General features: G+C 66.2%; 58 protein-coding genes and 1 tRNA gene (2 of these 59 running past the window's edge). 38 read left to right on the forward strand and 21 right to left on the reverse strand.

Translation table 11 applies throughout. From position 1 onward, the window contains the following. The 23 genes from OLSU_RS04545 to OLSU_RS04655 all read left to right on the forward strand — a co-directional run. On the forward strand, positions 1-68 hold the 3' end of the coding sequence (locus tag OLSU_RS04545; protein WP_013251771.1) for a VOC family protein. The gene continues 334 nt to the left of window position 1, outside the view; only the last 68 of its 402 coding nucleotides appear in the window; its start codon lies off the left edge, out of view; its stop codon occupies positions 66-68. Positions 69-218: 150 nt separating this feature from the next. Further along, positions 219-2,234, forward strand: coding sequence for an ABC-F family ATP-binding cassette domain-containing protein (locus OLSU_RS04550; RefSeq protein WP_013251772.1), 2,016 nt, complete (start codon positions 219-221; stop codon positions 2,232-2,234). Next, positions 2,227-2,742 carry a hypothetical protein gene (locus OLSU_RS04555; RefSeq protein ID WP_013251773.1) on the forward strand — a complete coding sequence of 172 codons (516 nt, stop codon included), beginning with the start codon at positions 2,227-2,229 and terminating at the stop codon, positions 2,740-2,742. The genes OLSU_RS04550 and OLSU_RS04555 overlap by 8 nt, the downstream gene beginning before the upstream one ends. Positions 2,743-2,750: 8 nt before the next feature. Beyond that, the gene (locus OLSU_RS04560; RefSeq protein ID WP_013251774.1) at positions 2,751-3,413 is read left to right on the forward strand and encodes a site-2 protease family protein; all 663 of its coding nucleotides are present in this window, start codon (positions 2,751-2,753) and stop codon (positions 3,411-3,413) included. Continuing rightward, on the forward strand, positions 3,414-4,223 hold the full coding sequence (locus OLSU_RS04565) for a segregation and condensation protein A (RefSeq protein ID WP_013251775.1): 810 nt from the start codon (positions 3,414-3,416) through the stop codon (positions 4,221-4,223). Then, positions 4,223-4,945 (forward strand): SMC-Scp complex subunit ScpB, encoded by a 723-nt coding sequence (gene scpB, locus OLSU_RS04570; RefSeq protein ID WP_013251776.1) that lies wholly within the window; start codon positions 4,223-4,225, stop codon positions 4,943-4,945. Before OLSU_RS04565 ends, scpB begins: the two co-directional genes overlap by 1 nt. Continuing rightward, the gene (locus OLSU_RS04575) at positions 4,938-5,741 is read left to right on the forward strand and encodes a pseudouridine synthase (protein WP_013251777.1); all 804 of its coding nucleotides are present in this window, start codon (positions 4,938-4,940) and stop codon (positions 5,739-5,741) included. Before scpB ends, OLSU_RS04575 begins: the two co-directional genes overlap by 8 nt. Further along, a complete protein-coding gene (locus OLSU_RS04580; RefSeq protein ID WP_013251778.1) occupies positions 5,741-6,424 on the forward strand; it encodes a histidine phosphatase family protein in 684 nt (227 codons plus the stop codon). The genes OLSU_RS04575 and OLSU_RS04580 overlap by 1 nt, the downstream gene beginning before the upstream one ends. Next, the gene (gene cmk / locus OLSU_RS04585; protein WP_013251779.1) at positions 6,421-7,896 is read left to right on the forward strand and encodes a (d)CMP kinase; all 1,476 of its coding nucleotides are present in this window, start codon (positions 6,421-6,423) and stop codon (positions 7,894-7,896) included. The genes OLSU_RS04580 and cmk overlap by 4 nt, the downstream gene beginning before the upstream one ends. An 8-nt stretch (positions 7,897-7,904) precedes the next feature. Beyond that, positions 7,905-8,741, forward strand: coding sequence for a 4-hydroxy-3-methylbut-2-enyl diphosphate reductase (ispH, locus tag OLSU_RS04590; protein WP_013251780.1), 837 nt, complete (start codon positions 7,905-7,907; stop codon positions 8,739-8,741). A gap of 154 nt (positions 8,742-8,895) precedes the next feature. Further along, positions 8,896-10,215, forward strand: a complete 1,320-nt coding sequence (gene der, locus OLSU_RS04595; RefSeq protein WP_013251781.1) for a ribosome biogenesis GTPase Der — start codon at positions 8,896-8,898, stop codon at positions 10,213-10,215. Between the two features lie 2 nt (positions 10,216-10,217). Then, complete coding sequence (locus OLSU_RS04600; RefSeq protein ID WP_013251782.1) at positions 10,218-10,940, forward strand: glycerol-3-phosphate acyltransferase; 723 nt, start codon at positions 10,218-10,220, stop codon at positions 10,938-10,940. Next, entirely contained in the window at positions 10,937-11,962 is a 1,026-nt protein-coding gene (locus OLSU_RS04605; RefSeq protein ID WP_013251783.1) for an NAD(P)H-dependent glycerol-3-phosphate dehydrogenase, read from the forward strand. The genes OLSU_RS04600 and OLSU_RS04605 overlap by 4 nt, the downstream gene beginning before the upstream one ends. Before the next feature lie 22 nt (positions 11,963-11,984). Continuing rightward, positions 11,985-12,665 (forward strand): ribulose-phosphate 3-epimerase, encoded by a 681-nt coding sequence (gene rpe / locus OLSU_RS04610; RefSeq protein ID WP_041548905.1) that lies wholly within the window; start codon positions 11,985-11,987, stop codon positions 12,663-12,665. 3 nt (positions 12,666-12,668) lie between these two features. After that, positions 12,669-13,841, forward strand: coding sequence for a cysteine desulfurase family protein (locus OLSU_RS04615; RefSeq protein WP_013251785.1), 1,173 nt, complete (start codon positions 12,669-12,671; stop codon positions 13,839-13,841). Between the two features lie 42 nt (positions 13,842-13,883). Then, positions 13,884-14,603, forward strand: coding sequence for a zinc ribbon domain-containing protein (locus tag OLSU_RS04620; RefSeq protein ID WP_013251786.1), 720 nt, complete (start codon positions 13,884-13,886; stop codon positions 14,601-14,603). After that, positions 14,600-15,793: a bifunctional phosphopantothenoylcysteine decarboxylase/phosphopantothenate--cysteine ligase CoaBC gene (coaBC, locus tag OLSU_RS04625; RefSeq protein WP_013251787.1), complete on the forward strand. Its 1,194-nt coding sequence runs from the start codon at positions 14,600-14,602 to the stop codon at positions 15,791-15,793. The genes OLSU_RS04620 and coaBC overlap by 4 nt, the downstream gene beginning before the upstream one ends. A gap of 4 nt (positions 15,794-15,797) precedes the next feature. Beyond that, positions 15,798-17,618 (forward strand): ABC-F family ATP-binding cassette domain-containing protein, encoded by a 1,821-nt coding sequence (locus OLSU_RS04630; RefSeq protein WP_013251788.1) that lies wholly within the window; start codon positions 15,798-15,800, stop codon positions 17,616-17,618. Between the two features lie 21 nt (positions 17,619-17,639). Then, a complete protein-coding gene (locus OLSU_RS04635) occupies positions 17,640-19,379 on the forward strand; it encodes an ABC transporter ATP-binding protein (protein ID WP_013251789.1) in 1,740 nt (579 codons plus the stop codon). Further along, the gene (locus tag OLSU_RS04640) at positions 19,379-21,262 is read left to right on the forward strand and encodes an ABC transporter ATP-binding protein (protein WP_013251790.1); all 1,884 of its coding nucleotides are present in this window, start codon (positions 19,379-19,381) and stop codon (positions 21,260-21,262) included. The genes OLSU_RS04635 and OLSU_RS04640 overlap by 1 nt, the downstream gene beginning before the upstream one ends. Positions 21,263-21,357: 95 nt before the next feature. Further along, a complete protein-coding gene (locus OLSU_RS04645) occupies positions 21,358-22,935 on the forward strand; it encodes an NAD(P)/FAD-dependent oxidoreductase (RefSeq protein ID WP_013251791.1) in 1,578 nt (525 codons plus the stop codon). After that, on the forward strand, positions 22,922-24,295 hold the full coding sequence (locus tag OLSU_RS04650) for an NAD(P)/FAD-dependent oxidoreductase (protein WP_013251792.1): 1,374 nt from the start codon (positions 22,922-22,924) through the stop codon (positions 24,293-24,295). The genes OLSU_RS04645 and OLSU_RS04650 overlap by 14 nt, the downstream gene beginning before the upstream one ends. Positions 24,296-24,298: 3 nt before the next feature. Continuing rightward, positions 24,299-24,697 (forward strand): DUF1667 domain-containing protein, encoded by a 399-nt coding sequence (locus OLSU_RS04655; protein WP_013251793.1) that lies wholly within the window; start codon positions 24,299-24,301, stop codon positions 24,695-24,697. Between the two features lie 100 nt (positions 24,698-24,797). Here OLSU_RS04655 and OLSU_RS04660 read toward each other — a convergent pair whose 3' ends face one another. Together OLSU_RS04660 and OLSU_RS04665 are read right to left on the reverse strand one after the other, a co-directional pair. Further along, positions 24,798-25,112, reverse strand: a complete 315-nt coding sequence (locus tag OLSU_RS04660; RefSeq protein WP_013251794.1) for an MGMT family protein — start codon at positions 25,110-25,112, stop codon at positions 24,798-24,800. A 210-nt stretch (positions 25,113-25,322) separates the two neighbouring features. Beyond that, a tRNA-Pro gene (locus tag OLSU_RS04665) sits at positions 25,323-25,399 on the reverse strand. Between the two features lie 291 nt (positions 25,400-25,690). On the opposite strand from OLSU_RS04665, the gene OLSU_RS04670 reads away from it, so the two are divergent. From OLSU_RS04670 to OLSU_RS04730, 13 genes are all read left to right on the forward strand, one after another. Beyond that, positions 25,691-25,912 (forward strand): helix-turn-helix transcriptional regulator, encoded by a 222-nt coding sequence (locus OLSU_RS04670; RefSeq protein ID WP_013251795.1) that lies wholly within the window; start codon positions 25,691-25,693, stop codon positions 25,910-25,912. Then, positions 25,899-26,363, forward strand: a complete 465-nt coding sequence (locus OLSU_RS04675) for a hypothetical protein (RefSeq protein ID WP_013251796.1) — start codon at positions 25,899-25,901, stop codon at positions 26,361-26,363. The genes OLSU_RS04670 and OLSU_RS04675 overlap by 14 nt, the downstream gene beginning before the upstream one ends. 75 nt (positions 26,364-26,438) lie before the next feature. Beyond that, positions 26,439-27,236 (forward strand): class I SAM-dependent methyltransferase, encoded by a 798-nt coding sequence (locus OLSU_RS04680; protein ID WP_013251797.1) that lies wholly within the window; start codon positions 26,439-26,441, stop codon positions 27,234-27,236. Between the two features lie 253 nt (positions 27,237-27,489). Next, entirely contained in the window at positions 27,490-28,257 is a 768-nt protein-coding gene (locus tag OLSU_RS04685) for a CDP-alcohol phosphatidyltransferase family protein (RefSeq protein WP_013251798.1), read from the forward strand. Positions 28,258-28,262: 5 nt separating this feature from the next. Continuing rightward, on the forward strand, positions 28,263-29,414 hold the full coding sequence (locus OLSU_RS04690) for a D-alanyl-D-alanine carboxypeptidase family protein (protein ID WP_013251799.1): 1,152 nt from the start codon (positions 28,263-28,265) through the stop codon (positions 29,412-29,414). Between the two features lie 11 nt (positions 29,415-29,425). Beyond that, on the forward strand, positions 29,426-30,271 hold the full coding sequence (locus tag OLSU_RS04695) for a hypothetical protein (RefSeq protein WP_041548908.1): 846 nt from the start codon (positions 29,426-29,428) through the stop codon (positions 30,269-30,271). A 93-nt stretch (positions 30,272-30,364) separates the two neighbouring features. Then, positions 30,365-31,606, forward strand: coding sequence for a MalY/PatB family protein (locus tag OLSU_RS04700; protein ID WP_013251801.1), 1,242 nt, complete (start codon positions 30,365-30,367; stop codon positions 31,604-31,606). Then, positions 31,590-31,970: a Rid family detoxifying hydrolase gene (locus tag OLSU_RS04705; protein WP_013251802.1), complete on the forward strand. Its 381-nt coding sequence runs from the start codon at positions 31,590-31,592 to the stop codon at positions 31,968-31,970. The genes OLSU_RS04700 and OLSU_RS04705 overlap by 17 nt, the downstream gene beginning before the upstream one ends. 99 nt (positions 31,971-32,069) lie before the next feature. Beyond that, the gene (locus tag OLSU_RS04710; protein WP_013251803.1) at positions 32,070-32,504 is read left to right on the forward strand and encodes an FHA domain-containing protein; all 435 of its coding nucleotides are present in this window, start codon (positions 32,070-32,072) and stop codon (positions 32,502-32,504) included. A 3-nt stretch (positions 32,505-32,507) separates the two neighbouring features. Then, positions 32,508-33,233 carry a transcriptional regulator FtsR gene (gene ftsR, locus OLSU_RS04715; RefSeq protein WP_013251804.1) on the forward strand — a complete coding sequence of 242 codons (726 nt, stop codon included), beginning with the start codon at positions 32,508-32,510 and terminating at the stop codon, positions 33,231-33,233. Positions 33,234-33,250: 17 nt separating this feature from the next. Further along, positions 33,251-33,784: an adenine phosphoribosyltransferase gene (locus OLSU_RS04720; protein ID WP_013251805.1), complete on the forward strand. Its 534-nt coding sequence runs from the start codon at positions 33,251-33,253 to the stop codon at positions 33,782-33,784. 159 nt (positions 33,785-33,943) lie between these two features. Next, complete coding sequence (locus OLSU_RS04725) at positions 33,944-35,137, forward strand: coiled-coil domain-containing protein (RefSeq protein WP_013251806.1); 1,194 nt, start codon at positions 33,944-33,946, stop codon at positions 35,135-35,137. Between the two features lie 118 nt (positions 35,138-35,255). Beyond that, positions 35,256-36,896: a ClC family H(+)/Cl(-) exchange transporter gene (locus OLSU_RS04730; RefSeq protein ID WP_013251807.1), complete on the forward strand. Its 1,641-nt coding sequence runs from the start codon at positions 35,256-35,258 to the stop codon at positions 36,894-36,896. A 208-nt stretch (positions 36,897-37,104) separates the two neighbouring features. On the opposite strand, the gene OLSU_RS04735 is transcribed toward OLSU_RS04730, so the two are convergent. The 5 genes from OLSU_RS04735 to OLSU_RS04755 all read right to left on the reverse strand — a co-directional run bounded on the left by OLSU_RS04735 (position 37,105) and on the right by OLSU_RS04755 (position 41,138). Then, a complete protein-coding gene (locus OLSU_RS04735) occupies positions 37,105-38,052 on the reverse strand; it encodes an NAD(P)/FAD-dependent oxidoreductase (protein ID WP_013251808.1) in 948 nt (315 codons plus the stop codon). 273 nt (positions 38,053-38,325) lie between these two features. Further along, entirely contained in the window at positions 38,326-39,639 is a 1,314-nt protein-coding gene (locus tag OLSU_RS04740) for an NCS2 family permease (RefSeq protein WP_041548910.1), read from the reverse strand. A gap of 76 nt (positions 39,640-39,715) precedes the next feature. Then, on the reverse strand, positions 39,716-40,162 hold the full coding sequence (gene dut, locus OLSU_RS04745) for a dUTP diphosphatase (RefSeq protein ID WP_013251810.1): 447 nt from the start codon (positions 40,160-40,162) through the stop codon (positions 39,716-39,718). Beyond that, on the reverse strand, positions 40,159-40,608 hold the full coding sequence (nrdR, locus tag OLSU_RS04750; protein ID WP_013251811.1) for a transcriptional regulator NrdR: 450 nt from the start codon (positions 40,606-40,608) through the stop codon (positions 40,159-40,161). The genes dut and nrdR overlap by 4 nt, the downstream gene beginning before the upstream one ends. Positions 40,609-40,697: 89 nt before the next feature. Continuing rightward, positions 40,698-41,138 (reverse strand): LysM peptidoglycan-binding domain-containing protein, encoded by a 441-nt coding sequence (locus OLSU_RS04755; protein WP_013251812.1) that lies wholly within the window; start codon positions 41,136-41,138, stop codon positions 40,698-40,700. Between the two features lie 189 nt (positions 41,139-41,327). Between OLSU_RS04755 and lexA the strand changes: the two genes are divergently transcribed. Together lexA and OLSU_RS04765 are read left to right on the forward strand one after the other, a co-directional pair. Beyond that, positions 41,328-41,990 carry a transcriptional repressor LexA gene (gene lexA / locus OLSU_RS04760; protein ID WP_013251813.1) on the forward strand — a complete coding sequence of 221 codons (663 nt, stop codon included), beginning with the start codon at positions 41,328-41,330 and terminating at the stop codon, positions 41,988-41,990. 15 nt (positions 41,991-42,005) lie between these two features. Beyond that, entirely contained in the window at positions 42,006-42,821 is an 816-nt protein-coding gene (locus OLSU_RS04765; protein WP_013251814.1) for a heparan-alpha-glucosaminide N-acetyltransferase domain-containing protein, read from the forward strand. Here the strand turns inward: OLSU_RS04765 and hflX are convergent. The 14 genes from hflX to OLSU_RS04835 form a co-directional block, all read right to left on the reverse strand. Next, a complete protein-coding gene (gene hflX / locus OLSU_RS04770) occupies positions 42,815-44,113 on the reverse strand; it encodes a GTPase HflX (RefSeq protein WP_013251815.1) in 1,299 nt (432 codons plus the stop codon). The two genes, OLSU_RS04765 and hflX, sit on opposite strands and share 7 nt — an antisense overlap. Further along, a complete protein-coding gene (miaA, locus tag OLSU_RS04775; protein ID WP_013251816.1) occupies positions 44,106-45,083 on the reverse strand; it encodes a tRNA (adenosine(37)-N6)-dimethylallyltransferase MiaA in 978 nt (325 codons plus the stop codon). Before miaA ends, hflX begins: the two co-directional genes overlap by 8 nt. Further along, positions 45,080-46,447, reverse strand: a complete 1,368-nt coding sequence (miaB, locus tag OLSU_RS04780; protein WP_013251817.1) for a tRNA (N6-isopentenyl adenosine(37)-C2)-methylthiotransferase MiaB — start codon at positions 46,445-46,447, stop codon at positions 45,080-45,082. Before miaB ends, miaA begins: the two co-directional genes overlap by 4 nt. Further along, complete coding sequence (locus OLSU_RS04785; protein WP_013251818.1) at positions 46,447-46,767, reverse strand: stage V sporulation protein S; 321 nt, start codon at positions 46,765-46,767, stop codon at positions 46,447-46,449. Before OLSU_RS04785 ends, miaB begins: the two co-directional genes overlap by 1 nt. Positions 46,768-46,852: 85 nt before the next feature. Further along, positions 46,853-47,932, reverse strand: coding sequence for an ATP-binding protein (locus OLSU_RS04790; protein ID WP_013251819.1), 1,080 nt, complete (start codon positions 47,930-47,932; stop codon positions 46,853-46,855). 10 nt (positions 47,933-47,942) lie between these two features. After that, on the reverse strand, positions 47,943-49,493 hold the full coding sequence (gene rny, locus OLSU_RS04795) for a ribonuclease Y (protein WP_013251820.1): 1,551 nt from the start codon (positions 49,491-49,493) through the stop codon (positions 47,943-47,945). 274 nt (positions 49,494-49,767) lie between these two features. Then, on the reverse strand, positions 49,768-50,406 hold the full coding sequence (locus OLSU_RS04800) for a regulatory protein RecX (RefSeq protein WP_162260683.1): 639 nt from the start codon (positions 50,404-50,406) through the stop codon (positions 49,768-49,770). Positions 50,407-50,485: 79 nt separating this feature from the next. After that, positions 50,486-51,580 (reverse strand): recombinase RecA, encoded by a 1,095-nt coding sequence (recA, locus tag OLSU_RS04805; RefSeq protein ID WP_013251822.1) that lies wholly within the window; start codon positions 51,578-51,580, stop codon positions 50,486-50,488. A gap of 131 nt (positions 51,581-51,711) precedes the next feature. Beyond that, entirely contained in the window at positions 51,712-52,257 is a 546-nt protein-coding gene (locus tag OLSU_RS04810) for a CinA family protein (protein WP_013251823.1), read from the reverse strand. Then, positions 52,247-52,843, reverse strand: a complete 597-nt coding sequence (gene pgsA, locus OLSU_RS04815) for a CDP-diacylglycerol--glycerol-3-phosphate 3-phosphatidyltransferase (protein ID WP_013251824.1) — start codon at positions 52,841-52,843, stop codon at positions 52,247-52,249. Before pgsA ends, OLSU_RS04810 begins: the two co-directional genes overlap by 11 nt. A gap of 4 nt (positions 52,844-52,847) precedes the next feature. Further along, positions 52,848-54,218: a 30S ribosomal protein S12 methylthiotransferase RimO gene (rimO, locus tag OLSU_RS04820; RefSeq protein WP_013251825.1), complete on the reverse strand. Its 1,371-nt coding sequence runs from the start codon at positions 54,216-54,218 to the stop codon at positions 52,848-52,850. Next, positions 54,184-54,681 carry a YajQ family cyclic di-GMP-binding protein gene (locus OLSU_RS04825; protein ID WP_013251826.1) on the reverse strand — a complete coding sequence of 166 codons (498 nt, stop codon included), beginning with the start codon at positions 54,679-54,681 and terminating at the stop codon, positions 54,184-54,186. Before OLSU_RS04825 ends, rimO begins: the two co-directional genes overlap by 35 nt. Before the next feature lie 30 nt (positions 54,682-54,711). Continuing rightward, entirely contained in the window at positions 54,712-56,289 is a 1,578-nt protein-coding gene (locus OLSU_RS04830) for a helix-turn-helix domain-containing protein (protein ID WP_013251827.1), read from the reverse strand. 3 nt (positions 56,290-56,292) lie between these two features. Continuing rightward, a protein-coding gene (locus OLSU_RS04835; RefSeq protein WP_013251828.1) for a DNA translocase FtsK crosses the window boundary here: on the reverse strand, positions 56,293-57,033 show its final stretch. 1,890 nt of this gene lie beyond the right edge of the window; 741 of the gene's 2,631 nt are visible here — the last part of the coding sequence; the start codon falls outside the window, past its right edge — the gene reads right to left on this strand; the stop codon is at positions 56,293-56,295.

The following is a 57,033-nucleotide window of genomic DNA, read 5'->3' on the forward strand; positions in this document are numbered from 1 at the left end:
CGACCTACCTCGTCTACTTCAGGGACGAGATCGCCGGCTTCGCCATCCACCTCACCATAGCCGAATAACGCCTCTACAACCCGCGCCACGCCAGCACCTGCTCGCTTCGTACCCGGCGTGGTGCTTCTCTAGAGCCACGCGTCCTGCCGTGTCGCCTCGCCGCGCGCTCCCGTATACTGGACGGAGTCAAGAAGGGGCGCCCTGAAGAGGAGAGGCGTTTGATCGCACTCGCAGACAAGATAGCCAAGTCCTTCGGCGGCCGGGTCCTGTACTCGGCCGCTACGCTGCAGCTCAATGCCGGCGAGCGCTGGGGGCTCGTCGGCCCCAACGGCGCGGGCAAGACCACCCTGCTCAAGATCCTCATGGGGCTGGAGTCCGCCGACGAGGGCACGGTGAGCTTCGCGCGCGACACCTCGGTGGGCTACCTTGAGCAGGAGACGAGGCTCGCGGGCACGAAGAGCGCGCTCGACGAGGTGATAGACTCCGCCCACGAGATACGGCAGCTCGAGGGCCGCATCAAGGAGATGGAGCAGCGGATCTCCCGGATGCCAGAAGGAGACGAGCAGTACGCCCTGCTCGAGCGCTATGGTGTGGCCCAGGACCGCTTCGAGCGCCTGGGCGGCTACGAGCTGCCCGCCCGCGCCAAGCAGATCCTGGGTGGGCTGGGCTTTCCCCTCGAGGACTTCGACAAGCCCGCAAGGGAGTTCTCCGGTGGCTGGCAGATGCGCATCGCCCTTTCCAAGCTGCTGCTGCGCCATCCCGACCTGCTCCTGCTCGACGAGCCCACCAACCACTTGGACCTCGAGAGCGTCAAGTGGCTGGAGGGCTTCCTCTCGGGCTATGACGGGGCCGTCCTCCTCGTCAGCCATGACCGCGCGTTCATGGACGCCTGCGTGAGCCATGTGGCCGCGCTCGAGAACAAGCGCCTCGTGACCTACACGGGCAACTACTCGAGCTACCTGCACCAGCGTGAGGACAACCTGGAGCAGCTGCGGGCCAAGCGCGCCGCACAGGAGCGCGACATCCAGCACATGGAGGTCTTCATCGAGCGCTTCCGCTACAAGCCGACCAAGGCGCGCCAGGTACAGGAGCGCATCAAGAAGCTCGAGAAGGTCAAAGGGGAGCTCGTCGTCCTGCCCGAGTCCTCCAAGAAGGTGCACTTCAGCTTCCCTGACCCCCCACGCACTGGCGACATGGTCGTGAGCCTCGAGGGCGTTGCCAAACGCTACGGGGACAACGACGTCTATGACGGGGTGAGCCTCTCGCTCTATCGTGGCGATCACGTGGCGCTGGTCGGCCCCAACGGCGCGGGCAAGACCACGCTCATGAAGCTCATCAGCGGTCACGAGGCGCCCAGCGCCGGCAGCGTCTCGCTGGGACAGAACGTGACCATCTCGTACTACGCGCAGCACCAGCTCGAGACCCTGAATGAGGCCAACACCGTCCTAGGCGAGATGGACAGGGTCGCACCGGGCTGGACCACCTCCGACGAGCGCAGGCTCCTAGGGGCCTTCCTCTTCCACGGAGACGACGTGGAGAAGAGAGTCGGCGTGCTCTCGGGTGGCGAGCGGGCGCGCCTCGCCCTCGCGAAGATGTTGGTGGCGCCCGACCCGCTGCTGTGTCTGGACGAGCCTACCAACCACCTGGACATCGACTCGGTGGACGTCCTGGAGAGCGCCCTTGTTGACTTCCCCGGCACCATCGTGCTCATCAGCCACGACGAGCATCTGGTCCGCTCCGTCGCCAACAAGGTCGTCGACGTGCGGGACCACAGGGTCAGCGTCTATGACGGAGACTACGGGTACTACCAGTTCAAGCGTGCGGAGCTCGAAGGGGAGCCATCGCCTGCGACGAAGTCGGCGCCAAAGCGCATCTCGGACGACACCTCGCTGACCGCCAAGGGCGCGGTCGCAGCCCCAGAAGACGCCAAGGGCGCGGGGCGCAACGTCAAGACGAGGGAGCAGCGCCGCGCCGAGGCCGAAGCCCGCAATGCCGCCAACAGGGCCGTGCGCGAGGAGAGGCGCCGCCTCAGGCAGGTAGAGTCAGCCCTCGAGCCCGCGCAGACGCGTTACCAGGAACTCATGGAGCTCATGGCCTCCGAGGAACTCTATGCGGACGCAGCACGCTTCGATCAGTGCATGGGGGAGTACAACGCGCTCTCCAAGAAGATCGCGTCCCTCGAGGAGGAGTGGGTCGAGCTCACGGAGAGGATCGAGGGCGGTGTCGATGCCTAGCCAGACCAGGCCGCAGCCCGAGCGCCACCAGACGCAGCTGTCGTATGTGCAGCCAGGTCGCCCGGAGCAGACCGAGCTCCTCAGGCGGCCGTACCCACGCGGGCATCACCGCATCGAGGCCGTTCCCAGCCCCCAGCAGCAGCCTTATGCGGCATCGTCTGCGGTCCGCCGTGGCGCCCATGGCCCCGGGATGACGAGCGCAGGGGGAATGGGACGCGTGCTCCTATCGGCCGTACTCCGGCTCGCGTCCTGGGTGGCCCGCGTCGGCGCCTGGGGCTTCGCGGCCCTCACCGTCGCCTGCGCGGTGCTGGCCGGACCGATGCGGGTATACCTGCTTCAGGCAACCTCGCTCGTCGGCATGTGGATGCCCACCGCGCTCTCGGGCGTCCTGGTGTTCGAGACGCCATTCGGCGGCGCCCTGCGCGGGGACTTCGTCATCGCGTCGGTCGTCCTGTTCATCATCGATTGGGCGTGCCTGCGCAAGGCCCGCTCGTTGTGCAGACGCTAGGAGCATCCGTGACAGGAAACCGCATCCTCATGGCCGCCGTGTCGGTCATCATCGTAATCTTCTCGGCCATCCTGCATGAGGTGGCACACGGATACGCCGCCCTCAGGTTGGGGGACCCCACCGCCCAACGTGCCGGCCGCCTCACGCTCGACCCCCGCGCGCACCTGGACCCCTTCGGTTCGGTGGCGCTGCCGCTCATCATGGCGATGGCGGGCGGTCCCATGTTCGCGTTCGCGAAGCCCGTGCCCTACAATCCCAACAACCTCAAAAATCCCCGCCGTGACGAGGTGCTGGTGGCCCTTGCCGGCCCCTTCTGCAACCTCTTGCAGGCGATCGTGGGGGCCGCCCTGTTCCGGGTGCTCTACGTCTCGTGGGACGGCGGGGCGGACGCGGCGTACTGGACGCTCACCATCCTGACGACCTACGTCTACGTGAACCTCACGCTCATGTTCTTCAACCTGATCCCGCTCCCGCCACTCGACGGGTCCTCCATCATCTCACCCCTCCTCGCGGGCGCCGCGCGCCAGAGGTACTACGAGGTGCAGCGCTATGCCATGCCCATCCTGCTCGTCCTGCTGTACGTGCTTCCGGGCGTCCTGGGCTTCGACCCGCTCGGGCTCTACCTCGATGCCACGGCTGGCGGGCTCTACGGCGCGCTCCTGGGGGTCTAGGTGTCGTACAGCGTCAGGACACAGGCCTACTCGGGACCGTTCGACCTGCTCCTGCAGTTGGTGAGCCGCCAGAAGGTGGCCATCGGCTCCATCTCCATATCCGAGGTTGCCGACCAGTACCTGGGGGAGGTCGAAGCCATGGGCGAGCTCGACCTCGAGGTCGCCTCGGACTTTGTCCTGGTGGCATCGACCCTGCTCGACATCAAGGCGTCCTCGCTGGTGCCAGACCACGTCGTCCGCCAGCCTGCGGATGGGGACGAGGAGGACGAGCTCTCGGAGCTGTCGCCCGAGGAGGCCCGCGAGGTGCTCATCGCGCGCCTGATAGCCTACAAGCAGTTCAGGAATGCCGCCGCAGCCCTGGGAAGCCGCATGGAGGCCGAGGGCCGCATGGAGCCGCGTACGGTAGGCGCCGACCCCGAGTTCCTGGATCTCATGCCCGACTACCTCGAGGGCATCTCGCTGCGCTCGCTTGCGGTCATCTGCGCGGATCTGGACAGCCGCCACCAGAGCTTCTTGCTCGAGGCGGAGCACGTCGCGCCCAAGCGTGTGCCCATAGCCTTGACCGTCGCCACCGTCGACCGTCTGACCAGGGCGCATCCCCTTATCTCGTTCACGGACCTCCTGGGAGGGGACGAGAGGCGCGAGACCGTGGTCTCGACCTTCCTCGCCGTTCTCGAGCTCGCCAAGCGCGGTGCGGTCACGCTCGGCCAGGCGGAGACCTTCGGCGAGATCGACGTGGCCCGTGTCGAGGGTGCGCCCGCCTTCGAGCTCGACGAGTCGGCGCTCACCAGCATCGAGGAGGATCTCTGATGACCGACCTGCAACGTCTGGACCCAGCCTCGCTCAAGGGCGTCCTGGAGTCACTGCTCTTGGTGTCGTCTGATGCCGTCTCCGCATCCGAGTTCGCTCGCATCTTGGACGTGGGTCCCGGCGAGGTCTCCTCGGCACTGGCGGACCTCGCCGCCGAGTACGCTGATGCCGATCGCGGCTTCCAGCTACGCGAGGTCGCGGGAGGCTGGAGGCTCTACACCCATCCCGCACACCATGAGACGGTGGAGCGCTACGTGCTCTCTTGGGACACCCGCAAGCTCTCCCAAGCCGCTCTCGAGACGCTTGCGGTCATCGCCTACCACCAGCCCGTCACGCGAGAGGGTGTCAAGGCCATCCGTGGCGTCAGCTCAGATGGCGTCATCTCGTCCCTGCGCGACAAGGGCCTCGTCCGCGAGACGGGCCATGAGGCAAACCGAGGACAGGCGACGCTCTGGGGCACCACTGCGCGCTTCCTGGAGCGGTTTGGACTGCGGTCGCTACGCGAGCTCCCCCCTCTGGAGGACTTCGCGCCTGACGAGGAGTCGAAGCGCTTCATCCGAGAGCGTCTCTCGGGACGTGCCATCTCGTCCACCCTCGAGGAGGCCTCGGCCGACATCGACGACGAGCGCGCCCTCTTGGGGGACGACTACGACGGCGACGCAGGTGACGAGTCGGCGGATGTCGTCGCAAAAGACGCGGAAGGGGCGGCTGGCGATGAGTGAGTCTCGCGGGAACGTCCGGCTCACCATGCGCCTGCAGCGCTTCCTGGCGCGCGCGGGCGTGGCGAGCCGCCGTGGCTCGGAGAACCTCATGAGCGCCGGTCGCGTGCGCGTGAACGGAAGGGTGGTGAGCGAACTGGGCAGCAAGGTCACACCAGGCATCGACGTGGTGACGGTCGACGGCGTGGAGTGCCGTCTGTCGGACGAGCATGCCTACCTCATGCTCAACAAGCCCGCAGGCTACCTCACCACCATGAGCGACCCCCAGGGCAGGCCCTGCGTCGCCGAGCTCGTGCCCACGGCGCGCTACCCGGGACTCTTTCCCGTGGGGAGGCTTGATGCCGACACCACGGGGCTTCTGCTCTTCTCCACCGATGGGGAGGTGGCAAACGCCCTTTTGCACCCCTCGCGTCACGTGTGGAAGCGCTATGTCGCCCTCGTGAGGGGCACGCCCACCACGCGTCAGCTTGCCATGCTACGCGCGGGTGTCCCCCTAGACGACGGAGTGGCCCGACCCGCAGACGCACATCTCCTTGGCGCAGACGACCCCCTGTCTGCATCCGTTGTCACGGGCGGCGCGGACCCGGGCTGCGCGGTCGTGAGCATCCGCATCCACGAAGGCAAGAAGCATCAGGTCAAACGTATGCTCAAGGCCGTCGGCCATGAGGTCGTGCATCTGCATCGCAGCGAGTTTGGGCCGCTCGTGCTGACCGCCGAGCTCAAGGCTGGCCGTTGGCGCCCCCTCACGGGCGACGAGCGCGCGGCGCTCGAGCAGGCCGCCGCAGGAAGGGAGGGCTGATGGGCATCACCCGGCAGCGAATCCTCGTCATGCGCCATCCCGAGACCGTCGCGAACGTGCGCCACTTCCTGAGCGGCCGCGTGGACGTGGACCTGACGCCGAGGGGGGAGCGGCAGATGTGGCGCGCCATCGACGCGCTCGTGGCCTGGACGCCCACGCGCATCTGGTCGTCCCCCCTCAAGCGCTGCCAGGCCATCGCGCGCGAGGCGGCCGACAGGCTGGACGTCCCCGTCGAGGTCCGCGAGGACCTTGCGGAGATAGAGTTCGGATCCGTCCAAGGCATGACCGCACCCGAGTACGAGGCGCTGGGCTACCGCTTCCCCTGGGAGTTGGGCGCAGACGGGCGCTCCGTCTGCGCACCCGGCGCGGAGAGCTTCGAGGCGCTCTACGAGCGTGCCCGCAGGCTCCTTTGCGAGCTGCGCCCACTCACGGGCAGGACCGCCTGCGTCTGCCACGGCGGCTTCACCCGCGCCATACTGGGGGCCATCTTCGACACGCCGCTCGACACCTTCTGGAACGTCGAGATCCCCAACGTGAGCTCTCAGCTCATCAGCTGCGACGGGCGCGGCTTCACGTTGGATGCCCTGGCACTTGCGCCCGAGGAGGTCGCCCTGCGCGCAAGGAGCCCCGAGCTGTTGACCCATGACGCATCAAGAGACCTTTCCGGGAGTGATGATCAGTGAGAGTCGCAATCGACGGGCCTGCGGGCTCCGGCAAGTCGACCGTCGCGCGCGCCGTGGCCAAGCGCTGCGGCCTGACCTACCTTGACACGGGGGCGATGTACCGCTCCGTCACCTACCTCTGCCTCTCACGGGGCGTCGACGTGTCGGACGCAGAGGCCGTCTCCGCCATCGCACGCACGGTCCGAATCGACTTCGCCGAGGGGCAGGGCACGCAGCGCGTCATCGCTGACGGGAAGGACGTCACGACCCAGATCCGCACGCCCGAGGTCGACAAGAGCGTCTCCCGCGTGTCGGCCGTCCCCGCCGTGCGCGAGGCCATGGTCGCCCGCCAGCGTGAGCTCGGCCTTGCGGGAGACGTCGTGGCCGAGGGTCGCGACATCGGCACCGTCGTGTTCCCCGACGCCGAGGTCAAGGTCTTCCTGACCGCAGACCCCGCAGCGCGCGCCCACCGGCGTGCCGTCCAGCGCGAAGGCGGCAATGCGGCGACCAGTGACGACGCCAATGCGGACGCCGCGACCGAGCGCGAGATCCTAAGGGACCTCGTCCGTCGCGACAGGCTCGACTCCACGCGCAGCGAGTCGCCGCTCAGACCGGCCGATGACGCCCACCACATCGACAGCTCGTCCAAGTCCGTCGACCAGGTGGTCGACGAGGTCGTGGCGCTCATGGCCACAGCGATACCCGTGCATCCCGCCGCGCCAGCAGGAGAGGGGGACACGACCGCAGGGGCCACCCAGACGACGGGACGCCTGCGGGCGTTTCGCAAGAACAGCTACGACGACTACTACGACCACGCCCTACGAGACTTCCCGCTGCCCGGGCGCGTGCTTCTCGGCGTCGCCATAGTGCTGGTAGGCGCCATCACCAAGCTGCTGTGGCCCTGGAAGATAGAGGACGCGGAGAAACTCTGGGAGGACGTGCAGGGACGTGTCATCGTGATGAACCACGTCTCCATGCTCGACCCCGTCATAATAGCGGTGTCACTGTGGTTCCATGGCGTGGGACTGCGCATCGTCTACAAGAGCGAGTTCGACAAACTGGGCATCGTCACCTGGTTCTTCTCGCGCGCGGGCGGCATCCCCGTGGTGCGCGGGACCGCCGACCTCAAGGCCGTACGCCGTGCCGAGCGGGCGCTCAGGAGAGGTGAGTGCGTGCTCATCTACCCCGAGGGCACGCGCGTCAAGAGCGATGACGAGCCCGTCGAGATCCACGGGGGATTCGCACTGATGGCACAGCTCGCCAAGGCCCCGGTCCAACCCGTCGCCATCGTGGGCGCGCGCGACATCACGCCTGCAGGCAAGCACCTCAAGCGCCTGGGGCGCGTATGGTGCAAGGCGGGCGACTGCATCGGATTCGACGAGGTTGAGGCCAAGGGGCGCAAGGCCAGGGCCGTCGCGATGGAGAAGCTGGCCATGGAGAGGGTGTATGCGCTGCGCGACGAGCTCAGGCGCGAGCACCCGGGAAAGATGTAGGGGGCCGCATGCGCATCGTTGTCGCCGACGAGGCCGGGGCCTGCTACGGGGTGAACCGGGCCCTCGACATGGTCCGTGACGCCACGCGCACGGCCAGGGGCCCCATCCACACGCTGGGCCCCCTCATCCACAACCCCACAGTCGTCGCCGAGCTCGAGCGCGAGGGCGTCGGCGTGGTCGAGGAGGCGGACGACGAGCCGGGTGGCACGCTGCTGCTCAGGACCCATGGCGTCACCCCCGACGAGGAAGCGGCGGCCCGCAGGAGCCACGACAGCGTGCTGGACGCAACCTGCCCCTTCGTCGTACGCGCCCATAACGCCGCAGAGCGGCTTGTGGCCGAGGGCTATCAGGTCATCGTCTTCGGCGAGGCCGGGCATCCCGAGGTCGAGGGCACTCTGGGGCACGCGCCTGGTGCCGTCACGGTCGAGTCCGCCGCCGACGTCGAGGGGCTTGCGCTCAACCGCAAGGTGGGCGTCGTGGTGCAGACCACACAGTCCCGTGCCCAGCTGAGAGAGGTCGTCGCAGCACTCGTCGGCAGGACGGAGGAGCTCAGGGTCTTCGACACCATCTGCGAGGCCACATCCAGCCGCCAGGCGGCGGCGGCACGCCTCGCGTCATCGGTCGACGTCATGATCGTCATCGGCGGACGCATCTCGGCCAACACCACGCGCCTGGCGGAGATATGCGCGACGCGCTGCAAGGGCACCCATCACATCGAGGGCGCGGACGAGCTCGAGGCATCCTGGTTCAAAGGGGCAAAGACCTGCGGCGTCACGGCCGGCGCGTCCACCCCCCAGACGCAGATCGACGAGGTGGTCTCCGCCATCGGAAAGGTCGCAGGATAGCGTGGGGGCTGCGTGTGCCAGGCGCTGGACAAGGTGATGGCCGTGCGAGGCGGTGCCGCAGTGGATGCGCAGACCTCGCCCACCAACCTCCTTGCGCCCATCGCGGCGTAGGCCACATGATAGACTCGATGGGGAACCCAGAGTCAGGAGCATCATGTCCAAACCCATCGTGGCGGTCGTCGGCCGCCCCAATGTAGGAAAGTCAACGCTGGTAAACCGTCTGGCGGTCAATCGAGACGCCATCGTCCATGAGTCGCGTGGCGTGACCCGCGACCGCAGCTACCACGCCTGCGACTGGAACGGCCGCGAGTTCGTCCTCATCGACACCGGTGGCATCGAGTCCGCCAGGAGCAAGGATGTCTTCGCCCCGCGCATCCGCGAGCAGGCCCTGGTCGCCTGCGACGAGGCAGACGCCATCATCTTCGTCGTAGATGGCTCGGTGGGCGTCACGGACGAGGACGAGGAGGTCGCCCGTGTCGTGCGGCGCACAAGGAAGCCCGTCTTCCTCTGCGTCAACAAGATGGACGACCCCAGCACGGAGCTTGACGCGTGGAACTTCTACTCCCTGGGCGTCGGTGAGCCGCGTGCCCTGTCGGCCGGCCATGGCTACGGCACCGGGGACCTCCTGGATGACGTCGTCGCCTCCCTGCCCGAGATCCGCGAGGAGCCCGCCGTGGACGACGGGACTCTGAACGTTGCCATCATCGGCCGACCCAACGTGGGGAAGTCCTCGCTCACCAATCGCCTTGCAAGGAGGGAGCGCTCCATCGTCGCCGACGTCGCCGGCACCACGCGCGACGCGGTGGACATCACCATCGCGTGGAAGGGCCAACGCTTCTGCCTGGTGGACACCGCTGGGATGCGCAAGCGCAACCAAGTCCACGAGGACGTGGAGTACTACAGCCTCGTCCGAGGCCTTGAGGCCATGGACAGGGCGGACGTCTGCCTGCTGGTCGTGGACTCCACCGTTGGCGTGACGGAGCAGGACCAAAAGCTAGCGGGTATGGCCATCGACCGCGGCTGTGCGGTGGTCATCGTCCTCAACAAGTGGGACCTCATCACAGGCGACCGGCAACGGGACGAGGTCATGTCCTCGCTTGACGCCCGCATGACCTTTGCCACCTGGGCACCCGCCGTCAACGTCTCGGCGCTCACGGGCCGTGCCGTCGACAGCGTCCTCGCCGCTGCGGCAAAGGCGGCCGCCAATCACAGCTCGCAGGTAAAGACCCCGCAGCTCAACAACCTCGTCACCCAGATCAGGGAGTCTGGGCACACCGTCACGCAGAAGAACCGTCGCCTCAAGATCCACTATGCCGCGCAGACGGGATCGCGCCCGCCCGTCTACACCTTCTTCTGCAACGCACCGGACCTTGTCGATGACGGCTACGAGCGCTTCCTCGAGCACCGCCTGCGCGATGCCTTCGACCTTGAGGGCACGCCCATCCGTCTCAAGTTCAGAAGGAAGGACGGCTAGCCATGGCGACGCCGACGACACCCCTCGTCCTTGTGACGGTTGCCTGCATGATCACCTCGTTCCTCGTCTGCGGCATCCCCTTCGGCATGATCGTGGCCAAGAGGCTCAATCATGTCGACGTGCGCACGGTCGGCTCGGGTAACATCGGCATGACAAACGTCGCCCGCTCGGCCGGGGGACGAGCGGCGGCGTTCACGCTCGCGCTTGACATGGGCAAGGGTACCGCCTGCATGCTCCTCTCTCGCCTCGCCATGGCCATGGTCGCCTTTGGAGGCGACTGGTCCTCGACCCTCGCGCAGGGTCCTTTCGGTCTCTGTCCCTCCCTCGTCTTCGCCTGCTGCGTCCTGGGGCACATCTTCTCCCCTTACCTGGGTTTCCATGGCGGCAAGGGCATCTCGGTGGGCTTCGGTGCCGCGCTGGGGCTCTGTTGGCCCGTTGCCTGCGGCCTCATTCTCATCTTCCTTTGTCTGGCCTTGCCCTCACGCTATGTCTCCCTGGGCTCCATCTGCGCCGCCATATCGCTTCCCATCTGGGGGGCCATCTCCGGCTTGGGCCTCGCAAGCGACCTCCCCCTTGTCGTCGTGGGACTCACCGTCGTCTGGGCGCACCGCTCCAACCTGTCCAAGCTGCTGCGTGGCGAGGAGCGCAGCTTCTCCCTGCACAGGGGGGACAGTGCGGGGGGAGCCACGGGCGAGGGGGGCACGTCTGCGAAGGAGCGGCGATGACCCTCGTCGACAAGGTGGCCCTTATCGGGTCGGGCAGCTGGGGGACGGCGGCATCCGGCCTTGTCGCGCCCCATGTGCGCGAGCTGTGCATGTGGACCCGCACGACCACCGTAGCAGAGGCCATCAATGCCACCCACCACAACCCCCGTCACCTCACAGACTACGAGCTTCCCGAAAGAGTCCGTGCGAGCGACTCCCTCGAGTCGGCCCTGGACGGGGCCTCTGCCATCGTGATGGCCGTCCCCTCCGCCTTCCTGCGGGCGACGGCACGGTCGATGGCGCCCCATGTGGGCCAGGACACCCCCGTCATCGTCCTCACCAAGGGCATAGAGCCGGGGACGCACCTTCTTATGGCCGACGTCCTCGCAGGCGAGCTTGGCAACCCAGCGCGCATGGTGGCCCTCTCGGGTCCCAACCACGCCGAGGAGATATGCCTGGGAAAGGTCTCCGCAGCCGTCGCCGCCTCCCGCGACGAAGGTTTGGCCTGCCTCTCCCAGGGGCTCTTCATGAGCCCGACCTTCCGCGTCTATCAGACGAACGACCTCACGGGCGTCGAGGTCTGTGCCGCCGTGAAGAACGTCATGGCCATCGCGTGCGGCATATGCGTGGGTCTCGGCTTTGGGGACAACACCCTGGCCGCACTCATGACGCGTGGCCTCGCCGAGATCGGCCGGATCTCCTCGGCCCTCGGCGGGGAGGCCATCACCTGCATGGGCCTTGCCGGCATGGGCGACCTCGTGGCCACCTGCACCTCCCAGCACTCGCGAAACAGGACCTTTGGCGAGGCCTTTGCCCGAGGCGAGAGCCTCGCGTCGTACGAACGGCGCACCGGCATGGTCGTCGAGGGTGCGCGCACGGCGTTGAGCGCCTGGGAGCTTGCGTGTGAGCTCTCCATCGAGGCGCCCCTGACCACAGCCGTCCACGCTATCCTGTATGGGAACGCAAGGCTGGACGAGGTCGTCGACTCGCTGCTGGACAGAAGGGCCCGCGTCGAGTTCTACGGCCTCACCACAAACGAATAGGAACAGAGGGGTATACGTGCCCATGCTTACCGAAGGCACTCTCATCGCACCGTCCGTGCTGTCTGCCGACTTCACCAGGCTCGGCGAGGAACTCGACAGCATCTCGGACGCCGACTACGTCCACTATGACGTCATGGACGGGCATTTCGTCCCCAACCTCTCGTTTGGCACTGCGGTCCTGTCCCAGGTAAAGGCGGCGACCAGCCTGCCCATAGACGTGCATCTCATGGTCGCGAACCCCGAGGAGTGCGCCCGTTGGTACCTCGAGGCGGGTGCCGACGCGGTGAGCTTTCACTGGGAGGCCCAGACGCACGCCGCGCGCCTGGTCTCCCTCATCCATGATGCCGGCGCCAGGGCCGGCGTCGCCCTCAACCCCGCAACGCCCGTATCCGTCCTCGAGGCCATCATCGATGAGCTCGACCTGGTCCTCATCATGAGCGTCAACCCCGGCTTCGGCGGCCAGCGCTTCCTGGAGGGTACCATCGGCAAGCTCCGCACCCTGCGCGCCCTCTGCACCTCCCATGGCGTACGGCCCCTCGTAGAGGTCGACGGCGGCATCGGCGCGTCCAACGCCGGGGTGGTCTGTGCGGCAGGCGCCAACCTCCTCGTCGCCGGGTCCTCCATCTTCGGCACCACGGACCGTGCGGCTGCGATAGCCAAGATCAGGACCGCGGGCGACCTTGGCCTTGCGCGGGAGGCGTAGCCCATGGACGTACGACGCTGTGTCTATCTCGACCATGCCGCCTCGTCGCCGATGTGCGCCGAGGCGCTCGCCGCGGAGCGCGCCTACGAGGGGCTCGACATCGCGGGCGCCAACCCCAACTCGCTCCACACGCTCGGTCGCAAGGCGGCCCAGGCCCTCGAGGCCAGCCGCCATGAGCTTGCCCGCTGTGTCGGCGGGGGCTTCAGGCCCGCCGACGTGACGTTCACCTCGGGAGGAACCGAGTCCAACAACCTGGCGCTCGTCGGCATGTCCGAGGGGGCACGTGCCCGGGACCGCAGGCGGATGCGCGTCATCGTCTCGGCCATCGAGCACGACTCCGAACTCGACGTCATACCGTCCCTGCGCGATCGGGGCTTCGAGGTCACGCTCGTGCGTCCCAACCGCGCGGGCGTCGTGACAGCCGAGGCCGTGGATGCGCTTCTCGATGATGCGGTGGCGCTCGTCTCGGTCATGTCCGCCAACAACGAGACCGGCGTCGTGCAGCCGATAGCCGCCATCGCACGCGTAGCCCGTGCACGGGGCGCCCTCGTGCACACCGACGCCGTGCAGGCCTTCGGACGCATTCCCCTCAAGCTTGATGACGTGGACGCGCTCAGCGTCGCGGCTCACAAGATAGGTGGCCCCACGGGCGTCGGCGCACTCGTCATGAGGGGGCGCTGCCCCTTTCGCCCACAGATGTTCGGTGGGGGACAGGAACGGGGCAGGCGCCCCGGCACCCAGGACGTGAGGGGCGCCCAGGCCTTCGCCGCCGCCGCGCGCGCCTGCTGCGACCACCTCGCCGAGAGGCGCATGGTCGTCTCCGCACGTGCCCAGCGTCTCTATGACGAGCTCTGTGCGCCACGGACGGGCATCGTGCCGACCACCACGGCGACCATCGACGAGGGACGCCTGCCGGGGCTGGTCTCCGTCATGGTGCCGTCAATGGACTCGGAGACCCTTGTCCTCAAGCTGGACCAGCTCGGTTTCGAGGTCTCTGCGGGCTCCGCCTGCTCGTCCGGATCGCTCGAGGCCAGCCACGTGCTCCTTGCCATGGGTATCGCACGCGCCGACGCCCTGGGATCGCTGCGCATCTCCTTCGACGAGCGTGCCGACGAGGAGGGACTTGCGGCCTTTGCCGCCGCGCTCCTCGGCATCGTCGCCGGCGCGCGCCCGTAGCCGTACCGCCTGCCACCACACACCCCATGGAAGGGATCGGACATGAACGAATATGAGGCCGTCCTCAGGCTGCAGGAGATCGACCTGGCCCTCATGCGCTTCGGCCGGACGCTCAAGGCCATGCCGCAGCAGAAGAAGCTCGCCGCGCTGGCCCAGGCCAGGCGCAAGGTGACTGCGGGGCTGACCAAGATCGTGGGCCAGCGCAAGGACGCCGAGCTCGACGTGAGCGACGGAGAGGAGCAGCACGCCCATCTCCTTGCGGTCGCCGAGCAGGTCAAGGCCGACGCGGCGGCCCGTGCGCAGGACTTTCGCCACATCAACGACCTCGAGGCACAGCTGACCTCCATCGCCAAGAAGATCGAGAAGATCGAGTACGACCACAGCGAGAAGGTTCGCCTCCTGGAGAGGCTCCGCAAGGCCGAGAGGAACGCGGGCGACCTCGCCGCGAAGCTCGACCGGGAGGAGGCCTCCCTCGAGGCGTCATACCGGAGGGACTCCGCCGACATCATGGCCGAGGTCCGCAGGCTCGCAGCAGAGCGCAAGCAGGTGCTCTCCTTCATCGAGCCTCCCACGCTCGCCACCTATGACGGCGCATCCAAGCGCTTCGACGGCCTGGCGGTCGAGCGGCTCTCGGGCAACGTGCCCTCCGTCTGTCGCGTCAAGCTCCAGCCCGGCCTCTACAGCGACGTCCGTCACAGTGGCCCCATCACCGAGTGCCCCTACTGCCACCGCATGCTCGTGACCGAGGACGTAGCCCGGTGAGCGGCAGAAACGTCGCCCTGGCAGTCTGCGGGGGCATAGCGGCCTACAAGGCCTGCGAGGTGCTGCGCGGCCTCCAGAGGGGGGGCTGTGACGTACGCGTCGCCATGACCGCCGATGCCGAGCGCTTCGTGGGCGCCACGACCTTCGAGGCGCTCTCGCACCACGAGGTCGTCAACGACCTCTATGCTTGTCACGAGACGGCCATCCCACACATAGCGCTGGCGGACTTCGCCGACCTCTGCGTCGTGGTGCCCGCGACGGCAAACGTGCTGGCCAAGATGGCCGCTGGCATCGCCGACGACGCACTGACCTCAGCGCTTTTGGCCATGCGCTGCCCGCTGCTTGTCGCACCGGCCATGAACGTCCACATGTGGCATAACCCTGCGACCCAGGCGAACGTCGAGCTCCTGCGCTCGCGCGGCATCTCCTTCGTGGGCCCGCGGGAGGGCCATCTCGCCTGTGGCTACGAGGGAGAGGGCAAGCTCGCGTCCGCGAACGAGGTCGTCTCGGCCTCGCTCGCGCGTCTCGACGCTCGCGCCCAAGACCTCGCGGGCATCCGCGTCCTCGTCACCGCCGGCCCCACGCACGAGGCCATCGACGCGGTGCGCTACATCGCGAACTCCTCCACGGGGAAGATGGGCCTCGCCATCACCCGCGAGGCGCTCGCACGCGGAGCCCAGGTCACGCTCGTCTGCGGTCCGGTGGCCGAGCGCATGCCCGAGGGTGCTCAGGTCGTGCCCGTCATCTCGGCAGCTCAGATGCATGCGGCCGCAGAGCGGGCCTTCGCTGAGGCGGATGTCGCCATCTGCGCGGCGGCCGTGGCCGACTACACACCCGCACACCCATCCACGCACAAGCTCAAGAAGGACCGTAGTCCCCTCGACGTGATCGAACTCGTCGAGACGGCCGACATCTTGAAGTCTCTCTCGGCCGAGAAGGGGTCGCGCGTCGTAGTCGGGTTCGCGGCCGAGACGGACGACCTCATCGGCAACGCGCGGTCCAAGCTCTCCCGCAAGGGCTGTGACCTCATCGTCGCAAACGACGTCTCACGCCCCGACTCCACCTTTGGCTCTGACACGGACCGCGTGGCCTTCGTATGGCCCGACCGCACCGAACAGCTCGAGACCCTTCCGCTCGACGAGGTTGCCCGCGAGCTTTTGGACCGTGTCCGCGACCTCGCGGGGGCGTGATTCCATGGGCATCCTGATAGGCTGCGAGCATCTCTCCCAGGAGTGGCCGGGCAAGCGCGTGCTCGTCGACCAGACCATCGGCATCAACGAGGGGGACCGCATCGGCATCGTCGGCAGGAATGGCGACGGAAAGTCCACTCTGCTCGACCTCATCGCGCAGAGAATCGAGGCGGACGGGGGCAACGTGACCGTCAGGGGAGGCGTGAGCGTGGGTCTGCTGGCCCAGGACGACGCCTTCTCGGACGACGAGACGGTCTCGCATGCCGTCGTGGGAGACGTCCCTGACTACGTCTGGGCGTCCGACCCCCGCGTCCGACCCATCATTGACGAGCTGTTGGCCGACGTCGCCTGGGATGCACGCGTGGGGGAACTCTCGGGCGGACAGCGGAGGCGTTGCGACCTGGCACGAGTGCTTGCGGGCAGCTGGGACGTCCTGCTCATGGACGAGCCCACCAACCACCTGGACATGCACGCAATCCGCTGGCTTGCCGATCATCTCAGGCGACGCTGGCCCGAAGGTCAGGGCGCCCTCATGCTCGTCACGCATGACCGTTGGTTCCTGGACGAGGTCTGCGAGCGCATGTGGGAGGTCCACGACGGCGTCATCGACCCGTTCGAGGGTGGCTACTCCGCCTACATCCAGCAGCGCGTCGAACGCCAGCGCCAGGCCGCAGCCGTGGAGGAGCGCCGCCAGAACGTCCTGCGCAAGGAGCTCAACTGGCTTGCGCACGGGGCCAAGGCGCGCAGCTCCAAGCCAAAGTTCCGCATCGACGCCGCCAGGGCGCTGCTCGCGGACGACCCTCCCCTGAGAAACCCCGTCGAGCTCAGGCGCCTGGCGGTGAGCAGGCTTGGCAAGCAGGTCATCGAGATGAGGGGCGTGGGAGCCTCCTATGGGGGACGCCCGGTCTTCTCGGGCGTCGACTGGCTCATCGGCCCCGGTGACCGCTATGGCGTCCTGGGCGAGAACGGCGTGGGCAAGTCCACCCTGCTCAAGGTCATGACGGGGCGCATGCGTCCCTCGAGGGGTTCCGTCAAGATAGGCAAGTCGGTACGCTTCGGCATCCTCTCCCAACACCTGGGTCAGCTGTCCGGGAAGGACGACTGGCGCGTGTCGGAACTCATGGGGACCTATCGATCCCGTCTCGAGGTGGATGGCAAGGTCCAGAGTCCCGAGCAGCTCCTGGAGCGCCTGGGCTTCGAGCGGCGGGAGTTCGCCACCTACGTACGCGACCTCTCGGGCGGACAGCGCAGGAGGCTCTCCATCCTCTGCGTCCTGCTCGAGGAGCCCAACGTCCTCGTGCTGGACGAGCCCGGCAACGACCTCGACACCGACATGCTGGCCGTCCTGGAGGACCTGCTCGACGGATGGCCCGGGACCCTCATCCTGGTGAGCCACGACCGCTACCTCATGGAGCGCGTCACCGACGACCAGTTCGCGATCCTCGACGGGCGCATCCGACACGTCCCGGGTGGCGTCGACGAGTACCTTGGCCTCCTGGGGGACGGACCGGCGCGCAAGTCGAGCGGGACCCCGGCACGGGGGGAGGGCAGCGCGGACGTGTCGCGGGGCGCACGGGCAGGTGATGGGACGGCCCTTTCCAACGCCGAGCGCCGCGAGCTCAAGAGACGCTTCGACGCCGTCGAGCGGCGCATGGCCAAGCTCGACGGCGAGCCGGCGCGGCTGCGGGCCGAGATGTCGGTGGTTTCGGCCTCCGACTTCGAGGCGCTGATGGAGGCCCAGAGGCGCGTGGACGCCGCAGTCGCCGAGATCGGCGCGCTTGGGGAGGAGTGGCTCGATCTTGCGGAGCGACTCGGGATGGCATAGGGGCGAGAAGGGGGTGTCCGCTTGCTGGAGCTCATGAGAACGTACCTCGCGGCGTATCGCGTCAAGACGTTGCTCGGCATGGTGGGGAAGGGCTTCGAGGTCGTCTTCGAGCTCATGGTCCCCGTGGTCGTGGCACGCATGATCGACGAGGGGGTGGCTGGTCACAACGCGTCCGTCGTGGTGCGCTACGGCATCCTTTTGGCAGCCCTTTCCGTCCTGGGCTACTGCTTCACGCTGTTCTGCCAGAAGATGGCCTCCCTCGTCTCTCAGGGAGTCGGTACCCGCCTCCGCCGCGACCTCTACGAGAAGGTCAACGCCCTCGGTGCCTCCGACGTCGACCACTTTGGAACGCCTTCCCTGCTCACGAGGTTGACCAACGACACCAGCCAGGTCCAGGTTGCCGTTGCGCTGGGCATCCGGCAGCTCGTGCGCTGGCCCTTCCTCGCCATGGGCTCCATGGCCGCCGCCCTGGCGATCGACCTCGAGTTGGGCCTCATCTTCGCCGTCTGCACCCCGCTCGTCGCACTGGTGTTCTGGCTCGTCATGTCACGCTCCGTGCCGTACTACCGCATGATGCAGGCAAAGCTCGACAAGGTCTCCGTCATCTGCCGCGAGGCCCTCTCGGGTGTGCGCGTCATCCGCGCGTTCAGGCGCGAGGGCAGCGAGGCGAAGCGCTTCGTCGCCGCGGCGAACGACCAGGCGGACACCGCCATCGCCGTAGGAAGGCTCTCCGCAGTGCTGAGCCCCGCCACCTTTCTCGTCATGGACCTGGGCGTCGTTGCCATCCTGTGGTCGGGTGCGCTGCGCGTCTCGGTCGGCGAGCTGACCCAGGGCGAGGTCGTGGCCTTCGTCAACTACATGACCCAGACGCTGCTCTCCATCGTCTATGTCGCCAACCTCATCGTCGTCTTCACGCGCGGCGCGGCCTCGGGCCAGCGCATCCGCGAGGTCCTCGACACCCAGCCGGCGCTTGCCGACGGGAGCGGCTTCGACGCCCAAGAGCTCGACGGGGCAACTTGTGCCCTCCAGCTGGAGGGCGTGTCCTTCTCGTACGCCCAAGACGGCCAGCCGGTCCTCTCTGACGTGTCGTTGTCCTTGGGAAGGGGGGAGACGCTGGGCATCATAGGCGGGACGGGCTCAGGAAAGTCGACGCTCGTGAACCTGGTCTGCCGCCTCTACGACGCCACGGACGGGACGGTGTGCGTCTTCGGCCATGACGTGCGCGAATGGCGCCTGGGCGACCTGCGATCCCACGTGGCGCTCGTCCCCCAGAAGGCCACGCTCGTCTCGGGCAGCATACGCTCCAACCTCTCATGGAGAGACCCCCGGGCCAGCGACGGGGAGCTGTGGCATGCGCTCGAGCTGGCCCAGGCGGCGGACTTCGTCCGCGCCAAGCCGTCCGGCCTCGACGAGACCGTCGAGGCCGGCGGCAGTAACTTCTCCGGTGGCCAGCGCCAGCGCCTCACGATCGCGCGCGCGCTGGTGGGCCAGCCCGACCTGCTGCTGCTCGATGACTCCGCCTCCGCCCTCGACTTCGCCACGGACGCCCGCCTGCGCGCCGCGCTGCGCGGACGCGATCCAGGCACCACGACGCTCATCGTGTCGCAGCGCGTCTCCGCCGTCATGGGTGCCGACCGCATCCTGGTGCTCGACCATGGGAGGGTCGCCGGCATCGGTACCCATCACGATCTGCTGGCGTCCTGCGGGCTCTATGGGGAGATCTGCCTCTCGCAGCTCTCCGCGAAGGAGGCGTGCGCGTGATGGCGAACCCCTACTCGGCCACCGGTGCCGCGTCGACGGCGCTTGCCAGCGTCCGTGGGGATATGGGCGGCCCCCCTGGCCAAGGGGGGACCGAGGCCCCGAATGGGCTCGAGACGAGCGGGTACGGCATGGCCGAGGTCCTCGCCCGCCTCCTCGGCTTCGTCCGGCCACATGCGGTCTCCCTGTCCGTGGGCTTCCTGTCCTCGGCCGCCTCGGTCATCCTCCAGCTCTACGTGCCCATCCTCATAGGGTCCGCCATCGACACGATGGTTGCGGCCGGCCAGGTCGACCTCACCGCCCTCGGGCCCATCCTCACCCGCATGGCCATCGTCGTCGCCTCGGCGGCGGCACTCCAGTGGCTTTCCGGCTACTGCACCAACCGCCTTGCGTACGAGACGGTCCGCGACCTGCGCGAGGCCGCCTACGGGAAGCTCAACTCCCTGCCGCTCTCCTTCATCGACTCCCACGCGCACGGCGACCTCCTCGCTCGCGTCGTGAACGACGCCGACGCCGTGGGCGACGGTCTGCTCCAGGGCCTCACGCAGCTCTTCGGCGGCGTGGTCACCCTCATGGGGACGCTCGCCTTCATGCTCTCGCTCTCCGTGCCCGTCGCCGCCGTCGTGGCGGTGCTGACCCCGCTCTCCATCCTGGCCTCGGCCTCCATCGCCCGCCGCTCGGCTGCGAGCTTCGCGGCCCAGCAGGCGCTCCAGGGCGAGCTGGGAGGCTACGCCGAGGAGATGATCTCCAACCAGAAGCTCATAGGGGCCTTCGGCCAGGGCGAGAGGAACGTGGCCACGTTCTCCAAGGTCAATGACGAGCTCTATGCCGTCGGCGAGCATGCCCAGTTCGTAAGCTCGCTCTCCAACCCCTCGACGCGCCTGGTGAACAACATCGTCTATGCGGCCGTGGCCATCACGGGCTGCGCCTGCGTCATCACCTCATGGCCATCGGCCTTGACCGTGGGACAGGTCCAGAGCTTCCTCTCCTACGCCAACCAGTACATGAAGCCCTTCAACGAGATCTCGAACGTGGTCACGCAGGTCCAGACGGCGTTCGCCTCTGCACGTCGCCTGATGGCCCTACTCGACGCGCGCGAGGAGGCCGCCGACGCGCCATCGGCACGCACGCCCAGGCGGACCCAAGGGCGACTCGACCTGGAGCACGTGTCCTTCTCGTACACCCCCGACCACGAGCTCCTGCGGGACATCTCCCTCCATGTGCCTGCGGGGGGTCGCTTCGCCCTGGTGGGGCCTACGGGCTGTGGCAAGACCACCCTCATAAACCTGCTACTGCGCTTCTACGACGTCGACTCCGGGGACATCCTGCTAGATGGTGTGGACATCCGTGAGCTCACGCGCGACAGCCTGCGCTCGGCCTTTGGCATGGTCCTGCAGGACAGCTGGCTGTTCGAGGGCAGCGTGCGCGACAACATCTCATACGGCGTGCCCGGGGCCACCCACGAACAGGTCGTCGAGGCCGCCAAGCGTGCGCACGCGCACAAGTTCGTCCAGCAGCTCCCCCAGGGCTACGACACCGTCCTGGGCGGGGGCGCGGGAGAGCTCTCCGCCGGGCAGATGCAGCTGCTCTGTATCGCACGCGTCATGCTGGCAGACCCTGCGGTGCTCCTGCTGGACGAGGCGACCTCCTCGATCGACACCCGTACCGAGCTGCAGGTCCAGGATGCCTTCGACCGCATGATGGAGGGGCGCACGTCGCTCGTCGTCGCGCATCGCCTCTCGACCGTCAGGGACGCCGACTGCATCGTGGTCATGGATGACGGCACCGTATGCGAGACGGGAACCCATGACGAGCTGCTGGCACGCGGCGGGCGCTACCACGACCTCTACATGAGCCAGTTCGCCGGGCAGGCCACCGCCAGCTAGCTACCACCTACCACCCGCTGCTCGCCCGTGGCGGGACGCCCCTTTTGGGCATACGATCACCTCGTTGCGATCGGGTGGCCAGGAGGGGAGAGGCAATGGTCCACGACGCATGCGACGCCGTCATCATCGGCGCCGGCGTGAGCGGCTGTGCCGTGGCACGCGAGCTTTCGCGGCTCGACGGGAGGTTCTGCGTCGTCGAGGCGGAGGACGACGTATGCTCGGGCACCTCGAAGGCCAACTCGGCCATCGTGCATGCGGGCTTCGACGCGCCTACGGGTTCGCTCATGGCGAGACTCAACGTCGAGGGCAGCGCGCTCTTTCCCCAGCTTTCCCGCGACCTCGACTTCACCTTCCGGCAGATCGGCTCGCTCGTCGTCTGCACCGATGCGTGCGACCTGCCCGCACTCGAGGCCCTGCTCGAGCGCGGGATCGCCAACGGCGTGAGCGACCTGCGCGTCATTGGACGCAAGGAGCTCGTCGCCCTGGAGCCCCACATCGCCGATGGCGCCGTGGCGGCCCTCTGGGCGCCCACGGCAGGCATCGTGGACCCCTTCGGCCTCACCGTCGCCCTGGCAGAGAACGCGCGCGACAATGGCGTGGACTTCCTCTTCGGCGCGCGCGTCGGCGGGCTTTCCCGCACGGCCGGGGGCGACTGGCTCGTCTCCACCGCACGCGGCACGATCAAGGCGCGGGCCGTCATCAATGCCGCTGGCGTCTTTGCCGACCAGATCCACAACCTTGCGGCCGTCCCGGCAGGTGGCGAGCCCCTCGCCATCACGCCACGGAGGGGCGAGTACAAGCTGCTCGACACGACGGCGGGCGCCCATGTCGCGCACACGATCTTCATGCTACCCACCAAGATGGGCAAGGGCGTGCTGGTCACGCCCACCGTCCATGGCAACCTCCTCGTAGGCCCCACGGCGGACGACATCGATGACAAGCTGGGGACCGACACCACGTCCGAGGGCCTGGTCTCCGTCAGGGAGAAGAGCGCGCTCACGGTCAAGGACATACCCTTCCGCGAGACCATCACGTCCTTCTCGGGCCTGCGTGCCCACCAGCCCGGCCACGAGTTCCTCATCGGGGAGCTGCCTGAGGCACCGGGCTTCATCGACTGTGCCGGCATCGAGTCGCCCGGCCTCAGCGCCAGCCCTGCGATCGGGCGCATGGTCGCCTCCATCGCACAGGGCATACTGCATCTGGGCGAGAAGGCCACGTTCGCCTCGACCAGACGGGGCTACCCCAACCTCAACGAGCTTACGACCGAGGAGTGGAACGCCCTCATCGACGAGGACCCCCGCTACGGAACCATCGTCTGTCGCTGCTGCCGCGTCTCGGAGGGGCAGATATGCGAGGCGGTGCGCCGTGGGGCGCGCTCGCTCGACGCCGTGAAGCGTCGCACGGCCGCGGCCATGGGACGCTGTCAGGCTGGCTTCTGCACGCCGCGCATCATGGAACTCATCTGCGAGGAGGCCGACGGGGTCGACATGTGCTCCGTCACGAAGGCGGGACCGGGCTCAAAGCTCGTGGTGGGCCTCAACAAGGGCGATGCCATGGACGACTCGTCTGCGACGGACGGGACACGCACGGCGTGCAGCACGCCGGTGGCGGGTGGCCCACCCGCGCTGATCGACGCACTGCGGAGGGGAGGCGAGGACCATGGCACGCGATAGCATCAGGGGCTGCGACATCGCCATTATCGGAGGTGGATCGGCCGGCCTTGCGGCAGCCATCGCCGCCCATGACGCCGGCGTAGACGACGTCGTCGTCATCGAACGCGATGCAGTCCTTGGCGGCATCCTCAACCAGTGCATCCACAACGGCTTCGGGCTCCACACGTTCAAGGAGGAGCTCACGGGCCCCGAATATGCGTCCCGCTTCATCGCGCAGGCCGACGAGCGTCATATAGACCGACTGCTCCGGACCACTGTCCTCGACGTCACGGCCAGTCATGTGGTACGTGCCGTCAGCGCCGATCGCGGCGTCTTCTCGCTTGAGGCCAAGGCCATCGTGCTGGCCATGGGTTGCCGCGAGAGGCCGAGGGGAGCGCTCGACATCGCGGGCTTCCGACCTGCGGGCGTCTATACGGCCGGCTGTGCCCAGAAGCTCGTGAACGTGGATGGCTACCTGCCAGGGCGCAGGGTCGTGATCCTGGGCTCCGGCGACGTCGGGCTCATCATGGCGCGGCGTCTGACGCTCGAGGGAGCCCAGGTGGCCTGCGTAGCCGAGCTCATGCCCTACTCTGGAGGACTCAAACGCAACATCGTGCAGTGCCTGGACGACTTCGACATCCCGCTCCACCTCTCGCACACTGTCACCCGCATCGAGGGGCCCAAGCGCGTCGAAGCCGTCACGATCGCCCGCGTGGACGAGCGGCTGCGGCCCATCCCAGGCACTGATCGACGCTACGAATGCGACACGCTACTGCTCTCCGTGGGCCTTCTGCCCGAGAACGAGCTGTCTCGCCAGGCAGGCGTCAAGCTCAGCCCCGTGACGCAGGGACCCGAGGTGAGCGAGTCGCTCGAGACCAGCATCGAGGGCATCTTCGCCTGTGGAAACGTCCTGCATGTCCATGACCTCGTCGACTACGTGAGCGAGGAGGCCGCTCTCGCCGGCCGCAGGGCGGCACGCTACGTGAAGGAAATGAGTGGCGGCGTGGCCGGCACGCAGCGTGAGGGGGGCGCCATGCGCGAAGGAGGGGACACGCCATCGCGGCTGCGCGTCCGCACGGGAGGCGGCGTTCGCTACACGGTTCCCTCGTTCGTCTCGCCCGATCTCATGGACGAGAGGCTGACGCTGCGCTTTCGCGTGGGGGCCGTGTACGAGGAACGCTACGTGTCCGTCTACCTGGGAGAAAGACGCATCATCCATCGCCGCCGACCCATTCTGGTCCCCGCCGAGATGCAGGAGGTCGTCCTCGTGCGCGACCAGCTCCTCGGTGCGCTTGGCGACATGGGCGGCAGCGGGGCCAAGGCGCACGCAGGCGATGTGGGTGCATGCCGCGACCTGCGCGTGACGCTCGAGGAGGCCTAATCCATGGAGGGAGACGTGGAGAGAAGAGGGCTCACCTGCATCCGCTGCCCGCGAGGCTGCCGGCTTACGGTCACACTCGAGGGGGAAAAGGTCCTGTCGGTCGAGGGCAACGCCTGCCCGCGTGGCGATGGGTACGCGCGCAAGGAGGTCAGCAACCCCACGCGTACGGTGACGACGACCGTCCCCGTGAGGGGTTGCGCGCCGAGGCGCATGGTTTCGGTCAAGACGGCCGGCGACGTGCCAAAGAACCTGGTCCTGGACGTGGTTCGCGAGCTGGCTGACGTCAGCGTCGACGCGCCGGTGGGCATAGGCGACGTGATCCTGGCAGACGTCTGCGGCACGGGTGTGGACGTCGTGGCAACAAGGGACGTCACCTCGCTGGGAGACTGCGCGGCAGGCTAAGCAAACTAAGAAAACCGGGGAGCCACCGGACAGAGGCGACCTTGCGGCGCGTGCCGGACGGAACTGACATGCGGCACAAGGTCCTGCGACGCGAGCCCCCTCAGGCCTCCCACTGGCAAAGGCCCATGTCGACCCTGCCGTCGGCGAGAAACGTCACTCCCTCTTCCTCGAGCAGGGCGCGTTGGGCGTCGGGTCCGCCAAAGACGTAGCCCGCACACAGGGACCCGTCCTTGAAGACGACGCGGTGGCAGGGAACGCCGCCTTTGGCGCCAGGGCTGGAGTGCATGGCAAAGCCGACGAAGCGCGCCTTGCGTGGCTCGCCGACCATAGAGGCAACCTGTCCATAGGTAGCGACGCGACCTTCGGGAATCTGGCGCACCACGTCGTACACCCTCGCGAAGAACCTCTCTGCCACTCAGGCCCACCTCCTGGATGCCCACGGCCCTGAGGTCTCATCGTGCCACAGCGCAGCCGCTGCGCGCCAGAGACCACGGCATCGGCCGGGACGGTATCGTCAGATAAAAGCATCGCACGGGATCGGGGAAACCCTTAGCGGTGCTTAGGGCTTTGCATACGCACACAAAGAAGGCCAGCGGATCTTGCCCCCGCTGACCCCGTGTTTCTCTGGTCGGGTGGACTGGATTCGAACCAGCGACCCCTTGACCCCCAGTCAAGTGCGCTACCAAGCTGCGCCACCACCCGTATCACATGCAGGCACCGCCTGCGAGAGAAGACTCTAACACGGCTTTGCGGCATGGGCAAGACCCAAAATCAATGCGAGTCCAAAAGCGCTCGGATCCCCGAGTGATGGACCATCTCGAAGTGACAAAATGGCTCCTCATCGTCGGTTGAGGGGGTAGGGGCGGCATCTCGCCAAGCCGCTGCGCGAGATGAGATATCTGCAAAGTCTGCTTGACATAAAATGTAAAGTTGACTATGCTAAAAATGCAATGCATGCTTTGCAGTAAACACGGCACGAGGTGGGGGAGGCACATGAGGACGAGAATCCCAGAGCTGAGAAAGGACCGGAAGATCACACAGGCGGAGCTTGCGCTCGCGGTCGGAGTGACACGACAGACGATCACATCCATCGAGGTGGGGAAGTACACCGCCTCCCTCGTGCTTGCCTACAGGATCTCCCGGTACTTTGGCCTGACAATCGAGGACGTATTTGACTTCTCCGACGTGGAGGGAGACGACGATGACGACCAGTAGCCATCAGAGCTTTAGAGACTTTCGACAGTCGCTCGCAAGGCGGGGCCGCGCCAGGGCGTTCTCAGGCATCATGGCGATGATCCTGGGCCTCATCCAGGCCCTCAGGGTACTCGAGGGCCCTGACGACGCGGTCATAGGTGGCATTCTGTTCGGCCTGCTGGTTGGCATGGGGCTGGTCGTCCTCGTCATGGGGCTGCAAGACGCCTGTGCCAACAGGACGGACGAGCGTGCGCGGATAGCCTACAACAGGGAGCAGGATGAACGCTTGAGGGAGATCCGCAGGCGGGCAGGCTCCCCCCTCGTGCAGACGTTTTCTCTCGTCCTCGTCTTTCTGGGCTGTGTCGCCTACAGCCAGTGGGGCATCGTTGCCCTTGGGTCATTCATGGCGGCCGCCCTGTTTCAGCTGGCAGCTAGCGCTATCCTCAAGACATACTGGTCGAGGAAGATCTAGAGGGATCTTGGCCTGCCCGACCCACGCATCAGCGACGGGCAAAGTGGCGGCGCATGGTTGGGCAAGGAGGGCTGCATGCAGACGGAGCGCTACCAGAACGTCAACGCCCACACGGTGGATAGGTGGGTCCTTGAGGGATGGCAGTGGGGCAGGCCCATCGACCACAAGACCTTTCTCAGGGCCAAAGACGGGGCGTGGGCCATACGGCTCACGCCCACGAAGGACGTTCCCCGCAGCTGGCTTGGTGAACTCGACGGCGCGCAGGTCCTAGGGCTCGCGTCTGGCGGAGCGCAGCAGATGCCCGTCCTCACTGCGGCAGGAGCCAGATGCACGGTCCTGGACTACTCCCAGGCGCAGCTCAGGAGCGAACGCGCGGTGGCGGCCCGGGAGGGCTACGACATCCGCATAGTCCATGCGGACATGACCCAGCCGCTGCCCTTCGCCGACGCCAGCTTCGACCTGGTGGTAAACCCCGTGTCGCTCATATACGCACGCGAGGTCAGGCCCATCTGGCGCGAGGTGGCACGCATCCTCAAGCCGGGCGGCACCCTGCTCACGGGACTCGACAACGGCCTCAACTACGTCGTGAGCGACGACGAGGAGCGCATCGTCCGCGGGCTTCCCTTCGACCCGCTCGCCAACCCATCCCTCGCCGAGGAGCTCAGGGAGCAGGACGGCGGCGTGCAGTTCTCCCACGGATTGGAGGAGTGCCTGGGAGGCCTGCTAAGGTTAGGCTTTGCCATCACCGACCTCTACGAGGACACGAACGGCGAAGGCCGCCTGCATGAGCTGGGCATACCGTCGTTCTACGCCGTGAGGGCAACGCGTGCGAGGCATCCGGCTTCGCTGACCGCACGTCTGACATCCGACTGACACTGACATCCGACTGACGCTAACCTCGTAGATTTTCCTGGTGAGATCGTTTCCATGCGAGGTTAGCGTCAAATTGCAACCCTCATGTCCAAGGCGACGGGTGCATGCGGAATGGAGCAAGTCGACGGCATGACTGCCAGCTCATGTCCGTTGACTTTGCAACGGCCACCGTGTTCTCCTTACGAAAGCCACCGCATGCAGGCCGATTCGGGTACCATGGGAGCTTGTCGAATCGAGAAATCGGGAGCTTTTGGTGTCAACGAGAACAACGCAGATCAGAAACACCGTCACGTCGACGGTGAAGGATCAGGTAGACTTCGATGCCAACGCCGCGCAGGCATCCGGCACGACCACGGCCCCCACAGGAACGTCGGAGAACCCCAGCAACAGGGTCCTCACCGTCGCCAACGCCATCACCGCGTGTCGCCTCGTGCTCACGCTCGTCTTCCTCTACCTCTTCGTGAACGACCTCAACCGCTACGTGGCACTGAGTTGCTACGCCGTCGCCGCCCTGACGGACTTCCTGGACGGACAGGTGGCGCGCAGGACCCAGACCGTCAGCTGGGTGGGCAAGGTCATGGACCCCATCATGGACCGCGTCCTCCTCTTCACGGGCGTCCTGGGTCTCATGATCACCGGCGAGCTGCCCGTCTGGGTTGCAGCCTTCGTGATTGGTCGCGACGCCTACCTGGCCGTAGGCAGCATGATCCTGCAGAGGTACCGTCACCGCCCGGTGGACGTGGTCTATATCGGCAAGGTCACCACGGCCCTGCTCATGGCCGGTTTCTGTGATCTGCTCCTGGGCCTGCCCGTCATAGGTGGCCTGGACGTGGTCGGCGTCGACTGGCTTCCCGGCCTTAACGCGCAGGGCGCCGCCGCGGGCATCTTCCTGGTATACGCGGGCCTTGCCTGCTCTGCCGTGACAGCGGTCATCTATACCATGGCCGGCTTCGAGATCAGGCGTCGCGCCATGCGGGGCGACGCGACCGCCTCAGATGGCCAGATGGCCGAGAAGGGGTAGGGCTTATGCACAGACACACCAGGTTTCCGCTCCTTGCCGTAGTCCTCACGACATTCCTCGTCGCCGTGTCTCCGTGCGCCTATGCCGCAGAGACCACCCCGCAGGTCACGGAGGCCCAGAGCTTCGAGATCATCGACCAGGATGGAAACGTCCTGGCCTCCAAGGACCCCAACCGCAGGATGGCCATGGCGTCCATAACCAAGATCATGACGGCCATGGTCGCACTTGACTCGGGCAAGTCCATGGGTGACGTCTGCAGCATCACCGACGTGACCCTCCCCGAGGGGGCCCAGCTCGCTGGCTACACCTCGGCAGACGCACCCACCTTCGGCGACCTCATGCGAACCATGCTCGTCTACTCGGGAAACGACGCGGCGCTGAACGTGGCCTACGCCGTCGCGGGAACCGAGGAGGCCTTCGTCGAACTCATGAACAAGAAGGCCCGGGAGATCGGCATGGAGGACACGCACTTCTCCAACCCCCATGGGCTCGAGGAGGACGACCACTACTCCTGCGCCCACGACCTGGCGCTCATGGGCAAGTATGCGCTCGAGAACTACCCCTTCATCGCCCGTACGGTCATGACGCGCAGGCTCACCGTCACCGTAGGGGGGCAGCAGAAGACCTTCGAGTCGACCGACGAGCTCATGGACTCCTACGGCGGCCTCTGCGGCATCAAGACGGGCAAGGTCGAGGCGGGCACCACCTTCCTCGGTTCGTCCAAGCGCCATGGCCTGCAGCTGTTCTCCTGCGTGCTGGGCTGCACGACCGATGACGGTCGCTTCACCGACACGAGGATACTCATGGACTGGGCCTACGACGAATACTTCCGGCACGTCAGCCTCACCCGGAGAGCCTGGCCCCTGCGCATCGTGAGCTGGCAGGACGGATTCTGGGGCAAGCTGGTCGTCACGAGCGCCTGGGACGTGTCCGCCAGGAGCTATCCCGAGAGGGACATCGACTACACGACCACCATGGTGGGGGACGGCGAGCTGGCCGCTCCCGGCTCCCCCTACGGCCTCAGCTCGTGGACGCAGGACGGACGCAGCGTCGCCCGGGCAGTGGATGTCACCGGTACACGGCCCCACCAAATACCCGCCATCAACATCTTCGCGCTTCCGCTCTTCCTTGACGTCTCGCAGCTCACGGCCGCATGAAAGGGAGTGACATGGCCCAGGCGTCCCCGCTCCACGAGGAGCATGTCCTCCTCGGCGCGTCTTTCTCCGTCGATGGCACAGGCGTCGAGCGGCCGGTGGACTATGCGGCGGCAAGCGCAGACTCCGCACGGCTGAAGGACGGTGCCCTGCTGGCCGACATGGGCGGCATGACGTCGCTTCTGGTCAGCGGACATGGCTGCGGGGACTTTGTCGGCGCAGCCATGGCGGGGCGTCGGCTGGCGGTAGGCGAGACGGCGTTCGAGGCGGCCCTCGTGGGCGATGGCACGGTGGCCTCGATTCCCCTTATGGCCCGCACGGGCACGGAGGAGTTTGCGCTCTGGGACCTCACGCCACGCGGCGAGACGCTCTTTGCCTGGCTCTCCTTCGTCATCGGCATAGGGCGGGAGGGGTTTCGGCCCTACGAGGGCGTGGCGGTCGAGGACGTCTCGGAGCGCCTCGTGCCGCTCTGTCTCTGCGGCGCGGCCGCGCAGCGCGTGCTGTCCGACTACCTGCGGGACGAGGAGCGCCTCCCCGAAGAGGGACGCGTGGCCGACGTCCGTCTCGACGGACGGATCGCGACGCTCGTGGCATCCCTGCGTCTCTCAGGGGAGACCCATTGCTACCTGGTCATGGTGCCGCCCGCCCTCGCTCGCGCCGTCTGGCGGAGCCTCCTGTCCTTTGGCGAGGTCTCCCCGGCGCCGCCTTCGCTCATGACCGCAGCGATCGCCGGTTGCCTGCCCTGGCTCGCGCCCGCCAGCACGCTCGACCGCCTCGAGCTCGACGCAGCTTTTCTCGCCCGCCATGGCCTCGTGCGCGAGGGGCGAGACTACATAGGCGCACGCGGCCTTCTCGACTGAGGGCTCCCCACGCACCGCCCACCCCATGCCTCACGTCCAATACCATCGTGCCGGGGCTAGAATTACCCCTAGCTACGACTAGAGGGAGATGCCATGTCCTACGACTTCACGACCCGCCCCAACCGCTCTGGGAGCGGCTCTCTCAAGTGGAATGCCATGTACGAGAAGAACCCACGCGTCGGCAGCAACATCGTGCCGCTCTCCGTGGCGGACATGGAGCTCGAGAACCCGCCCCAGATCAAGGAGGCGCTGCACCGCTACCTTGACGGGGCGGTCCTGGGCTACACGGACGCCACGCCCGCCTTCGTCGACGCCTGCTGCGCCTGGCAGCGTCGCCGCCACGGCTGGAACGCGGAGGACCGCTGGCTCGTGACCTCGCCCGGCGTCGTCCCCGCCCTCTCCAACGCCGTGCGGGCCTACAGCGAACCGGGCGACGGCGTCATCATCCAGCCCCCCGTCTACCACCCCTTCAGGTCTGCCGTCGAGAGAAACGCGCGCACCGTCGTCACCAACCCACTGCGCGCCACGGGAGGCGCATCCGGCGCGCATCGCTACGAGATCGACTTCGACAATCTCGCGGAGAAGGCCGCCGACCCCTCGAACAAGCTCCTCATCCTCTGCAGCCCCCACAACCCCGTGGGCCGCGTCTGGTCAGCCGTGGAGCTGCGTCGAATGCTGGACATCTGCATCCAGAACGACGTCCTCGTCGTCTGCGACGAGATCCACGACGACCTCGTCATGCCCGGCCAGGAGCACACGGCCCTCATGGCCGTCGCAGACGCGGGCGAGTACGACCGCATCGTCGTGTGCACCGCGCCCTCCAAGACCTTCAACATAGCCGGCTGCCAGGCATCCGCCATCTTCATTCCCGACGAGGCCCGGCGCTCGGCCTATCGCTCCGAGATGGAGCGCTGCGCGCAGGGGGAGCTCAACGCCTTCGCCTACCCCGCGACCATCGCGGCATACAACGAGTGCGAGGACTGGCTCGATGAGCTCATCGGTCTCGTCTGGGGCAACTACCAGCTGCTCAAGGGTTCCATCGAGGCGTCCCTGCCAACCGTGGAGGTGTATCCCCTCGAAGGCACCTACCTCGCCTGGGTCGACTTCAGGGGCTGGCGGCTCTCCGACGCGGAGCTCGAGCGCTTCATGACCCAGGAGGCGCTGCTCTTCCTCGACGAGGGCTACGTCTTCGGCGAGGGCGGCTCGGGCTTCGAGCGCATCAACCTCGCCTGTCCGCGCGAGGTCCTCGTCGAGGCGATAGACCGTCTCGTCCGGGCAGCCCATGAGCACGGGCTTGACATGGTGGGGGAGCGAGGCCATGAAGTACTCGATTAACGCGGCGCTCGCTCCGGAGGCCCTCGGCCCCTACTCGCAGGGGACCACGGCCGGACGGCTGGTCTTCGCGGCCGGTCAGGTAGCCGTGAGGGAGGACGACCCCTCACGACTGGTGGACGGCGGCATCACGGAGCAGACGGAACGCGTCATCCAGATCGTTTCGGTCCTCCTCGCCGAAGCCGGCTGCACGCTCGCTGACGTGGCGCAGACCACCGTCTACCTCGCAGACCTCGACGACCTCGACGCCATGAACGAGGTGTACGGCAGGCACTTCGTCACGCCGGCGCCCGCCCGCTCGGTCGTGGAGGTCGCACGCCTTCCCCTGGGGGCGCTGGTCGAGATGGACTGCGTGGCCTGCCGTTAGTTGTTACGTATCGCCGTCCACATCGTGCCTCAGGCTCGCTTCGTGTGACCAAGGGGTATCATGGGAGGGGTCTATCCACGAGAGAGGGAGCAGCCAGACATGCAGCCCACCAACAACGACGCATCCCAGATGGGGGCAACGGAGATATTCCGCATGCCGCCCACGGACTCCACCTCGCCTAACCTGATGGACGCCCAGAAGCCGTCCAACCCCACGCTCTCCATCGTCAAGGGCCCCCAGACGGGCTCGGTGTTCGAGCTCACGGACGAGCAGGTGACCATCGGCCGTGACCCATCCAACAGCGTCTTCCTGAACGACATGACCGTCTCGCGCCGCCACGCCAGCATCGACCTCGCAGGCCTCTCCTCGGGCTTCTCCACCATCGAGGACCTCGGCTCGCTCAACGGCACCTGGGTCGACGGCGCCATCGTCAACCGTGCCATGCTCAAAGAGGGGTCAACCATCCAGATCGGCACCTTCCGCATGGTGTTCCACACCAACCGTGCGGCCACTAGGATCGAGGCCGGGATCTAGGACATGGCAGACGCCGGATACCTGACGATCGGCAAGGTGGTCAAGCGCCTTCAGCCCCAATATCCCGACCTTTCCATCAGCAAGGTCAGATACCTTGAGGACGAGGGGCTGCTCAGGCCGTCGCGCACCCCCAGCGGATACCGCCTGTACTCGCAGCATGACGTCGGCCGCCTCGAGCGTATCCTCTATCTCCAGAAGAACCGCTTCCTGCCCCTCTCGGTCATCAAGGACCAGCTGGACGGGGAGGGAAGGGGCGTCTCCCTCGCCGCCTCACCTGCGATCGGCCTAGGCCAGGCGGGCGCGGACGACGAGGATGCCGAGAGGCTCCACCCGATCGACCGCATGCCCGAGCTCCTCGGCATGTCGGTCAGCTTCGTGCGGCAGCTCGCCGAGGCGGGCATCGTCGTGCTCAAGCGCTCGCCACGCGGCAGGGACCTGGTGGACGGCAGGGACTTCGCGCTCATCCGCGCCTGTGACGAGCTACGCCACTTCGGCATCGGGCCCAAGAACCTGCGTCAGTACGTCACCGCGTCCAACCGCGAGAGCGCGATGTTCGAGCAGGCGCTCGTCGTGTACGCAAAGAAGGGGGGAGGGGTCGAGATGGAGCTCACGGAGGAGAGCCGTGCCCAGTTTGGCCAGGCCCTGTCCCAGATGCTCGTGCTTACGGGGCAGGTCCGCGAGGCGCTCATCCGCCGGCAGATCGCCAAGTCGTTCAGCGAGATGGAATAAGGGAAAGGAACGGGAACGTGCCCAGCTTTGACTTCGAGAAACTCATCTACGACATCCCCGACTATCCCGAGCCCGGCGTGACCTTCAAGGACATCACGCCCCTCATGGCCGATCCCAAGGGCCTCGCGGCCGCCGTCGATGCCATCGCGGACCACTTTGCCGACCAGGGCGTGACCAAGGTCGTCGGTGCCGAGGCGCGCGGCTTCCTCATCGGCGCACCGGTGGCCTACCGCATGGGCGCTGGCTTCGTGCCCGCCCGCAAGCCGGGCAAGCTTCCACGCGAGGTGTACCGCGAGACCTACTCCCTCGAGTATGGCACCGACGAGCTCCAGATCCACCGGGACGCCATCGGAAGCGGTGACAGGGTCCTGATCGTGGATGACCTCGTTGCCACGGGCGGCACCGCCGTTGCCACCGCAAAGCTCGTCGAGAAGGCCGGGGCCACCCTGGTGGGCTTCTCCTTCATGCTCGAGCTTGCCTTCCTCAACCCCCGCAAGGCCATCTCCGAGTCGTACGGCCAGGAGCTCTTCACGCTGGTGCAGGCGGGCTAGGGTAGCGGGCCGTCTTGCCTGCGTTCGCCCAGCGACTTGCTCCCCCTACCGATGCGTGGGGCACATCCCTTGATTCGGTGACCATTATATGGATTGGAATTGTTACGCCGTACACGCCGTTAGACTGTAGCAATACGCGACGTAGGAAGGATTCCTATCATGTCTTTTAGCCCCAAGGCGCGCTTCGTCGGCCGCAAGGCTGTGACGGCAGGGCTCGCCATGGCCCTCACTCTGGGCACCTGCATACCCGTTGCGCACGCCGACACCGCGTCCGATCTGGCCGCAGCCTCCCAGCGGCTCGAGTCGCTGGGAGCCGAGCTGTCCTCGCTCGAGGGCGACCTCGAGAACAAGACCGCGGACCTCGAGCTCACCTCGTACGAGATTGGGCAGAAGCAGAACGAGATCGACCAGACGCAGAGCCGGCTCGACCAGAAGCGCGCGGAGTTGGGCGAACAGGTCAAGAGCAACTACATCAGCGGTCCGGTCAACTGGCTCTCGGTCCTCCTCGGCTCCACGAGCTTCGATGACCTGTCCAACCGCATCTACTACGCGGACAAGGTGAGCCAGAGCCAGTCTGACGCCATCAACGAGGTCAAGTCCCTGGGAGACCAGCTCTCGACCCAGAAGGGCGAGCTTGAGTCCAAGCAGGCCGAGCAGCAGTCGGCCGTCGACGAGATGGAGTCCCAGGTTGCCGTCTACCAATCCAAGGTCGCCGACGCGCAGGCCTGGTACAGCTCGCTCGACGCGCAGGTCCAGCAGGAGCTGGCCGCACAGGCCGCAGCACAGTCTGCAGAGGGGACCCCATCCAACGCGGACGCGGCGCTCAACGCCGTGACGGACACGAGCGCGCCGTCGAATGCCAACAACGCTGACAACGGGTCGAACAGCGCGTCCAGCAACGCCACGAACGATGATGACAACGGGAGCGACAACGGCTCCCACGCCCAGAACAACAACTCGAACAACTCGAACAATGACAGTCATTCGAACAACAGCTCGAATACGGCGCACGGCGGCGCATCCGGCGGTGGCCTCGGCACCGCCTACAGCATGATCGGCGTCCCCTACAAGTGGGGTGGCACCAGCGCGGACGGCGTCGATTGCTCTGGCCTCGTCTGCCACTGCTATGGCTTCGCACGCGGACGCACCACCTATGACATGATCGATTCGCTCAAGGCCTCCGGCGACTGGAAGACCAGCGTCGACCAGCTGCAGGCGGGTGACCTCGTCTTTCCGCACAGTGGTCATGTGGGCATCTACATCGGCAACAACCAGATGATCCATGCCCCCAGTCCCGGCAGGACGGTCTGCATCACGACGCTCTACGGCTTCTACGGAGGCGGTACCTACTAGCCCCTTGCATGCATTCGGACTGTGACGGCCACCTCAAGGAGGTGGCCGTTTTATGATGTGAGGACATGGCCCAAGGTATCGACACGGGCCACAGGCGCATGAGATGAGACGAGGGGACATGGCGGGGAAGCGCGACATACAGAGGCGCTTCTCCAGGCGCCTGCAAGTCGACATGGTCGGGGAGGGTCTGCTCGTGGGCCTGGCCGGCGGAGGCGTCGTGACGCTCTACCGGCTCTCGCTGGGAAAGGCCGAGGAGGCGCTCTCCATCATCGCCACGGCCATCTCCGGATCGCCACTGCTCATCGCCTCATGGTTCATCGCCCTCGCAGCGCTCGGCGCCATCGTCTGCAGGCTCATGGTCTGGGAGCCCTACACACAGGGGTCCGGCATACCGCAGATCGACGCCGAGGTCATGGGGAGGATCGACATGCCCTGGTGGCGCGTCCTCCTCGCCAAGTTCGTCGAGGGCACCCTCTGTGCCCTGGGAGGCCTCTCCCTGGGACGGGAGGGGCCCAGCGTTCAGCTGGGGGGCGTCGCGGGCAAAGCGGTCTCCAGGCTACTGAGGCGTGACAGGGGGGAGGAGCGCCTCCTCACCACCTGCGGAGCCGCCGCCGGGATGTCGGCGGCGTTCAACGCGCCACTGACGGGCACGCTCTTTGCCATCGAGGAGATCCACCGCGAGTTCAGCGGCCCGCTCCTCGTAGCGGTCATGGCGGCTACGATAGCATCGGACTTCCTGGTCTCGCAGGTGCTGGGCGTCCGTCCGGTGCTCGAGTTCACCTTCACGCGTGACCTGCCGCACGGCTACTACCCCTACATCCTGGCACTGGGGCTGTTCTGCGGCTTTGCCGGGGCCCTGCACAACCAGGGCATGTTCCTTGCCTCCAGGCTCTACGGCCGCATCAGGAGGGGAGCCCCCTACACGCGCCTCGCCGTGCCGTTTGCGCTCGCCGGTGTGGCCGTGCTCCTGTGGCCCGAACTCACCTGCGGAGGGGACCGCATCATCAAGCTCGTCATGGCCCCCGGGGTGCTTCCCCTGGGCACGATTGCGGCCCTGCTGCTGGGGAAGTATGCCTTCACGACGCTGTGCTTCGGCTCGGGCGCGCCGGGGGGGACGCTGTTCCCGCTGTGCGTTATGGGCTCGCTCTGCGGCGCGCTCTTCGCCGTGGCGGCGACCAACTGCATGGGGCTTCCCGGAATCTTCGTGACCAACTTCATCGTGCTGGGCATAGGCGGCCTGTTCGCGAGCGTCGTGAGGGCACCGGTGACTGCCGTCGTGCTGGCCTTCGAGCTCACGGGTAGCCTCGATGCACTGCTATCCGTGTCCATCGTCTCGATCATCGCATACGTCACAGCCAACCTTCTGCACGTCGATCCGTTCTACGAACATCTGTTCGCGAGACTCATCGGCGCACAGCCCGTGGGTCCACGCGCGGGCGGCCCACAAAAGGCGGGCGGGGATGCCACGGCATGCCCTGGAGGCACATCCAGCCATGCAGACGAGAAGATACTGCAGACACACGTGGTGGGTGCAGGATCTCAGGCTGAGGGCCGGCTCGTCAGGGATGTCTCCTGGCCCCATGGGGCGCGCATCGTCATCATCGAACGTGCGGGCCAGGAGGTTTTGCCGACCGGGGACACACGTCTGGAAGCCTCGGACAGCCTGGTGTTCATCATCTCGTCGAGCGACGAGTACGCGGCCGAGACCGACTTGCGCAAGCTCCTGCGCGGATCGCTCGAGTCCAAGCGCACGCCCTAGGACGGGCCCGAAGCGACCCGGGGCCTCCACTAGGGGACCCCGGCTATTGCAATGCGACACCACGGTCGGAGCCACCGGAAAGTCTCGTCCTATCCAATTTACTTTACATAAGATATATTATCGCAGTTTTAAGAGGAGCGGGAAGGGGGACCGTCCGCACCCCAGCGCTACGGGACGCTCCGATCCGGTGGCCATGCCGATCGAGGCGCTAGCCCTCGATGGGCTGGCCGAGATACGCAGAGGCGCTCGTTGCGGCAACGGCCCCGTCCGCCGCCGCCGTGATGATCTGGCGCAACGGCTTCTGCCTGACGTCGCCCGCCGCAAACAGACCCGGCGTAGACGTCTCCATGCGATCGTTCGTGACCACGTAGCCCCTCTCGTCAAGCGCGGCCAGACCGTCGAGGAGCCCAGAGGCGGGCACGCGTCCCACGAACACGAACACGCCAAAGGACCCCTCGTCGAACTCCCTGGTCTCCTCGTCGCCAGAACGAGTGTCCCTCAATGTGATGGAGCGCGGAAGCCGGTCGCCCTCGAGACGGATGACCTGCGTGTTGAACATCACGTCAACCTTGTCGCTCTCCTCCACCTGACGCGCCACGGACGCCTGGGCCCGCAGGTGGTCCTTGCGGACGACCATCGTGACATGGTCGGCAAACTTGGTGAGGAACAGGGCCTCCTCGGCAGCCGAGTTGCCGCCACCGATGACGAACACGCGCTTGCCACGATAGAACATGCCATCGCAGGTAGCGCAGTACGAGACGCCATGTCCACCAAAGTGCTCCTCGCCATCGAAGCCGACATGCCGCGGCGTGGCGCCGCCCGCAACGATGACCGTGCGGCTCACGTACGATCCGACAGGCGTCGAGACGCTGAAGAGACCCGCATCGTCGTCATGCGAGATCTTCTCGACGTTTGACATCTCGATGGTGGCGCCAAGGTCTTCTGCCTGCGCCTTCATGGCGTCAGTCAACGTGAACCCGTCCGTATGCGGGACTCCCGGATAGTTGTCGACCTCGCTGGTCAGGATGACCTGCCCGCCAACAGCCTCTTGTTCCAGCACGACGGTGTCAAGCAGGGCCCGCTGGGCATAGATGGCCGCAGACAGTCCCGCAGGTCCTCCACCGACGATCACGAGATCCTTGACTTCGGTATCCATTGCGCACTCCTTGGAGATAGATGTGATGCCTGTTTGCCTGGGGCTATCCTACCCTCTCCCAACGTCTTGCTTTCTCGCCCATAAAAAGGACGTATACAATCTATTTGTATACGTCCTATATACTAAGCACGACGAGGAGGCGGCCTCAACGGAATGCCACGTGGAACCCGTCCTCGACCACAGGGTGCAACCCGTCTCCCCCGTCATGCACGTGACGACATGGAAAGAGGGCCCGGCAAGCCGGGCCCCAAACAGGGAGACCATGCATAGAGGCTACGCGATGAAGAAGTACACCACGAAGGCAAGGGTCGCGACCCACATGAGGGGTTTCACCTTCCTGATCTGCCCCGTGACGGCAGCAACGAGGACGTAGGCGATGAAGCCGAACCCTATGCCGTTCGAGATGGAATAGGTGAAGGGCACGCCAGCGATGATCATGAAGGCGGGGAAGCTCTCGAGGAGGTCGGACCAGTCGATCTCAATGACCTCGCTCATCATCAGGAAGCCGACAAGCACCAGGGCGCCACAGGTGGCGGCAGAGCTGATGATGGTGATGATGGGTGCGAAGAAGGACGCGAGTATGAAGAGGATACCCGTCACAACGGAGGTCAGGCCCGTGCGACCGCCGTCGGCTGCGCCGGACGCCGACTCGACGAAGGTGGTGATGGACGAGGCTCCGACGAGGCCACCGACCGCCGCGGCCGCAGAGTCGACGATCAGGATCTCCTTGATGTCCTCGACGTTGCCATCCTCGGTGAGGAACTCACCCTGCTTGGCGACGGCCATGGCGGTGCCCATGGTGTCGAAGAAGTCGGACATCATGAGGGAGAACGCAAATATGAGCAGCGTTGGGGTCACGAAGACCTTGACGATGCCCATGGTGCCCGTGGCATCGCTCATGAAGGGTGCCCCGAACGAGGAGAAGTCGAGAGGGGCGACGAGCCCGGTCGGCATCTGGGTGATGCCCAGGGGAATGCCGGCGATGACGGCAATGATGATGCCGATGAGCAGGGAGCCCTTGACGTCCATGGAATAGAGGACCACGGTGGCGGCGATCGAGATGGCGCCGACTATGAACGTGGGGTCGGTGACGCTGTTGAGCGCGACGAGGGTGGACTCGCTGGCGACGATGATGCCACCGTCCTTGAGGCCGATCATGGCGATGAAGAGGCCCAGGCCGACGGAGATGCCATGACGCAGCGAGACGGGGATGGCGTCCATGATGGCCTCGCGCAGTCCGCAGAGAACGAGGATGAGGATGGCGACCCCCTCGACGAAGATGACGGCCATGGCCGCGTGCCAGTCACCACCCGCAACGCCGACGAGCGTGAAGGCCACGACGGCATTGACGCCCATGCCCGAGGCGCAGGCCAGCGGGCGGTTGGCGAAGGTCCCCATGAGGATGGTCATGACGCCGGCGCCCAGGCAGGTCGCCGTGACGGCCGCATTCGCAGGAATGCCTGCGGCGACCATCAGCGACGGGTTGACGGCGATGATGTACGCCATCGCAAGGAAGGTGGTGAGACCGGCCCTGATCTCCTGACCTGTGCTCGAGCCCCTCTCTACCGCCTTGAAGAACTGTTCCATTTCCATCCTTTCCTTCTCATGAGTGCAACGAAGACGCCGGCATTCCAGGCTCAGAATGCCGGCGTGTCCATCGGCGTCAGACGCCGCTTGAACCGAAGCCGCCCTCCCCGCGGTCGGTCTCGTCCAGACGATCGACCTCCTGGAGGGACACGATGGGGACGCGTTGTATGACAAGCTGGGCGATTCGATCGCCACGCGCGATGCAAATGTCATCCGTAGGGCTCAGGTTAATGGCGCAGACCTTGAGTTCGCCACGATAGTGGGCATCGACCAGGCCGGGCGTGTTGGCCATGGACAACCCCACCTTGTATGCCATCCCACTGCGTGGCTGCACGAAGCCCGCAAAGCCCTCGGGAATGGCAATCGCCAGACCGGTACCGATGAGACGGCGCTCAAGCGGCTTGAGCACAAGCTCCTCGTTCGAGCGTAGGTCCAGCCCCGCATCGCCAGCATAGGCATAGGTGGGCAGCCTGACCGTCGGGTCGAGGCGTTTGATGGGAAGCACGAGCTGTTCTGTTGTCATATGGAAAGGCTCCGAAGCTCTTCGTTGAACTCGTCGACGTCCTTGAAGTCTCGATAGACCGATGCGAAGCGAACGTAGGCGACCTTGTCGACATCCACAAGGCGCTGCAGGACCATCCGACCGATCTCCTGAGAGAGGACTTCCATGTGCCCGCCGTCCCTCAGCTCCGACTCGATGGAATCAATGAGAGCGTTGAGGGACCCGATGGGGATGTCGCGCTTGACGGTCGCGGCAACCAGGCCGCGCATGACCTTTTGGCGATCAAAGGTCTCCTTTCGCCCATCCTTTTTTATGACCAGGATGGGCATCTCTTCACGACGCTCGTACGTCGTGAAGCGCGTGCCACATTTGACACACTCACGCCTGCGCCTGATGGCATCCGTGCTTTCGGAAGGTCGAGAATCGACAACCTTGGACTCGTCACAACCGCACTTGGGACAGCGCATCTTCCCTCCCGATCTCTTGGATACCCTATGGGAAGATAGCACATGAAAGTTACCAGCTACGACAAGAGATGGGAAGTGCAACCGATTGGTTACCGCCTGACGGGAACGACGAGGGTCTGTCCGAGAGCAAGTTCGCTCGTGCCCAGGTGGTTGGCACGACGAATCCAGCTGCTAACGTCCTGGACGGATGCGCCCTCGACGCCGTGGTCCTCGGAGATGCTCCAAAGGGAGTCCCCCGCACTGACAGAGATCGTCTCGGTCCCGATGCCATCGAAGGTCTCGGCAAGCCTGGATTCCGACGCATCGGCCGTGACGACGGAGATGACGACGCACGCGATGAGGACGAGCGTGGCGCACAGGGCGAAGAGTGGACCCGCGAGGGCGCGGGTGGACCCTCTCGCGTCTCCTTCCGCGGTCGGGATGACGACGGCGTCGAGGCTTCCCTCGATAAGGGTGAATCTGGGCCGTGTGGAAGGGAGGGACTTAAGGGCAAGGCTGCCTTCTGTCGAACAGGGAGTGCTGCGGCTCATGGTTGATTCTCCTCTCGAAGTTGTCGCCATAGTTGTAAGCGAGACGCCGGACAACAATTCGATATGCCTTTCTTGGAACACGTGTACTATTCTAGGAACGTACGCCTGTTCGGTCAAGATATGTTTAGAACATTTGTTTGCGTTCGCAGAAGACGGCCTGTACAATGGGACCTGACAGGAGGAGACATCATGCCAAAAGACAGGCTCAGCAGGCGTCAGGCCCAGATATACGAGTTCATCTGTGGTTACACGGGTGAGCACGGTTATCCGCCTTCCGTGCGTGAGATAGGCGCTGCCGTCGGCCTTGCCTCACCCTCGACGGTCCACATGCATCTCAAGGTCCTTCAGGAGCTGGGCTACATTAAGCGCGACTCCAAGAAGCCCCGTACCATCGAGGTTGTGTCCGAGGGCGGCGATGCCACACCCCCCAGTCCCTCCACGCCTCTTGCAACGGTCGAGGAAGACGCATCCGCCAACGTCATCAGCCTTCCGCTGGTGGGTCGCGTCGCAGCTGGGACGCCCATCCTCGCAGAGCAAAACGTCGAGGAAACCCTGACTTTGCCGACGAGCATAGTCGGCGATTCGAGCTCCTTCGTCTTGCGTGTCAGAGGGCAGTCCATGATCAACGCAGGGATCTTCGATGGCGACTACATAGTCGTCAAGGAGCAGCATGAGGCACATGACGGCGAGATAGTCGTAGCCCTGATCGATGACTCAGCCACAGTCAAGACCTTCTATCGCGAAAGGGGCCGGGTGCGCCTCCAGCCAGAGAACGACACGATGAACCCCATCTATGTTGTAAACCCGACCATTCTGGGCAGGGTCACGGGACTCTTCCGCTCCATCTCGTAGCACAGGTCCCGCAACATGCCGCACATGATGGCCGACAAGCTCGGGCATGCCTCGACGACGGTGTCGGCTCTCAGGTCTGACGAGCCCGCAAAAGGTCGCCTCCATCTCTATGACGTGTTGCGCGGCTTCTCCGTCGTCTCGATGGTCGCGTTCCACCTTTGCTATGACCTCAAGTTCATCAATGGCGTGAGCCTGCCGTTCTTCGCGTCCCCCTTCCTGGATCTGTGGCGCAACAGCATCTCCTGGGCCTTCGTGCTCATCGCTGGCTGCATGTATCAGCACTCTCGTGACAACTTCAGGCGTGCGGGGAGGTATCTCGCGCTGGCGCTCGCGATCTATGTCGTGACGGCTGCGGTCAGGGTCGACACGCCCATCAGCTTCGGCATCATCTACTGCATGGGCGCCTGCACGCTCTCGGCCCGCCTGCTGGAACTTGTGCACCTGAGGCCTTCTGGTCCCGGCACGGCCTGCCTGATGTTGTTCGCGTTCGTCTGCCTGCTGGACCTCAAGAGCGGCTCGGTGGGGCTCGCGGGCATGAGACTCGAGCTTCCCGAGACGCTCTTCTCCACACCCTACCTCTCGTGGCTGGGACTTCCCGGTCCCCTCTTTACGTCCGGGGACTACTATCCGCTCCTCCCCTATCTCTTTCTCTACCTGGCCGGCACGGCAACGAGCGCGACGCTCGTACGCAACGGGCACCCCGCCGTGCTCGCGCGCCTTCGTGTCCGGCCGCTCGAGTTCCTTGGCCGTCATGCCCTCGAGGCCTATGTCATCCACCAGCCCGTCCTCCTGCTGGCGTCAAGGGCCATCGCGATGGCGATGACCTACTGACCGGCTCCCTCGATATAGGGGGCCAGGGCCTCCCGCATGCGCGGGTCCGCGCTCACGGTCGCCAGGAGCCCCTCAGGACGATACTCCTCCCGGATGACCCGGCAGCGCTCATGTACCTGCCTGAGCAGCGCACCCCTCTCATATGGGACAAGCGCCGTAATGACCTCGTCGCCCCGTGCGGCCTCCTCGGCGATGCGATACAGGAGGCCGGGGATACCCCGACCTGTCAGGGCGCTGATGGGAACGGCATCGGGGGCGCCCGTGCGCAACAGGGCGAGCTCCTCGTCATCCAAGGCATCGATCTTGTTGAAGACGACGACCGTCGGAGTCTCCGATGCAGAGATGTCCCCCAGGATGCGGCGCACGGCGGCAATCTCCTTCCGGACGTTGCCGTCCGAGGCGTCTGCCACGAGCAGGACCAGGTCGGCAGCCATGACCTCCGCGAGGGTCGACTTGAAAGACTCGACGAGCGTGGTGGGGAGCTTCTGTATGAAGCCGACCGTATCGGTAACGGTGACCTTCCTGCCCGCGTCCAGCACCATCGACCTCGTCGTGGGGTCAAGCGTGGCGAAGAGCTCGTCCTTGACGTAGGCGCCCGCCCCCGTGAGCCTGTTGAGCAATGTGGACTTCCCCGCATTGGTGTAGCCGGCAAGCGCCACCCTGAAGACGCCCGAGTCCCACCGTGCCTTGCTCTGGACCTTGCGACGGCCCTCAAGCCTCCTGAGCTCCTTGCGCAGGCACGAGATGCGGTCCCTCACGAGACGTCTGTCTACCTCGAGCTGGCTCTCTCCCTGGCCGAACCTGCTACCGATGCCGCCACGCGCCTGTTCCCTCACGAGATGGCTCCACATCCCTCGGAGACGGGGAAGCAGGTACTGCAGCTGCGCGAGCTGCACCTGGAGCCTACCCTCGCGCGTGGTGGCATGCTCACCGAAGATGTCCAGGATGAGGGCCGTCCTGTCGATCACCTTGGTCGGCTCGCCAACTATCCTCTCGAGGTTAGACTGCTGCGAGGGAGTGAGCTCATCGTCGAAGATGACAACGTCGGCATCGAGCGAGTGCACCATCCGCACCAGCTCGCCCGCCTTGCCGCTTCCGATGAAGGTGCGGGGGACGGGTGCGTCGAGCCTCTGCACCATCGTCGCGACCACCACGGCGCCGTCGGTCTCGGCAAGGCGGGCGAGCTCGGCCATCGACTCCCCGATCGGCCAGTCGGACTCCCTCCGCTCCACGCCGACGAGGACAGCCCGCTCGGGCACGGGGGCAGTCGGGTGTGGCGTAAACCTAGGCATGCCCACGGCCCTCCCCGCCCCCAAGGGCAAGCCCGCCTGGAGACACGGTTGGGGCTACAGAGCTGAGGACGACCTGCAGCGCCGCGTCCTCGTCCAGCTCGTCGTAGTCGAGCCACCGCACGCGTCCGTCATGCTCGAACCAGGAAAGCTGGCGCTTGGCATACCTGCGCGTCCTCGTCTTGGCCCGCTCCTTCGCCGCATCGAGCGTGCATGCGCCCGCAAGGTAGTCCATGACCTCCTCGTAGCCGATGGCCTGCCGTGCGGTCAGGGCCTCTCCCAGGCCCCTGCCGAGGAGGCCCTGGACCTCCTCGACGAGCCCGGCCTCAAACATGGCGTCGACACGCCGGCCTATCCTCCGGTAGAGCCTGGGGCGATCCATGCGGATGCCAAACAGCAGCGCGGGGTAGTGGGGCATGCGCTCGTGCAATCCCGCGTGCCGGACGGCATAGGACCCCCCCTCGTCACAGAGCTCGAGCGCGCGCACGACGCGACGCACGTTGTGGGGATGGATGAGCGCCGCACTTGCCGCATCCCTCTTGCATAGCAGGGCATAGAGGGCAAGGCTGCCGTTGCTCTCGGCATAGGACTGATAGCGTGCGCGACGCGGGTTGTCGGAGTCACCCGGTGGGAACTCCATCTCGTCTATCACCGCGTTGAGGTAGAGTCCTGTCCCCCCGCAAAGGACGGCGGGAAGGCCTCGTGCGAGAAGGTCGTCAACACAGCGGCGGGCGTCGTGCTGGAAGAGCTTCGCCGAGAAGTCCGTGCCCACGTCCGCCACGTCCACCATCAGCAGGGGGACGCGCCTCTCGGAAGGCGGCGTCTTGGCCGTGCCCACGTCCATGCCACGATACACCTGCATGGCGTCGACGGAGACGACCGAGGTGCCCAGCGCAAGGGCCACACGATCTGCCAGCGAGCTCTTGCCTGAGGCGGTGGGTCCGACGATGCAGATGACGGGCATGGCGCTCATCGTGGAAGGCCCGCCAGCTCACCCCTGAGATACCAGGTGCGCGCCTCCGTGACGTGCACGTCACAGAGCGTTCCGACGAAGTCCCCCGCATGAGACCCCTCGGGAAGGTCGAGGAGGACCGTCTGGTTGTGGGGACTGTGCCCCACCAACACGCGATCATCCTTCTTGGAGGCCCCCTCGATGAGCGCCTCCACCCGAGAGCCCTGGTACGGGACATTGGCCTCGTGCGCAAGCCGCTCCACGAGGGACGCGAGGCGGTCGAAGCGGCCCTGGATCACCTCTCGCGGGGTGTCGTCGGTGATCCTTGCTGCGGGCGTACCCGGGCGCCTGGAGTAGATGAAGGTGTACGCAGACGCGAAGCCGACCTCCTCCACCAGCGAGAGCGTGTCGAGAAAGTCCTCCTCGGTCTCGCCAGGGAAGCCCACGATGATGTCGGTCGAGAGGGCTATCCCAGGGATGGCGGCCTTGATGTCGCGAATGACGTCGAGATAGCCCTCTCGCGTGTAGCTGCGATTCATCGCCTTGAGGATGCGGGTCGAGCCGCTCTGGACGGCGAGGTGGAGATGCGGCATCACATTGGGCGTCCCCGCCATCGCGGCGATGGTCTCGGCGGAGAGGTCCTTGGGGTTCGACGAAGTGAACCGTATGCGCTCTACGCCCGTCTCCCCCACCGCTTGCAGAAGCTCGGCGAAGCGAGGTTCGCCATAGAGGTCTCGCCCGTAGGAGTTGACGTTCTGTCCGAGCAACGTGATCTCGCGGACCCCGTCGGCAACGAGGCGGGCGCACTCGTCGACTACGCGCTCGAACGCACGACTCCGCTCTCGTCCACGGACGTGGGGCACGATGCAGTAGGTGCAGAAGTTGTCGCAGCCCGTCATGATGGGAACCCAGGCGTGGAAGTCCTGCTCGCGATGGCTGGGCAGCTCGGCCGAGAAGCCCCTGCCCTCCTCGGACGTGTCGACGTGGACGCGGCCGCCCCCCTCCTCGAGCGCCTCGACCAGAAGGGCGGGGACAGATGCCAGGGCACTCGTTCCGAAGACGACATCGACGTTGGGGATGTGCTCTCTGAGGCGATCTCCGTCGCGCTGGGCGATGCAGCCGCCCACGGCGACGACGCGCCTGCCCGAGGGCGGCCGAGGCAGCCTTACAAGGTTGGAGGCCTCCCCAAAGAGGTGGGTGTCGGCCTTCTCGCGGACCGAGCAGGTCATGAAGACGACTATGTCCGCCTCATCGGGTCCCTGTACAGCCACGCAGCCGCAATCGTCCAGAAGGCCGGCGACGCGCTCCGAGTCGTGCAGGTTCATCTGGCAGCCGAAGGTGCGGACGAAGTAAGTCTTGCCCACAAGCTCACCGACGCGTGCCACTACATCAGCCCCGTAGCGCCATCGTCAGGGGACTTTGCCGTGCCCACCTGGGGAACGAGCCGGTGCACGTAGACGGCGATCCTGATGGCCGTACGCGTCTCGCCGTTGATCTCAATGTCGGCGAAGGTCGGGGCGCAGGAGATGTCGACTCCTGTGGGTATGAGGAAGCCACGGGCGATGGCGACGGCCTTGACCGCCTGGTTGACGGCGCCCGCACCCACCGATTGGATGTTGACGGGGACGCCGTCCTTGACCATGCCGGCAATGGCGCCGGCAACGGACGCCGGCGAGGATTTGCTCGAGACCTTCAGAAACTCCATGCACTACTCCTGGGCAATGAAACTAATGCGTTTTCCTGCTTCGATGCTACAAGCCGATGGATTGGTAGCTGCATTCTACCTGCAACTAGTCGCCCTCGTCCACCTCGAACGTGACGGTTATCCTGCCCCGTGTGACGCGCACCCTGGGATCGGAGCGCAGCGTGAGGTAGTAGCGGTCGGCCAGCAGGGCAAAGTCGCGCTCCATCACTCGAGAGAACTCGTCCTGGTCATCACGGGTTATCCTGAGCCCACGGCTGTCCCTGAGGAGGTCCACCTCAGCCCCCCCGTCCGAGGGCTTGTGCGTGAGGCGGGAGAGGACGCTGCGCAGGGGTCTGACCTGGCCCGCCATGATGCGATGGGCCGTGCGCTCGGACACCTCGAGGCCCATGGAGTCCGCAACCTCCCGGAGCTCACCGGCATCTGCGGCTGCGGCCAGGCGCTCCAGCACGGGCAGCTCCCGCAGGCTGTCGACGAAGAGCAGGTCGGTCGAGGAGAGGCTCGGCTTGACACGACGTCGTGCCGTGGCGACGATCTCCGCCGGGGAGCCGACGTACACATCGCAGACGCCCCGTTCCTCAAGGGCGAACTCGCAACAGCTGCGGATGATGTTGTGGGGCCCACGGACAACCGTCTGCACGCCATCGTCATCCGCGCCCACGGAAGGCCAGCTGGACTGGTCGGCACGCTCGGGGAGCCGCGTGGCGTCCGTCACAACCCGAATGGAGGAGCCCTTGTCAGGCGCCGAGTCCATGACCCGGGCGGAGCTTGCGTTCTCCCTGACGGAGAAGAGTGCCATGCCCCTGCCATGGACGCCCCAGCGGTCCATGCGCATGGACTCGAGCTTGGAGGTCACGCGCGCGTCGAAGACGCGCTCCCTCATGTCCTGGGGAATGCCCGAGCCGTCATCGACGACCGTGAGTGTCCTGGTGTCCCCGCCACGGGCCGTGGCGACGAATATACGACGGGCCCCGGCATCGCGCGAGTTGCGTAGCATCTCGACGACCACGTCCTCGACGCAGCGTATGTCATGCTTGGCCTGGCGACGCTCCGCCTCGGCAACGCGAAGGCGGACGTAGCCACCTCCCAGGTTCTCCTCGACGCGAAGCGACCCCTCGCCACCATGCGAGGCGACGAAGTCTGCGAGGTCCGATGAGACCGCTGCCACGGGACTGGGCCTACTTGGCGATGTCGACGGCACGGGATTCGCGGATCACGACGACGCGGACCTGGCCCGGGTACTCCATCTCGTCCTCGATCTGCTTTGCGATGTCGTGGGCGAGGACGCAGGACTCCGCATCGGAGATCTTCTCGGGCTCGACCATGACGTGGAGTTCGCGGCCGGCCTGCATGGCATAGGTGCGCTGGACGCCCTCGTGCGCGTTGGAGATCTCCTCGAGCTTCTCGAGCCGCTTGATGTAGTTCTCCGCAGACTCGCGGCGGGCTCCGGGGCGTGCGGCCGAGATGGCGTCCGCTGCCTGCACGATCACGTCGAGGACGGCGTTCGGCTCCACGTCGGCGTGGTGTGCCTCGATGGCGTGGACGATGTCGGGACGCTCTCCGTAACGGCGGCAGAGATCGGCGCCGATGACTGCGTGGGGTCCCTCGACCTCATGGTCGATGGCCTTGCCCAGGTCATGCAGAAGACCCGCGCGCTTGGCAGGGGCGGTGTCGATGCCCAGCTCGCTTGCCATGATGCCGCAGAGGGCAGAGACCTGGACGCTGTGCTGGAGGACGTTCTGGCCGAAGGATGTGCGGTAACGCAGGGCACCCAACACCTTGATGATCTCGGGGTGAAGGTCATGGATGCCCGCGTCGAACGCGGCCTGCTCGCCCGCCTCCCGCACGCGCTCGTTCACGAGCGTCTCCGCCTTTTTGTACATCTCCTCGATGCGCGCGGGGTGGATGCGGCCGTCGGCTATGAGGTTCTCGAGTGCGACGCGGGCGGTCTCTCGACGCACGGGGTTGAAGCTGGAGAGGACGACCGTCTCGGGCGTGTCGTCGATGACGAGGGAGACGCCTGAGACCTGCTCGAACGTGCGGATGTTGCGGCCCTCGCGACCGATGATGCGTCCCTTGAGGTCATCGGAAGGGATGTGGACGGAGGTGACGGTTATCTCCCCCGCCTGATCTGCCGCACAGCGCTGGATGGCGCAGGAAATGATCTCGCGGGCCGTCTTGTCGGCCTGCGCGCGAACGCGCTGTTCGGACTCACGCAGAATCTGAGCCTCGTCGCGGACGGACTCGGCACGCACACGGTCCAGGAGCTCCTGGTGGGCATCGTCCTTGGTGAGGACGGCGATGCGCTCGAGCTCGCTGGTCTGACGGGCGAAGAGCTCGTCCACCTCGACGCGGCGCTTCTCGATCTGGCCCTGGAGACTGGAGAGCTGGTGCTCCTTGCGGTCGAGCGAGTCGCTCCTGCGGTCGAGGGACTCCTCGCGCTGCATGATGCGATTCTCCATGGACTGGAGCTCCTGCTTGCGCTTGCGCTCCTCGCCCTCGGACCTCTGCTTGAGTTGAATTATTTCCTCACGCGCCTCGACGAGGGCCGCCTTCTTGGCGGTCTCGGCATCACGGCGCGCATCGTCCTGTATCCTGGCCGCCTCGCTTCGCGCCGTCTCGACGGCACTCTTGGCCTCCTGCACCTTCGAGTTGTTTCCAGATGTCGCAAAGAGGTACGCCGCCACGGCACCGACGACCAGACAGACCACAGCAATGATGATTTCCATTTGTATCCCCTCAGATGTAGCGCAGAAAGACTGGTTCAGGAGACCGGCGCGCACGCGTACCGGAACCCGCCATCCGAGGTACATCCCGCCCTTGGTGAAAACCAGGCATATCGAGAGGTGCAGAACGCTATAAGACGTCGGCATTCAGCAGACGAGAAATGACTCAAACGGCTCCTAAATCGTAAGTTCACTTGGCAAAAGTGTCAAATTATCAGCCTGGGCTAACGCCAGGCGGCACCATAATCCACGGAAAAGACGGCGGACGGGAAGGGGGTCACCCCGTGGCGAGCTCGCGGGCAACCCGATGTGCCAGGCCCACGTCAAAGCCCCTCGTGCATAGGAAGCGCACGACCTGGGCGTAGGGATCCCTCCCCGAGAAGGATCGCATCGACGCGAGCCCAAGGGCACGCCGGTACTCGCTGTCGCGCTCGAAGTACTCCTCGGGCCATGCGGGGAGCCCGTCGACGTCGATCCCCCTGCGCCGGAGCTCAAGGGCGATCTTGCGCGCACCCCAACCACAGGAGATCCTGCTACGGACGAAGGCGTCGGCATAGCGGGCGTCGTCGAGGACTCCGCTCTCGACGTAGCGCTCGATCTGGTTGTCTACGACCGACTGCGAATAGCCGTCGCGACGTAGCCTATCCGTCATCTCCCCCACCGAGTAGTCGCGCCTGCCCACGAGCCATTCCGCGCGCAGGCCACAGCATGACTCCTCCGTGCGATGGAGCTCGAAGAGGAGCTCCTCACGACTTGCCACGGTGCGCCCGCCCGACCCCTTGAGGGCAAGGAGTCGCTTCCCGACGGCCCTTGGGACAAGGAGGCGCTCCTCTCGCTGTGTGCCCGCCTCGATGACAAGCGTGGCCCGTGGCCTCATGCCACCCAAGGAGGCCTGCTCGCGACTGGGAAGTTCCACGTCCCACGAGAGTGCCTTCACGCCTGCAGACGAGGGAGTGCCTCCCTTCGGCCTCCCAGGGACCCGTCTGGACGCTCCGCTATTCGACACCGGACTCTCCGGAGGCATCCAGCGGCTCGCCGACACGCTCGTCACCCAGCTCGAGGCCACAGGCAACACGCACCTTGTGGTCGATCTCGTCCATGAGATCGGGGTTGGCCATCAGGAACTCCTTGGCGGCCTCACGCCCCTGTCCCAAGCGCTCCGTGCCATAGGTGAACCAGGCCCCGCTCTTGTTGACGATGTCGAAGTCGACCGCCATGTCGAGGAGCGAGCCCTCCTTGGAAATGCCGGTGCCGTACATGATGTCGAACTCCGCCTGCTTGAAGGGTGGTGCGACCTTGTTCTTGACGACCTTCACGCGGACGCGGCTGCCGACGCTCTCCCCGTTCCTCTTGATCGAGTCGATGCGACGGATGTCCATGCGCACCGACGAGAAGAACTTGAGCGCCCGCCCCCCCGGCGTCGTCTCTGGGTTGCCGAACATCACGCCGATCTTCTCGCGCAGCTGGTTGATGAAGATGCAGGTGGTCTTGGACTTGGAGAGGGAGCCGGCGAGCTTGCGCAGGGCTTGGCTCATGAGGCGCGCCTGGAGTCCGACCGTCGTGTCACCGATCTCACCCTCGATCTCCGCGCGCGGGACGAGTGCCGCGACCGAGTCCACCACCACCACGTCGATGGCACCGGAACGCACGAGCATGTCGCAGATCTCCAGCGCCTGCTCACCCGTATCCGGCTGGGAGATGAGCACCTCGTCGATGTCTACGCCTATGCGGGCGGCATAGCCCGGGTCGAGGGCGTGCTCCGCGTCTATGAAGGCGACCACGCCACCCATGGCCTGCGCCTCTGCCAGCACCTCCAGGGAGAGCGTGGTCTTACCCGAGGACTCGGGCCCGTAGATCTCGATGATGCGACCACGCGGGACGCCGCCGATGCCCAGTGCGGCATCCAGCGCAAGTGAGCCGGTGGGAATGGCCTCGATCTCGAGGTCGGGACCGTCCTCGCCGTACTTCATGATGGCGCCCTTGCCGAACTTCTTCTCTATCTCCGAGGTTGTGGCCTCGATCATCTTCTCGCGCTCTTCCCCGTAGGTCTTCTCGTGGACCTCGCGGGTGGCACCCTTGCTTCTGGCCATTGCTGCTCCTTCGTAGACTGCAACTTGCAGGGTATACGAACAACCGTTCGTAGTCAATCCTCCCGAACGATGGTATGCCATGCGTCTTGCGATGCGACCCACGCACGCTTGCACAGGGCTCGCGCGTCACCTCAGTCTGGGGAACATTCCTCGAGAGCCTCGAGGAGCAGTGACAGGGCGGTGGCCACGGCCTTGGCCCTCACCGCGTCCCGGTCCCCGCCGAAGTGATGGCAGAGCGCGCAGTCCGTCGAGGGGGAGGTGGCGCCAAACCAGACGGTGCCGACCGGTTTGCCCCTCTCCTCGCCCCCGGGCCCCGCGATGCCCGTCACGGAGACGGCGACATCGGCGGCGAGCGCGGCCCGGACGCCGGCGGCCATCTGCGTGGCACACTCCGGGGAGACGGCACCCACGGCAGCGTCATCGAGGACCTCGGACGAAACGCCCAGGAGATCGCGCTTCACGGCAAGCGCATAGCTGACGATGCCGCCGCGCACCACGGCGGAGGAGCCGGGGATGGCGGTGAGCTCGCCGCAGACCAGGCCGCCGGTGCAGGACTCGGCCACGGCAAGCGTCAGCCGCCGCCCCTCGGCCCGACGGACGACCTTGCGGGCCAGGGCCCTGAGCTCGTCTGCGGAGGGGGTAGCTATGTCGCCCCGGGGGCTGTCGCTATGTCTCATCGGAGATGACCCCCCAGGACTTGGCGAAGTAGTCGGCGCCAGACCACGCCGTCAGGACGACGGCGACCAGCAGCAGCAGCCGGGAGAGGGTCGCGAGTGCCAGGCAGGGACCTCCTACCGGCAACGCGCGACACAGCAGCAGTCCCGAGATGGAGACCATCGTCGTGGCGGTCTTCCACTTGCCCAGGCTGCTCGCCGCCACGACCGTGCCCCGGGACGCCACGACCATGCGCAGGCCCGAGACGAGGAACTCGCGCGCCACTATGACGAGCAGCACCCACGCCGAGACGTCACCCACCTCGAGCAGGAAGCAGAGCGACACCACGACGACGAGCTTGTCGGCGATGGGGTCGAGGAACTTCCCGAAGGTCGTGACCTCCCCCCTGCTGCGGGCCAGATAGCCATCGAGCTTGTCTGTCAGCGAGAGCGCCATGAAGAGCAGGGCGACGGCGAGCGACGGAAGGTGCAGCGCGGTACCGTCACCCGACCCCATGAGCTCGGCACAGAGGAGCCAGGCGGGAACAAGGGCGACGCGCACGCAGGTCACGATGTTAGCGGAAGTCCAGATGCCAGTACTTCTCTCCACCGTCCTAGCCCTCCCCCACCATCTCGCCGACCAGCTCGTAGCAGAACGAGTCGACGAGCCGCACGCAGACGCGCTCGCCGACCGTCGCCTCGCCCGAGGCGATGTGGACTGCACCGTCGCAGTCGGGCGCCTGGAACCACGCATGGCCGACCAGCTCGGGGCCATCGCCCGCGTCCTCGACTCCGTCTATGATGACGTCGACGACCTCGCCGACATGTCGTGCCGTGGCGGCAAAGCCCAGCTGTTCGGCCACATCGAGGAGGCGCTGGGTGCGATCGAGCTTGACGTCCTCGGGAACCTGGCCGTCCATCCGAGCCGCCTTGGTCCCCTCCTCCCGTGAATAGGAGAACACGGACATGTAGTCGAACTCCTGCTCCCGGAAGAAGTCGAGCAGCTCGTCCGCCTGGTCGTCCGTCTCGCCCGGAAAGCCCACCATGCCGGTCGTGCGCAGCACCATGCCGGGGATCTCGCTTCGCAGCCGATCGAAGAGCGCGCGTAGCCGGTCTATCGAGCCCGTACGCCCCATTGAGGCAAGGACGCGCTCGTCGCAGTGCTGTATGGGGATGTCGATGTAGGAGAGGACCTCCTCGGTGTCGCGTATGGTCGCGATGAGCTCGTCGGTCATCCCCTCGGGCTGCAGGTACAGCACGCGCACCCAAGCACCATAGGGCCTGACCGCCGCCGCGACCTCGCGCAGGAGCCATGCGAGGGTGCGCCCGCCACCGAGGTCGGAGCCCCATATGCCGGTATCCTGGCCGATGAGGACGACCTCGCGGGCGCCGCCCTCCATGAGCCGCTCGACCTCGGAAAGAATCTCGCCCTCAGGGCGCGAGGCGTAGCGTCCCCGGATGCGGGGGATCGCGCAGAAGGCGCAGAACCTGTCGCAACCCTCGCTGATCTTGACGTAGGCGCTGGCGCCCTCGACCGTACGCAGCGCCCGCGACGTCGCCTCGTTCGAAAAGGACGCGCCCCCCATGCCCAGGACGTCCCTCACCACAGCGACGATGCCGTCCTCCTCGTCGGCGCGGACGAAGGCGGCGACCTCGGGGAGTTGGGCAGCCAGTTCCGCCCCGTAGCGCGATGGGACACAGCCGCACATGACGATGGGACGGCGGCGCACGCCCTCGGACACGTCGTCGGCGAGCTCGAGGGTCGCCTCGATGGACTCCGAGGTCGCGGAGGCCAGGAACGAGCAGGTGTTGATGATGACGACATCCGCATCGTCGACGTCGCGGACCTCGTCGAAGCCAGCGTTGATGAGGAGGGCGCGCATGCGGTCCGTGTCGACCTCGTTCTTGGCACAACCAAGAGTCACGAAGAGGCAGGAGCCAAAGGGGGCCCTATCTGTAGTTGACGTATTGGAGAGGCTGTCCATAGTCCCTTTCCCTGAGCATGGAGATGACCTGCTGAAGCGTGTCGCGCGAGGCCGAGCTCACGCGGAGCTTGTCGCCCTCCACCGTTGCCTTGCACTTGAGCTTGAGGTCGCGGATGTCCTTGGCGATCCTCTTCGCGGTGTCCTGGTCGATGCCCTGGACGACGTGAGCCCCCTGCCTGACGGATGCCCCTGCGGCAGGCTGGGGCCGCTCCCAGTCGAGCGCCCCGAGGTCGATTCGACGCTTGGCGAGCTTGGCATTCAGCACGTCTGCGACCTGCGAGGCGACGAACTCCGACGGGGCGCCTATCGTGAAGCGGGCGTCCTTCTTGGAGAACTCGATGGTCGCACCCGTCTGCTTGAGGTCATAGCGTTGCGTGAGCTCGCGCGCAGCCTGCTGATAGGCGTTGTCAACCTCCTGGAGGTCGACTGTAGAGACGATGTCGAAACTGGACTCCTTTGCCATCGCCATCCCCTTTCCATGATGTCTGTGCCGTCAGTTGGAGCTCTTCGGGCCCTTCGGGCCGCCCGAGCCTTTCGGCCCACCGGTCGTGTGCTTGGATGCCGAGGCCGTGGCCGCAGACGTCGTGTCTGCGGCCCCCTCGGGGGCCGTCTCGTCCGAGGCGTCTGCCGACGCGCCGGACGTCTCCCCGTCACTCGAGGTCGCCTCGGCCGTCGCATCAGTCGGGCTCGGCTTGGTGCCTTGGATCGTCAGCGTGCCGATGCCCGACGTCTTTGAGTCGAACTTCTGGGTCGTGCCGTTCTTCGTGACCGTCACGGCGGTGGTGTTGCTCACCTGGACCGTCATGGACTCCGTCACCGTGTAGCTGTTGTCCCACGGCCCTGTGACCTGCTCGGCCACGACACTGGTGCCATCGACCTCGATCTCGAGCCAGGTGACCTCGCCGTCGGCCACGCTCACCTCGACCCTGGTCTCGGTGTTGGCCTCCTTCTGCTTCTGCGCCTCCTTGGCCTCCGCCGCCTCCTTGGCGGCCTCCGCCGCCTCGTCGCTCTTGCCGGCGCTGCCGTTCGACGGGGTGCCCGACGGGTCGGACCCACCCGTGTCGCTCGACGTGCTCACCGAGACCGTCCTCCCCGACGTGGCCTTGGCGCTGACGCAGGAGCTGACCGACGTGATGATGATCACCGTGAGGATGATCACGGCCAGGACCGACACCAGGATCATCGTCCTCCTGCCATCCGAGAAGAACTCCTCCACCAGGCCGACGATGCCACCGCGCCTCGGCTGCCTACGCCGTGGGCGCCCCCTCCGGTCGGCGTCGCGGGGCTTCCGGCGCCTCTGGACGTTGGGCCTGTCGACGTTGGCGATGTTGCGTGAGGAGCGCCTGCCTGATGTCGTTGACGCGGCCTCGTAGGGACGCGCGTCATCGTAGCGAAGGTCGTCCACGTACTCGCCCGTCCCGACGCGGCGGGTCAGCACGCTATCGCGACCCGCACGTTCGGCCCTGCCCTCGGCCCCGGTGTAACGGGAGGGGTAGCCCGAGGGGTCCTGCAGCCGGGGGCGGGCCTGGGAGGGTTTCGCCCTCGTCCCGTAGGAGGGGACGTCCCTGCCCGTGTAGCGTCGCTCCCCTCCCCCGCCATAGCCACGCCCACGCTGGCTGACGAGCGGGCTCGAGACGTTGCGAGAGCGCGGCGGCGATGTGGTGGCGAAGCTTCCGAGGTCGCCCGCATAGCCACCTGAGGTGGGAAGGAGGCCCCTGCCCCCCTCGTAGCTCTCATGTCGGGGGCGCTCCCGCGGCAGTTCGTACTCCACCTCTTCCTCACGGCTGTAACGTCGCCTGCGCACGGGAGCGGCACCGCGGCCACGCTCGTGCTCGAAGAGGTCGGAGGTGAACTGGCTCACGACGACGCGGGTGTTCAGGCCGAGGTAGCGAGCATACGAGGAGAGCATGCCCTGGGCGTAGCCGCTCTTGGGCATGTTGGCGAAGTCGCCCTCCTCGAAGGCCATGAGAACCTGCTGCTTGAGGCGCAGGACCTGGGAGGCCTGGGCGATGGAGAGCCCAAGCTGCCTCCTTCTGTCGACGAGCATCTCGCTGAAGCGAGGTCGAGCCATGCGCTACACCTCCCTGTACGTCGCCTCTGCCACCTTAAGCTCCTCGAGCCCGTCCTTGTCGACGAGGACGTCTCGGGGCTTGGAGCCATCGGGGGGGCCCACGACGCCCTTCGCTTCGAGCATGTCCATGATGCGACCCGCCCTAGCGTAGCCCACCTTGAGCCGACGCTGGAGGCCCGAGGTCGAGCCGAGGCGAGAGTCCACAACTATCTGGGCGGCCTCCCAGACGAGGGGATCGTCCTCCTCTCCGACGTCCGCGGGCGCGGTTCCGGGCTGCCCGGGGACGACCTGGGAGAGGATCTCCTCGTGGTAGTCGGGCTCCGCCTGGTCGCGGATGAACTCGACCACCGAGTTGATCTCGGAGTCGGAGGTGTAGCAGCCCAGCACGCGCTTGGGCGTGAGGCCGCGGTCCTTGAAGAGCATGTCGCCGTTGCCCAGCAGGCGCTCCGCGCCGGTCTCGTCGAGGATGACGCGGGAGTCGATGCCCGAGGAGACCTTGAGGGCGACGCGGCTGTCGATGTTCGACTTGATGAGCCCGGTGACGACGTTTGCCGACGGGCGCTGCGTCGCGATGACCAGGTGGATGCCGGCGGCACGCGCGAGCTGGGCGATGCGGACAATCGACGCCTCGACGTCCTTGCCCGCGACCATCATGAGGTCGGAGAGCTCGTCGATGATGACCACGAGGTAGGGCATGGGCTCAGGGGGGTTGTCCATCTCGGCGAGCTTTCCGCTCACGCACAT

The organism is Olsenella uli DSM 7084, assembly GCF_000143845.1.
In the GTDB taxonomy this organism is placed as follows: domain Bacteria; phylum Actinomycetota; class Coriobacteriia; order Coriobacteriales; family Atopobiaceae; genus Olsenella; species Olsenella uli.

Coding starts and splice junctions, on each gene's coding strand:
- OLSU_RS04810 (WP_013251823.1), bottom strand. CDS start 52,257: ATGAGACATAGCGACAGCCCCCGGGGCGACATAGCTACCCCCTCCGCA.
- OLSU_RS04785 (WP_013251818.1), bottom strand. CDS start 46,767: ATGGAGTTTCTGAAGGTCTCGAGCAAATCCTCGCCGGCGTCCGTTGCC.
- lexA (WP_013251813.1), top strand. CDS start 41,328: ATGCCAAAAGACAGGCTCAGCAGGCGTCAGGCCCAGATATACGAGTTC.
- OLSU_RS04690 (WP_013251799.1), top strand. CDS start 28,263: ATGCACAGACACACCAGGTTTCCGCTCCTTGCCGTAGTCCTCACGACA.
- OLSU_RS04630 (WP_013251788.1), top strand. CDS start 15,798: ATGGGCATCCTGATAGGCTGCGAGCATCTCTCCCAGGAGTGGCCGGGC.
- OLSU_RS04830 (WP_013251827.1), bottom strand. CDS start 56,289: ATGGCTCGACCTCGCTTCAGCGAGATGCTCGTCGACAGAAGGAGGCAG.
- OLSU_RS04705 (WP_013251802.1), top strand. CDS start 31,590: ATGAAGTACTCGATTAACGCGGCGCTCGCTCCGGAGGCCCTCGGCCCC.
- der (WP_013251781.1), top strand. CDS start 8,896: ATGTCCAAACCCATCGTGGCGGTCGTCGGCCGCCCCAATGTAGGAAAG.
- ftsR (WP_013251804.1), top strand. CDS start 32,508: ATGGCAGACGCCGGATACCTGACGATCGGCAAGGTGGTCAAGCGCCTT.
- OLSU_RS04730 (WP_013251807.1), top strand. CDS start 35,256: ATGGCGGGGAAGCGCGACATACAGAGGCGCTTCTCCAGGCGCCTGCAA.
- OLSU_RS04725 (WP_013251806.1), top strand. CDS start 33,944: ATGTCTTTTAGCCCCAAGGCGCGCTTCGTCGGCCGCAAGGCTGTGACG.
- rny (WP_013251820.1), bottom strand. CDS start 49,493: ATGGAAATCATCATTGCTGTGGTCTGTCTGGTCGTCGGTGCCGTGGCG.
- OLSU_RS04600 (WP_013251782.1), top strand. CDS start 10,218: ATGGCGACGCCGACGACACCCCTCGTCCTTGTGACGGTTGCCTGCATG.
- OLSU_RS04615 (WP_013251785.1), top strand. CDS start 12,669: ATGGACGTACGACGCTGTGTCTATCTCGACCATGCCGCCTCGTCGCCG.
- OLSU_RS04650 (WP_013251792.1), top strand. CDS start 22,922: ATGGCACGCGATAGCATCAGGGGCTGCGACATCGCCATTATCGGAGGT.
- recA (WP_013251822.1), bottom strand. CDS start 51,580: ATGGCCAGAAGCAAGGGTGCCACCCGCGAGGTCCACGAGAAGACCTAC.
- rpe (WP_041548905.1), top strand. CDS start 11,985: ATGCTTACCGAAGGCACTCTCATCGCACCGTCCGTGCTGTCTGCCGAC.
- hflX (WP_013251815.1), bottom strand. CDS start 44,113: ATGCCTAGGTTTACGCCACACCCGACTGCCCCCGTGCCCGAGCGGGCT.
- dut (WP_013251810.1), bottom strand. CDS start 40,162: ATGACAACAGAACAGCTCGTGCTTCCCATCAAACGCCTCGACCCGACG.
- miaA (WP_013251816.1), bottom strand. CDS start 45,083: ATGAGCGCCATGCCCGTCATCTGCATCGTCGGACCCACCGCCTCAGGC.
- OLSU_RS04710 (WP_013251803.1), top strand. CDS start 32,070: ATGCAGCCCACCAACAACGACGCATCCCAGATGGGGGCAACGGAGATA.
- OLSU_RS04575 (WP_013251777.1), top strand. CDS start 4,938: ATGAGTGAGTCTCGCGGGAACGTCCGGCTCACCATGCGCCTGCAGCGC.
- OLSU_RS04605 (WP_013251783.1), top strand. CDS start 10,937: ATGACCCTCGTCGACAAGGTGGCCCTTATCGGGTCGGGCAGCTGGGGG.
- OLSU_RS04825 (WP_013251826.1), bottom strand. CDS start 54,681: ATGGCAAAGGAGTCCAGTTTCGACATCGTCTCTACAGTCGACCTCCAG.
- OLSU_RS04620 (WP_013251786.1), top strand. CDS start 13,884: ATGAACGAATATGAGGCCGTCCTCAGGCTGCAGGAGATCGACCTGGCC.
- nrdR (WP_013251811.1), bottom strand. CDS start 40,608: ATGCGCTGTCCCAAGTGCGGTTGTGACGAGTCCAAGGTTGTCGATTCT.
- OLSU_RS04695 (WP_041548908.1), top strand. CDS start 29,426: ATGGCCCAGGCGTCCCCGCTCCACGAGGAGCATGTCCTCCTCGGCGCG.
- OLSU_RS04645 (WP_013251791.1), top strand. CDS start 21,358: ATGGTCCACGACGCATGCGACGCCGTCATCATCGGCGCCGGCGTGAGC.
- OLSU_RS04675 (WP_013251796.1), top strand. CDS start 25,899: ATGACGACCAGTAGCCATCAGAGCTTTAGAGACTTTCGACAGTCGCTC.
- rimO (WP_013251825.1), bottom strand. CDS start 54,218: ATGGACAGCCTCTCCAATACGTCAACTACAGATAGGGCCCCCTTTGGC.
- OLSU_RS04640 (WP_013251790.1), top strand. CDS start 19,379: ATGGCGAACCCCTACTCGGCCACCGGTGCCGCGTCGACGGCGCTTGCC.
- ispH (WP_013251780.1), top strand. CDS start 7,905: ATGCGCATCGTTGTCGCCGACGAGGCCGGGGCCTGCTACGGGGTGAAC.
- OLSU_RS04580 (WP_013251778.1), top strand. CDS start 5,741: ATGGGCATCACCCGGCAGCGAATCCTCGTCATGCGCCATCCCGAGACC.
- OLSU_RS04700 (WP_013251801.1), top strand. CDS start 30,365: ATGTCCTACGACTTCACGACCCGCCCCAACCGCTCTGGGAGCGGCTCT.
- OLSU_RS04765 (WP_013251814.1), top strand. CDS start 42,006: ATGCCGCACATGATGGCCGACAAGCTCGGGCATGCCTCGACGACGGTG.
- OLSU_RS04740 (WP_041548910.1), bottom strand. CDS start 39,639: ATGGAACAGTTCTTCAAGGCGGTAGAGAGGGGCTCGAGCACAGGTCAG.
- OLSU_RS04655 (WP_013251793.1), top strand. CDS start 24,299: ATGGAGGGAGACGTGGAGAGAAGAGGGCTCACCTGCATCCGCTGCCCG.
- OLSU_RS04680 (WP_013251797.1), top strand. CDS start 26,439: ATGCAGACGGAGCGCTACCAGAACGTCAACGCCCACACGGTGGATAGG.
- OLSU_RS04670 (WP_013251795.1), top strand. CDS start 25,691: ATGAGGACGAGAATCCCAGAGCTGAGAAAGGACCGGAAGATCACACAG.
- OLSU_RS04555 (WP_013251773.1), top strand. CDS start 2,227: ATGCCTAGCCAGACCAGGCCGCAGCCCGAGCGCCACCAGACGCAGCTG.
- OLSU_RS04755 (WP_013251812.1), bottom strand. CDS start 41,138: ATGAGCCGCAGCACTCCCTGTTCGACAGAAGGCAGCCTTGCCCTTAAG.
- OLSU_RS04735 (WP_013251808.1), bottom strand. CDS start 38,052: ATGGATACCGAAGTCAAGGATCTCGTGATCGTCGGTGGAGGACCTGCG.
- scpB (WP_013251776.1), top strand. CDS start 4,223: ATGACCGACCTGCAACGTCTGGACCCAGCCTCGCTCAAGGGCGTCCTG.